This window comes from Streptomyces sp. NPDC048018 (genome assembly GCF_043202995.1).
Taxonomy (GTDB): Bacteria; Actinomycetota; Actinomycetes; order Streptomycetales; family Streptomycetaceae; genus Streptomyces.
On sequence record NZ_JBIDBK010000001.1, the window covers coordinates 1,045,826 to 1,102,582 of the forward strand.

Sequence of the window (56,757 nt, forward strand, 5' to 3'; positions counted from 1 at the left end):
TCAGAGCGAACTCCATCAGCTCCGGCTCGGCGTCGGACTTCTCGATCAGTTCCCGGGCGCGGTCGATCGCGACGGCCTCGATGTTGCCCCCGCCGATCGAACCCCAGGCCTCGGTCCGGCCCACGACGAGTTTGGCACCGGCCTTGCGAGGTGCGTGACCGCGCACGGTCGCGACGGTCACCAGCACGCCGGCCTCCCGGCGTGCTCGCAACCGCGCGACCGCGGCGACCCAGGTCATGTCAGGCATGGCTCAGTGCGTTTGCTTCCGTACGGTGCCCGTCGCCCCGCACGTCGCTCTCACGGGCCGCCTCGACGGCCCAGTAGACGGCCTCCGGCGTCGCCGGGCAGCCGAGATCCACACTGACTCCGGCGGGGCCGAACGCCGCCGCGGCCTGCCGCAGCGCCTCGCGCACCGAGAACGCGAGCATCAGCGGAGGTTCGCCGACGGCCTTGGAGCCGTAGACGGCACCCTCCTCGGTGGCGTTCTCCATCAGGGTGACGTTGAACTCCTCCGGCATCTCCGAGAAGCTCGGCAGCTTGTAGGTGCTCGCGGCCTGGGTCAGCAGCCGGCCCCGGTTCGGTCCGTCGCTGGTGTCCCAGCGCAGGTCCTCCAGCGTCAGCCAGCCGGCGCCCTGCACGAAGCCGCCCTCGACCTGACCGATGTCGATCATCGGGGACAGGCTGTCGCCGACGTCGTGCACGATGTCGACGCGCCGGATGCGGTACGCGCCGGTGAAGCCGTCCACCTCCACCTCGGTCGCGGCCGCGCCGTGGGCGAAGTACTTGAACGGGGAGCCCCGGAAGCTCTTCGCGTCCCAGTGCAGGCCCTCGGTGCGGTAGTAGCCGGCCGCCGAGAGCTGCACGCGCTGGAAGTACGCGGTGCGCACCAGGTCGTCCCAGGCCAGCTCCTTGTCGCTGCCCAGGGCGCGCGCGACGCCCTCGACGATGCGCACGTCGGAGGCGTTCGCACCCAGCTGGCTGGCGGCCACCTGCAGCAGTCGCCGCCGCAGCTGCTCACAGGCGTTCTTGATCGCACCGCCGTTGAGGTCGGCGCCGGAACTGGCCGCGGTCGCCGAGGTGTTGGGCACCTTGTCGGTACGCGTCGGGGCCAGCCGCACCTTGTACAGCGGGATGCCCAGCGTGGTCGCGGCCACCTGCATCATCTTGGTGTGCAGGCCCTGGCCCATCTCGGTGCCGCCGTGGTTGATCAGGACGGAGCCGTCCTTGTAGATCAGCACCAGCGCGCCGCCCTGGTTGAAGGCGGTGAGGTTGAACGAGATGCCGAACTTGATGCCGGTGACCGCGAGCGCCCGCTTGGTGTTCGGGTGCGCGGCATTGAAGGCCGCGATCTCGCGCTTGCGGTCGGCGATGCCGGCGTCGTCCTGGACCTGCTGCCAGATGGCGGCGATGCGCTCGGCCTGCGTGACCGGCTGGCCGTACGGCGTCGTCTGTCCCTGGCCCGGCTGGTAGAAGTTGCGCTCGCGCAGCTCCATCGGGTCCAGGCCGAGCAGCGGCGCGCAGCGGCCCAGGATGTCCTCGATCACCAGCATGCCCTGCGGGCCGCCGAAGCCGCGGAAGGCGGTGTTCGAGACCGTGTTGGTCTTGGCGATGAGACCCGCGACGCGCGCGTTGGGGATCCAGTAGGTGTTGTCGATGTGGCACAGGGCGCGGGCGAGCACCGGCTCCGACAGGTCCAGGCTCCAGCCGCCGTCGGCGACCAGGGTGGCGTCGAGGGCCTGGATGCGGCCTTCGGCGTCGAAGCCGATCTTCCAGGTGGCGTGGAACCCGTGCCGCTTGCCCGACATGGTCAGGTCCTGGGTCCGGTTGAGCCGGAAGCGGACGGGCCGGCCGGTCAGCTTGGCGCCGAGCGCGGCGACGGCCGCGAAGCCGTGCGGCTGCATCTCCTTGCCACCGAAGCCGCCGCCCATCCGCAGGCACTGCACCGTCACCTCGTGCGCGGGGACGCCGAGCACGTGCGAGACGATCTCCTGCGTCTCCGACGGGTGCTGGGTGCTGCTCTGGATGAACACCTGCTCGTTCTCGTCGACCAGGGCCAGCGCGGCGTGGGTCTCGAGGTAGAAGTGCTCCTGGCCGGAGAACTGGAACTCGCCGGTGAACACGTGCGCGGAGTCCGCGAAGCCGGCGTCGATGTCGCCGGTCTCCATCAGGGGCCGGGCGCCGTGGTAGCTCTCAGCCGCGATGGCGTCCTGCAGCGTGACCAGGGCGGGCTTCTCGTCGAGCTCGACCTCCACCGCGGCGGCGCCGAGCCGGGCCGCCTCCAGGGTCTCGCCGAGCACCCAGGCCACCGCGTGGCCGTGGAACATGACCTCGTCGGGGAACAGCGGCTCGTCGTGCTTCATGCCGGCGTCGTTGACGCCGGGCACGTCGGCACCGGTCAGCACGCGGACGACGCCGGGCACGGCGAGCGCGGGCTCGGTGCGCAGCGCGGTGATCCGGCCGTGGGCCTTCATCACCTGGACCGGGTAGGCGTGCAGCACGTCCTTGGTGCGGTACACCAGGTCGTCGGTGTAGAGCGCCGTGCCGGTGACGTGCAGGGTGGCGCTCTCGTGCGGCATCGAGACGCCGACTACGGGCTTCTCGGGACGCTCGGACAGATGACTCATGACGACACCGCCTCGGTGGTCTGGGCGTACAGCTTCCGCAGGCTCTGGCCGAGCATCGCGGAACGGTAAAGGGCACTGGCACGGTGGTCGTCCATCGGGGTGCCCTGGGCCCGCAGCTCGCGGGCCGCGGCCTCGACGGTCTCCGACGACCAGGGCCTGCCCTCCAGGGCGGCCTCGGTGGCGAGGGCGCGGATCGGGGTGGCGGCGACGCCGCCCAGGCCGATGCGGGCCTTGCGGACGACACCGTCCTCGATCTCGAGCGCGAAGGCGACCGCGACGCTGGAGATGTCGTCGAAGCGGCGCTTGGCGATCTTGTGGAAGGCCGTGACGGGCGCCAGGGGCAGCGGGATGCGCACGGCGCGGATCAGCTCGTCGGGGCGGCGCACGCTCTGCCGGTAGCCGGTGAAGTAGTCGGCCAGCGGGACCACGCGCTCGCCGTCGGCGTCGGCGAGCACCAGTGACGCCTCCAGCGCCAGCAGCACCGGCGGGCTGTCACCGATCGGGGAGCCGGTACCGAGGTTGCCGCCGAGGGTGGCGCTGTTGCGGATGAGCCGGGAGGCGAACTGCGGGAACAGCTCGGCCAGCAGCGGGACTTCACCGTCGAGACGGCGCTCGATCTCGGTGAGCGTCACCGCCGCACCGATCTCGATGTGGTCGGACTCGACGCGCAGCTCCCGCAGTTCGGGCAGGCGGTCGATGGCGACCACGCAACCGGCGCGCCGGGAGCGGATGTTCACCTCGACACCGAAGTCGGTGCTGCCGGAGACCAGCACCGCGTCGGGACGCTCGCGGAGCACCCGCAGCGCCTCGGCCAGGGTGGCGGGCCGCAGGAACGTGCTGCCGTCCCGGGTGTACTCGGTGGCGACCGGCTCGGGCGGGGCCTGGTCGCGGCGCTGCGCGAAGGGGTCGTCCTCGGCCGGCTCGCCGACGGCGAAGGCGGCGTCGCGGATCGGCCGGTAGCCGGTGCAGCGGCACAGGTTGCCGCTCAGCGAGTGCAGGTCGAAACCGTTGGGGCCGTGCTCCGGGTCGGCGTGGCCGGTCGCGTCCGCGTCCGTCTCGCCGTGCGCGCAGCGGTCGGGCCGGTAGTACTCCGACGCCATGCTGCAGATGAAGCCCGGGGTGCAGTAGCCGCACTGGGAGCCACCGCGGACCGCCATCTCCTCCTGCACCGGGTGCAGCGTGGGGGGCGTGCCGGGCTCGCCGGGAGTGGCGAGGCCCTCGGCGGTGACGATCTCCTGGCCGTCGAGCGCGGCGACCGGGACCAGGCAGGCGTTGACCGCCACCCAGTCGGTGGGCTTGTTCACCCCCGGCCGGGCCACCAGCACCGAACAGGCGCCGCACTCACCCTCGGCACAGCCCTCCTTCGTGCCGGTGAGGCCGCGGTCGCGCAGGAAGTCGAGCACCGTGGCGTGGGGCGCAGCCGGAGCAATCGGAGAATCTTGCCCATTGACGGTGATCCGCGCCTCTACCATGACATTTCCTCATTTCGGTGCACGGTGGAACTGGTTGTACTGGTCGCCATGTCAGGCCTTCTGTGTCAGTGCGCAGCTAGAGAACCCGGAGCCGGCGTCGGTGGGTACACACGACACGCCGCGGGTGGTGGCAGAGATCAAAAGAGAAGCCGGGGCCGCGAGCGGGCACGCCGGAAGAGCGACTGCTTCAGCAGCCGTGCGCTACACGACCCGGGACCCAGGCGGTCCGGTGAGCGAGGCGATTCAGGTCGGAGAAGATCGACATCCGACTTCGCCTCCTTTCGACAACTCACGGGTCGGTGCGCTCGAAAGTACGTCGCCGGAAGCGCATCGGTCAAGGTACTCAGCCGGGACGCTGAGCTGCCCGTTCCCTCGTCGCGGCCGTCCGCGACGGCGGCACGCGCGCCCGCCCGCAGGGAGACGTTCGCATCTGCGGCCGAAAGGGCGGCGACACGTTACGAACTGTGCGGTGCGGGTCCCCGACGCTCACCGGGTGAACGCGGCAGGCCCGCGGCACAGCCACCCGAGGGCTAACTGTCCTCTTTATCCAGAATTCTACCGACCTTGGCGTCCTTCCGTCGACGCCTTCGCGAGGCGCCCGCCACCCCGCCTCGCCGCGACCCGCCCCGCGGCGGCGGCGAGGCCCGCGCTCCGCACACCGCCGCCCGACGGCCGACGCCCGGCGGTCGACGACGAACGGTCACCGTACGTGACCGCGCCCGCGCGCAATGCCCACGCCTGTGGCGCTCCGGCCCGCGTCCGCGGCCGGACGCGAGAGGGCGGCCCCGGCGGCGGACGGCGCCGCCTTCCGGCACGGCCGGGGCCGCGCGTCACCGGGGAGCGTCCGGGCCGCCGCGTACGGCGGTGCCCAGGATGTGGGTGCCCGCCGGAACGGGGACGCGGGTCTCGGGGAAGACGAAGCGGTCGACGGCCGTGAGGGTGAACCCGGCCGCGGCGATCGCGGAACCCGTGTCGCGGCCGGTGTGGCAGCCGCCGGCGAGCCGCGGCCAGACGGTGGCGTCGAGCACGCGCTGGACGCGCCGCATCGCGGGGGTGTCCGCCCGCACGTGTTCGAAGAAGCGCAGCTGTCCGCCGGGGCGGAGCACGCGGTGGAGTTCGGCGAGGGCCGCCCGCTGGTCGGCCACCGAGCAGAGCGTCAGACACACCACGGCCGCGTCGAAGGACGCGTCGGGGAACGGGAGTTCCTCGGCGCGGCCGTCCTTCAGCTCGACCGGGACGGGGGCCTCGCGGGCCTGCCGTTCGGCCAGGGCGCGCAGGGTCGGCTCGGGTTCGACGGCGACCAGTCGGGTGACGTCGGGCGGGTAGTGCGGGAAGTTCAGTCCGTTGCCCGCACCGGCCTCCAGCACCTCTCCGGTCAGCCCGGCCAGCAGACGCCGGCGGTGTGCGTCGATTCCGGCCCGCTGCAGGGCGGGACCGGCGACCCCGGCGTAGAAGCGGGCGAAGACCGGATGCGGCCTGACGGGACGGAACGTCATGGCACCCACGATCCACGGTCGCGGCAACCGCTGCGAGGCGGCGGCCACGGCCGGGCCGCACCGCCTTCGCGACACCGCCCGGCCCGCGGCGCGCCGGGCCGACGAACCGCCCCGGACCTATAATTTTCGGATGAACGCTCGGCTCGCTCTGCTCGCGGGCACGGAGCCGGGGATCACGGAGAGTGACGTCTTCCGGCTGGCGCTGCTGCATGCGACGGCCGAGCTGGCCGCCCTGGGCGGCGCCGTTCACCTGGGCCGTACCACCTCGGCCCTGCGTCTAGTGGCGTCGACGGGCCTGCCCCCGGCGCTCACCCGTCCCTGGGAGATCATCGACCGCACGGGACCGACGGTCCCGACGTTCGCCGTGCGCAGGGGGCGCTCCCTGTGGATGGCCAACCCGTCCACGCACGCCCCCGGCTTCCCCGCGACCCGGTGGCCGGGCACCGGATTCGCCTCCGTGCCCCTGATCCGCGACGGTCGCGCGCAGGGCGCCCTCACCGTGGTGACGGGTGACCGCGGCGCGCCGACCGACGAGCAGTGGGCGTTCCTGCGCGACGTGGTCGCCTGGACCGCCGAACGGATGAACCGGACCCCGCCTCCCCCGCAGCCGCCCGGCGAGGAACTGATGGGCGGCCGCCTCCGCCAGGCGCTCCAGGAGGTCGCGGTCGGCACCTGGAGCTGGGACCTGCTCACCGGGGAGCTGGTGTGGGACGAGGCGGGGGCGGCCCTGTTCCACGCCGAGCGGGTCACCCGTGAGGCCACGTGGCTGAAGGCGATCCACCCCGACGACCAGCCCGCCGCGCTGGCCGCCCTGGAGCGGGCGATGCGCGACGGGAGCCTGTACGAGTCGGAGTACCGGGTGGAGCAGCCGGACGGCGGCTACCGCTGGGTGCACGGCCGCGGGGCGGCGGAGTACGACGAGAAGCGCGAGCCGGTGCGGATGATGGGCATGGTGTGGGACAGCCACGAGTCCCGTACCGCCCGGGACGCGCTCAGCCGGGCCCTGCGCCACATGAGCGACGCGTTCGTCCTGACCGACGCCGACTGGCGGATCAGCTTCGCCAACCGGGAGGCGGAGCGCATCCTCGGCGCCGGCGAGGCGGAGCTGGTCGGCCGGAGCCTGTGGGCACTCCCCGTCGTGCGGCGGGTGCCCGACCTGGAGGCCCGCTGCCGCAAGGCCGCCGCGGCGGCCACGACCACCGAGCTCGACGTGCGGATCACGGCGGGGCGCTCCCACCGGCTACGGCTGGTCCCGAGCCCCGACGGACTCGCCCTCTACTTCACGGACGTCACCGACACCCGGCGGCGCGAGGCCGAGCGCGCCGCCGCCGAGCGCGCCGCCGCCGAGCGCTCGGCCCGCACGGGGGAGCTGACGGCGGCGCTCGCCAAGGCGACGACCTCGCGCGACGTCGTCGACGCGGTGGCCGAGCGGGTGCTCCCGCCGTTCGGCGCCACCGGTCTGACCGTGGTCTCCGTCGAGGGCGACCGTGCGGAGATCATCGGAGCCGTGGGGTATCCGCAGAGCTTCCTCCAGGAGTTCGACGGCCGCAAGGTGCCGGCGAGCGACCCGGTCAGGGACGCGGTGCGCGGCAGCGCACCGCTGTTCATCTCCTCCGTCGAGGAGTTCACGGAGCTCTATCCCCATCTGGCGTACCGGCCGCGCCTGGCCGGCAAGCAGGCGTGGGCCTTCCTGCCGCTGACCGTGTCCGGCCGCACGTTCTCCGTCTGCGCGGTGTCCTTCGACCGGCCGCGTCGCCTGACCAACGAGGAGCGGACCCTGCTGACCGCGATCAGCGCCCTCCTGGCCCACGCCCTGGAGCGGGCGCGGCTCTACGACGCCGAGCACACCCGCTCCCAGGAGCTGCAGCGCGGGCTGCTCCCCCAGCGGCTGCCCGAGAGCCCCGCGTGCACGGCCGCAGCGCGCTTCCTGCCCGCCGGGCAGGGGATGGACGTGGGGGGCGACTGGTACGACGTCATCCCGCTCTCCGCGGGCCGGGTCGCCCTCGTCGTCGGCGACGTGATGGGCCACGGCCTGGCGGAGGCGGCCACCATGGGGCGGCTGCGCACGGCCGTCATGACCCTGGCCGACCTGGAGCTGCCGCCGGGCGAGGTGATGAGCCATCTGAACGACATCGTCGGCGACCTCGGCGAGGACTTCTACGCCACCTGCCTCTACGCGGTCTACGACTCCAGCACCCGGATCTGCAGCATCGCCCGGGCCGGCCATCCCCCGCCGGCCGTCGTCCGGCCCGACGGCACCGTCCACTTCCCCGAGCTGTCCCCCGACCCGCCGCTCGGGGTCGCCGAACCGCCCTTCGAGACGACCGAGTTGGAGCTGCCCGACGGCAGCCTCCTCGTGCTGTACACGGACGGCCTGGTCGAGTCGCCGGACCGCGAGATCGACGAGGGCATGACCGAGCTCGCGCGCCTGCTGCGTACCTCCGGCCACCAGGACCCGGAGCGGCTCTGCGACGTCCTCACGAACGGGCTGCTCCCCGCCGAGCGGCCCGCCGCCGACGACGACGCCGCCCTCCTCGTGGGCCGCGTCCACGCCCTCCCCGCCGACCGGATGGCCTCCTGGGAGCTGGAGAAGGACCCGCGGGCGGCCGGGCAGGCCCGCCGCCGCATCAGGGAGCAGCTCGCGGTCTGGGGGCTGGACGACCTGGCGATGACGACCGAGTTGATCGCGAGCGAGCTGATCGGGAACGTCGTGCGCTACGCGAAGGGCCCGGTGCGGCTGCGGCTGCTGTACAGCGCCGTCCTGGTCTGCGAGGTGTACGACGGGAGCCTGGCCACGCCGCGGATCCGTCATGCCGCGGAGACGGACGAGGGCGGGCGCGGTCTGCAGCTCGTGGCGGCGCTCAGTCAGCGGTGGGGCGCGCGCTACACCGCGGACGGGAAGTGCATCTGGACGGAGCAGGCGCTGTCGACCGGCCCGACGGGCCTGGCGGCCGCCCTGCTCGCGGCCCCGGAGCTGTGAGGGCCGGCCGCCACCGGGAGACCGGCGCCCCCCTCGGGCACCCCTGGACCGGCGCGGCCGCGGCGCCCGGCACCGGCGGGTGGCGCCGGGCCGGTGACGGACGCCGCGGTCGTTCCGTCAGGCGACGGTGATGAACCGCGCGGTGCTCGGCACCCCTTGGGCGTTCAGGGCGAAGAGCATGTAGGTGCCGGGCAGGACCACGCCCGGGTCGGCCGAGATCGACACCGTGTAGCTGCCGGGTCCCGCGGCCGTGGACGTCAGCGGGACCCGCCGCTGGTCGTTGTCCGTGGAGTGGGTCGCGGCGGCTGCCCGCATCAGGACGAAGGAGGCCACCGGCCCTCCGGTGTCCACGGTGAGCGTGGTGCCGGGGGCGGCCCGGGGCGGCACGCCGCCGGTGATGACCGGGCGCGGCCTGGGCGAGCCGTCCGCGTTGAGCAGGTACGGAGGCGTGAACACCGCCCCGTCGGGGTGGTTGGTGGCGCAGTCGCCGCACAGGCCGCCACCGCCGGAGAAGATCCTCCCGTCGGGCAGCAGGTTGGCCACGCTGTGGTAGTTGCGCGGGATCGCCATGGTGGCGAGCGGCGTGAAGCGTCCGGTCGCCGGGTCCCACAGCTCGGGCGTCAGCACGGAGGTGGCGTCGCTGAACGGCACGGGGAACGCCTGCCCGCCGAACACGGCGACCTTGCCGTCGGGCAGGACGACACTGTTGCCGAAGGCGCGGGCGTGGCCCATGTCGCCGGTGCGCGCGGACCGCACCTGGCCGCCGTCGATGCTGACGGTGTACGCGCGACGGGTGGCGGGCGTCTGCTGGTATCCCGGCGAGCCGCCCAGGGTGAGCAGCTTGCCGATGTCGTAGGGCACGGCGTTGCCGGTCATGGCGTCCGGGCTGTCGGCGCGGTTGCCGGCGGAGGTGATGCTCCCGTTCCCGCCGGTCGTGATCCAGTTCATCTGCTTGCTCGGGCCGAGCTGGAGCACCTTGCCGCCCGAGGTGGCGTAGAGCCACATGTGGTTGTCGGCGCGGTAGGCGCCGGCCGGGTCGGCCGTGACCGCCGGGGCGGCGGGGACGCCGGGGAGTCTGCGCCAGGTGCGGGTGTCCGGGGACCAGACCTCGCCGTCCTTGCCTCCCCTGGCTCCGCTCCAGGATCCGCCGAGGACGAAGGCCTCGCCGGTGGAGAGCAGGCTCATGGCCTGGTAGCCGCGGGGGATGTTCATGCTGGTGGTCGCCGACCAGTCGTCGGTGGCCGGGTCGTAGATGCTCGCCTTCTCGGCGTTGCTGCCTCCGGTGACCAGGACGCGGCCGTCGGCGAGCATCGCTATGCCCGGGCAGAACATGTCGTGGCCGGTGTTGTCGATGCGCCGCTGGCTGACCCTGCCGGTCTTCAGGTCGAGGATCGCGGTCTGGGTGTAGCCGTTGCTGCCGCCGAAGCGGTCGATCGCGTACGCGGACCAGGCCAGGAGTTTGTCGCCCGGCAGGACGGCGGTGGCCACCGGCACCAGGGGGAAGCCGGTGATCCGGCTCCAGGAGCCGTGGGCGGCCGGGTCGGCCGGGCCGCTCAGGCGTATCTCGGCGGCGGAGGCCCAGGGCCCGCGGTTGCCTGCCTCGCGCGTCACGGTCAGGCGTACGTAGCGGGCGGTGGCGGCGCGGGTGAACGTGGCGGTCTTGACGCTGTCGTCGTCGCGCCAGGTGCCGGAAGCGACCGGCGCGCCGAAGGTGGTGCCGTCGGTGCTGGTGGTGACGGCGTACGCGGCGGCGCGGCCGTTGGGGCTGTCCCTGCGGGGCTGGTAGACCAGGGCCGAGACGGTCGCGGTGCGGTGCATGTCGATGGTGATGCTGTGCGGCAGCGGAGCCGGGGTCCCGGACCACCTGCTGTGCCAGAGGGTGGCGGCGTCGCCGTCGAGGACGTTGGCCGCACGGCCGTTCTCCTTGACGGTCTCCTCGTCGCTCGCCTTGGCCGTCCAGCCGGTCCGGGGCAGGTCGACGGTGGCCGCCGGGGTGCCGGGGTCGCCCAGCAGGTTGAGCTCCGCGGCGGAGCTCCACGGGCCACGGTTGCCGGCCTCGGCGACGGCGGTGAGCCGGACGAACCGCGCGCCCTGCGGGGCGAAGCCGAGGGTCTTGGCGGAGGCGTCGTCCGCGAGGGTGCCGGTGGCGACCGGACTGCCCCAGTTACGGCCGTCGGCGCTCACGCTGATGCTGTAGCCGCCGACGCGGCCGTTGGCCTTGTCGGTGCGCGGCTGGTAGACGAGCGCCGAGACCACCGTCGTGCGGTGCATGTCGATGGTGATGCTGTGCGGCAGCGGAGCCGGGGTCCCGGACCACCGGCTGTGCCAGATGGTGGCCGTGTTGCCGTCGAGGACGTTGGCCGCACGGCCGTTCTCCTTGACGGTCTCCTCGTCGCTCGCCGTGGCGGTCCAGCCGGTCCGGGAGAGCACCGGAGCCATGGGCTCCATGGCGTTCGCCGGGGCGACGCCGTGGTGCGGCGACTGCTGGGCGGTCTGCTGGTGGAAGGGCACGGGCCCCGGCGGAGGGGTCGGCCCGTGCCCGCCCGAGGTCGCACTCGCCACTCCCAGCCAGGGGGTGATGCCGACGAGCAGCGAGCCGAGCGCGAAGGCGATGAGCAGAGGGGAGCGGCGGAATGCTCCGGCTATGGCGCGGATGCGTCTGGACTGCAATCGGACCTCCTGGGCGAACCGTACGCGCTGCGGGCCCCTAGAACATAGGTCAAATCCGTTCAACTCGACCATGGAACGGCGGAGTTGAGACCAACCCGTGGCCGCCGCGCACAGCACCCCACCCAGGACGCGTGCGACACTCCGCGCCCCGGCGCACCGTTCCCCGGGCCGAGGCCGCGGCGGCGCCTGGACGCGGACGCTCACCGCACGCTTCGCCGCACTTCCCCCGGCTCGGTGCCCTTGGGCACCGAGCCGGGGGAAGTGAGCTCAGCTGGGGTCCGTCGACACGATGTGCGGCGCGATGTCCAGGACCGGGAGCGCCGCCGCGACATGGGTCGGGTTGTCCTCCACCTTGACGGCGGAGAGTTCGTTGGCGCGTGAGACCCGTCGCTCGACGGTGTTGCGGTGCTCGTAGAGGCCGGCGGCGGCCCGGGGGGTGCTGAAGCCGCACTGTACGTAGGTCAGAAGGGCCTGGCGCAGTGCGGCGTCGGCCTCGGCCAGCGGACCGAGGGTGTTGACCACGAACCGCCGCGCAACAGCCGCTGGTGCAGTACGCCCTCGACTCGGTCGCCGCCCTGCGCCAGGCCGGCCTCGCGGCGGCGATGGGCAACACCAACGCCGAGGGGATCGAACTCATCCAGCTGATCGCGAGCGGGGCCCCCATGGCGGAGGACCTCGCCGAGGCACGCCTGCGCTACCGGATGGCGCGGTGGCACGTGAGCGTCGTCCTGTGGGTGGATGATCCCTCGCGGGCCGACGCCCTGGACAAGGCGATCCCGGCCGTGCGCTCCGCTGCCGCGGGCCGGAACGCCCTGGTGGCCCGGGCGAGTGCCACCTCGCGGTGGATCTGGCTCTCGGGACGGGCGTTCCGGATCTCCACCCCGTGGAGAAGGCCGCGGAGACGGCTGACGAGGTCCGGCTGGCGGTGGGGAGGCCGGGGCGTGGGCTGGAGGGGTTCCGGTCGAGCCATCAGGATGCTCTGGCGGTGCAGGCGTTGGTGGTCCGGCTCGGGTCCGACCGGCGGTTCACCGCCTACGCGGACGTCGAGCTGATCGACGCGCTCACGAAGGACCGTGCGGGGGCCGTCACGTCCAGCACCCCCACCAGGAGCGCGGGATCGGCGCAGTCCGCCACACACTCCTCCAGCCACCGCCGCCACCCGATCCCCAGCGCCACCCGCCAGGCATCCGCGAAATCCGGCGCGATACCACGGGAGACGAGATCGTTGATGTACGCCATGGTCCTCGGACCGACATACGGCTCCACCCGCCGCCCCGGCTGCTGCACGTTCGCCGTCAGCCACTGGACCACATCCGAGCGATTGAGCTCACGATCCTCCTCGACCAGCGACGCATCCGCGAGCAGAGCAGGATCGTTCTGCGCCACAAGAGAAGGCCGCGCCACCGCATCGATCAACGCGTCCGTCTCCGTCAGCAGACGCTGACGCAACGACCTGATCGCATCGGCGACCTCACGGGAGGGCGGGGACCACAGCTCTTCCGTAGGTCAAGTGTCCCCATGATCACGAAGTGTCGGCGCACCATGCACGCCGTGTCCCGAACCGCCGGTCACGTCGGCGACGTCGCCACGAAGGCTGCGCCGAGGCAGCCGCTTCGGAGACGTCGCCCGGTTCCCCGGGAAGCGCCGGCGACAACCGTACGAGAACGGCGGTGCGGACCGGCACGTGCACCGTGCACCGGATCCGGGCGAAGCGGGTGCCCCCTGTCGTTCTCACCGCGGTCGGCCGGCCACGACCAGAATTTGATATCGGCAGCCCGGCGTCACCTTCCTGATCCCGTTCGTGGACCAGATGCGGAAGGTGAACGTCCAGGTGGCGACGCTGCCGATTCCGACGCAGGAGGGCATCACCCGGGACAACGTGTCGGTCAAGGTCGACGCGGTCGTCTACTACCGGGTAGTCGATCCCGCTCGCGCCGCGATCGAGGTGCAGGACTACGCCTTCGCCGTCGGCCAGGTCGCGCAGTCCTCCCTGCGCTCCATCATCGGCAAGAGCGACCTGGACGACCTGCTGTCCGACCGGGAGCGGCTGCACGAGGGGCTGGCGCTGATGATCGACAGCCCGGCGGCCGGCTGGGGCGTCCACATCGACCGGGTCGAGATCAAGGACGTCCAGCTGCCCGAGTCGCTGAAGCGGTCGATGTCCCGCCAGGAGGAGGCGGAGCGCGAGCGGCGGGCCCGGGTGATCACCGCGGACGGCGAGTTCCAGGCGGCACAGCAGCTCGCCAACGCCTCCCGGATCATGTCGGACACCCCGGAGGCGATGCAGCTGCGGCTGCTGCAGACCGTCGTCGAGGTGGCCGCCGAGAAGAACTCCACGCTGGTGATGCCGTTCCCGGTGGAACTGCTCCGCTACTTCGACCGGGCGGCCCGGCACCTCGACGCCACTCCGGCGCCGGCGCCGGAGACGTCGACGGGCGCCGTCCCCGAGCAGCCCGCTCCGGCGGACGCCTCCTGACCGACGGCGTCCGGCCGGACGCGGACCCGCCGCCGGGCAGGCTCGGCCCCTCCGCTCCGGCAGGCTCCGGACCACGGATCGGATTCGGACCCGTCCGCCGGACCCGGACCTGCCACGGCACCGGTTCGGACCCGTCCGCTCCGGCCCGGCCCGGGCCCGGCACCGGGCGGCCTCGGAGAGGTCTCTCCGTGGGCCCGGCCCGGTGGTCACGTCACCGCGGTCGTGGTGCCGGGGCCGGAGGGCGGAGCGCCGCCATCCATGGGGAGGCTGACGGTCATGGTGAGGCCGCCGCCTGGCGTGTCCTCCGCGGTGACCGTGCCGCCCATGGCCTCGACGAAGCCGCGGGCGACCGCGAGGCCGAGGCCGACGCCCGAGCCGCGCGGGGCGTCGCCGTAGCGCTGGAAGGCGCCGAAGATGCGGTCCTTGGCCTCGTCGGGGACGCCCGGGCCGCGGTCGACGACGCGGAGTTCGACGCGGTCGGCGATGGCGCCGGCGGCGACGACGACGGGCGTGCCGTCGGGGCTGTACTTGACGGCGTTCTCGACGATGTTGGCGACGGCCCGTTCCAGCAGGCCGCGGTCGACGACGACCATGGGCAGGGTCTCGGGGATGTCGAGTTCGACGCTGTCGTCGGGCACGCCCACGAGCGCCATCGGGACGACCTCGTCGAGGTCGGTCTGCCGGAGTACGGCGGTGACGGTGCCGGTCTCCAGGCGCGAGACGTCCAGGAGGTTGCCGACGAGGTGGTCGAGCCGGTCGGCACCCTCCTCGATGCCCTCCAGGAGCACGGCGCGGTCCTCGTCGGACCACTCGACGTCGTCGGAGCGCAAGGAGGACACGGAGGCCTTGATGCCGGCGAGCGGGGTGCGCAGGTCGTGGCTGACGGCGGCGAGGAGCGAGGTGCGGATCTTGTTGCCCTCGGCGAGCCGGCGGGCCTCCTCGGCCTCGCCGACGAGCCGCTGACGGTCCAGGACGACGGCGGCCTGGGCGGCGAACGCGCCCAGCACCCGGCGGTCCTCGGCGGGAAGCACCCGGCCGGTCAGGGCGAGGGCGAGATGGTCGCCGACCGGCATGTCGACGTCCGCGTCCTCGGGGCGGCCGACCGGGCGGCCGGGGCCCACGACGGCGACGCACGTCCACGGCTCGGTGTCGTCGTGGCGTTCCAGGAGCGCGACGGACTCCATGGCGAAGGTCTCCCTGAGGCGTTCGAGCAGGGCGTCCAGACTCGTCTCCCCGCGCAGCACGCTGCCCGCGAGGAAGGAGAGCGTCTCCGCCTCCGCCCGCAGCCGGGCGGCCTGGTGGGTGCGACGGGCGGCCAGGTCGACCACGGAGGCGACGGATATCGCCACGCCCACGAAGATCACCAAGGCGACCACGTTCTCCGGGTCGGCGATCGTCAGCTCGTGGATCGGTGGGGTGAAGTAGTAGTTGAGCAGCAGCGATCCCACCGCGGCGGAGCCGAGGGCGGGCGTGAGACCACCGAGCAGGGCCGCCGCGACGGTGAGGGCGAGGAAGAGCAGGACGTCGTTGGCGAGGCCCACGTCCGGGAGGACGCTGCTGAGCAGAAAGGTGAGCAGGACGGGTCCCGCGAGGGCGACGAGCCACCCCCAGTTGGTGCGGGAACGCCCCAGCTTCGCGCGCCGGGCCACGGGCAGGCCGCGGCCCTTCGCCGCCTCGTCGTGGGTGACGATGTGGACGTCGAGGTCCGGCCCCGACTCGCGGGCGACCGTGGCGCTGACGCCGGGACTGAAGGCGTACTGCCAGGAACGTCGGCGACTGACGCCGAGGACGATCTGCGTGGCGTTGACCCCGCGCGCGAACTCCAGGAGTCCGGTGGAGATGTCGTCGCCTATGACGTGGTGGAACGTCCCGCCGAGGTCCTCGACCAGGGTCCGCTGCACCGCGAGTTCCTTCGGGGACGCCGAGGTGAGGCCGTCGCTGCGCGAGATGTAGACCGCCAGGACCTCGCCTCCGGCGCCCTTCTCGGCGAGCCGGGCGGCCCGGCGGATGAGGGTGCGGCCCTCGGGGCCGCCGGTCAGTCCCACCACGATCCGCTCGCGGGAGCCCCAGATCTTCGAGACCCGGTGCTCGGTGCGGTACTCCTGCAGGTACTCGTCGACCCGGTCGGCGGTCCAGAGCAGCGCCAGCTCGCGCAGGGCGGTGAGGTTTCCGGGGCGGAAGTAGTTGGAGAGGGCCGCGTCGACCTTGTCCGGCTTGTAGACGTTGCCGTGCGCCATGCGGCGGCGCAGGGCCTGCGGCGACATGTCGACCAGTTCTATCTGGTCGGCGCGCCGGACGACCTCGTCCGGGACGGTCTCCCGCTGCCGTACGCCCGTGATCGACTCGACGACGTCGCCGAGCGACTCCAAATGCTGGATGTTGACCGTGGAGACGACGTCGATGCCGGCCGCGAGCAGTTCCTCGACGTCCTGCCAGCGCTTGGCGTTCCGCGAGCCGGGGATGTTGGTGTGGGCCAGCTCGTCCACGAGTGCGACGGCGGGCTTACGGTCGAGGACCGCGTCCACGTCCATCTCGGTGAACACCGTGTCCCGGTACGGGATCTCCGCACGCGGCACCGTCTCCAGGCCGTGCAGCATCACCTCCGTACGCGGCCGGCCGTGGTGCTCGACGAAGGCGACGACGCAGTCGGTGCCGCGCTCGACGCGCCGGTGGGCCTCCGAGAGCATCGAGTACGTCTTGCCGACGCCCGGTGCCGCGCCGAGGTAGATACGAAGCTTTCCGCGTCCCATGGTGTCGTTTCTCGTCGATGTCGGGCAGAGCGTGTACGGACAGGGCGTGCAGGTGTGGGCGGGGCGGGCGGGGTGTCACACCTCGAAGCGGTATCCCATCCCGGGTTCGGTGATCAGATAGCGGGGGTGCGACGGGTCCGCCTCCAGCTTGCGGCGCAGCTGCGCCATGTAGACCCTCAGGTAGTTGCTCTTGGTGCGGTGACTGGGCCCCCACACCTCCCTGAGGAGACGTTGCTGGCTGACGAGGACGCCGGGGTTGCAGATGAGGATCTCCAGCAGGTGCCACTCGGTCGGGGTCAGCCGGACGTCGCGGTCACCGCGCCGTACCTTCTTCGCCACGAGATCGACCGTGAACTCGTCGGTCGCGACCACGGCACCGGCCGCACCTCCCGTACCGGGTCGCGCACGGGCGGGCGACTCCTCGATCCGGCGGGTGGCCGCCCGTAGCCGGGCGAGGAGTTCGTCCATGCTGAACGGCTTGGTCATGTAGTCGTCGGCGCCCGCGTCCAGCGCGCGGATCTTGTCCTCGGACCCGCTGCGGGCGGAGAGCACGAGCACCGGGGCACGGTTCCAGCCGCGCAGCGCCCGGATGAGGTCGATGCCGTCCATGTCGGGCAGCCCGAGATCCAGGAGGATCACGTCCGGTTGCTCGGTGGCCGCGAGCCGGAGCGCGGTGGCGGCGTCGTAGGCCGCGTCCACGTCGTACTCGCGGGCGTTGAGGTTGATCGTGAGAGCACGCGTGAGCTGTGCGTCGTCCTCGACGACCAGGACCCGGGTCATCGGCGTACTGCCTTTCGTGTCGGGCGTGGCGTGGATGCGCGCCGGGAGCCGGCAGCCGGGGCGTTCCCGGACTGCCGGCTCCCGTGGGGCGGAGGTAAGGCCATCAGCCCCTGGCCGCCACGAGGTTCTTCAGGGCGGTGTTGAGCTGCAGGACGTTGACGCGGGGCTCGCCGATGAAGCCGAGGACGCGGTCGTCGGTGTGGTCGGCGACCAGCTTCTCGACCGTCGCGACGTCCAGCTTGTTGCGCTCGGCGACCCGGTGGACCTGGAGCTTCGCGTACTCCGGGGAGATGTGCGGGTCGAGGCCGGAGCCGGAGGAGGTGACGGCGTCGGCGGGGACGTCGGCCGGCTTCACCCGGTAGTCGGCGGTGGAGTTGTCCTTGACGACGGCGGCCTTGGCGTCGGTGACCCACTTGATCAGGTCGGCGTTGTCACCGGAACGGTTCGTGGCGCCGGACAGGATGATCGAGTACTGGGTGTTGACGCTGTTGCTGCCAAGGCCGTTGGAGGGGCGCGGCTGGAACCACCTCAGGTCCGGGACCACCGCCTCCTCCGCGTCGTCCGGGTTCTTCTTCGGCAGGTTGTAGGTCTGTCCGATGAGTTCGGAGCCGACGACCCTGCCGCTCGCGTCCTTGATCTCGGAGCCGTTGGCCTGGCCGGGGAGGGCGAGTTGGGCGATGCCGGTGACGGCGAGCGGGTAGAGCACGCCCGTCACCACGGTGAGGACGAGCAGGGCGCGGAGTCCGGCCCAGAGCAGGCGCCCTGTGTTTCCGACGGAGTTGTTCATGGTCGTCAGCCGATCCCGGGGATGAGGGAGATGAGCAGGTCGATGAGCTTGATGCCGACGAACGGGGCGATGAGGCCGCCGAGTCCGTAGAGGCCGAGGTTGCGGCGGAGCATCGAGTCGGCACTGGAGGGGCGGTAGCGGACGCCCTTCAGGGCGAGCGGCACCAGGGCCACGATGATCAGCGCGTTGAAGACGACGGCCGACAGGATCGCGGACTCCGGCGAGGCCAGGCCCATGATGTTCAGCTTGTCCAGCGACGGGTAGGCGACCGCGAACATCGCGGGGATGATCGCGAAGTACTTCGCCACGTCGTTGGCGATGGAGAAGGTCGTCAACGCGCCTCGGGTGATGAGGAGTTGCTTGCCGATCTCGACGATCTCGATGAGCTTGGTCGGGTTGGAGTCGAGGTCGACCATGTTGCCGGCCTCCTTCGCGGCCGACGTGCCCGTGTTCATCGCCACCCCGACGTCCGCCTGCGCGAGCGCGGGTGCGTCGTTGGTGCCGTCGCCGGTCATCGCGACGAGCTTGCCGCCGGCCTGCTCGCGCTTGATGAGGGCCATCTTGTCCTCGGGGGTGGCCTCGGCGAGGAAGTCGTCGACACCGGCCTCCTCGGCGATGGCCCTGGCCGTCAGCGGGTTGTCGCCCGTGATCATGATCGTCTTGATGCCCATGCGGCGCAGCTCGTCGAACCGCTCGCGCATGCCCTCCTTGACGACGTCCTTGAGGTGGATGACACCGAGGACGCGCGCGCCCTTGTCGTCCTCCACAGCCACAAGGAGCGGCGTGCCACCAGCCTGGGAAATGGCGTCGGTGACGTCCTGGGCGTCCCTGGCGACCTCACCACCGCGTTCCTCCACCCATGCCACGACCGAGCCGGTCGCGCCCTTGCGGACCTGCCGGCCGTCCACGTCCACACCCGACATGCGGGTCTGGGCGGTGAACTCGATCCACGTGGCGTCGGCGAGCTCGCCCTGGTGGCGTTCGCGCAGCCCGTAATTCTCCTTGGCCAGGACCACGACGGAGCGGCCCTCGGGGGTCTCGTCGGCGAGCGAGGAGAGCTGGGCGGCGTCCGCGAGCTCGGCCTCCGTCACGCCCTTCACCGGGACGAACTCCGCCGCCTGGCGGTTGCCCAGGGTGATGGTGCCGGTCTTGTCGAGCAGCAGCGTCGACACGTCACCGGCGGCCTCGACGGCGCGGCCGGACATCGCGAGGACGTTGCGCTGGACGAGCCGGTCCATGCCGGCGATGCCGATCGCGGACAGCAGCGCGCCGATCGTCGTCGGGATGAGGCAGACGAGGAGCGCGGTCAGCACGATCATCGAGGTCTGCTTGTCGGCCCCCGCGTAGATCGCGAACGGCTTCAGGGTGACCACGGCGAGCAGGAAGACGATCGTGAGGGACGCCAGCAGGATGTTGAGGGCGATCTCGTTGGGCGTCTTCTGCCGGGCGGCGCCCTCGACCAGGTTGATCATCCGGTCGATGAACGTCTCGCCCGGCTTCGTCGTGATCTTGATGACGACCCGGTCGGACAGCACCTTCGTACCGCCGGTGACGGCCGAGCGGTCGCCGCCGGACTCCCGGATGACCGGTGCCGACTCGCCCGTGATCGCGGACTCGTCGACGCTCGCGACGCCCTCGACGACGTCACCGTCGCCGGGGATGACGTCTCCGGCCTCGCAGACCACCAGGTCGCCGATCCTGAGCTCGGTGCCGGGGACCTGCTCCTCTCCCTTGCCGTCCTGGGTGAGGCGGCGGGCGACGGTGTCGGTCTTGGCCTTGCGCAGGGTGTCGGCCTGGGCCTTGCCGCGGCCCTCGGCGACGGCCTCGGCCAGGTTGGCGAAGATCGTGGTCAGCCACAGCCAGGCGGTGATCACCCAGCCGAACCAGTCGCCCGGGTTCTTGACCGCCAGCGCGGTGGTGACCACCGAGCCGACCAGGACCACGAACATCACGGGCGACTTGACCATCACGCGCGGGTCGAGCTTCCTGATCGCGTCGGGGAACGACGTGACCAGCTGCTTCGCGTCGAAGAGTCCCCCGCCGACGCGTCCGCCCTCGGGCTTGTGCCCCGCGGGCGCGTCCGGGTGGGGTGCCCGGGTGGGAGTGATGGTGCTCATGCTGCGAGTCCTTCGGCGAGCGGGCCAAGGGCCAGGGCCGGGAAGTAGGTGAGACCGGTGATGATGACGATGGTGCCGACGAGCAGGCCGGTGAACAGCGGCTTCTCGGTCCGCAGGGTGCCCGCGGTCTCGGGTACGGGCGTCTGCTCGGCGAGCGAGCCGGCCAGCGCGAGGACGAACACCATCGGGAGGAACCGGCCGAGCAGCATGGCGATGCCGATCGTCGAGTTGAACCACTGGGTGTCGGCGTTCAGGCCGGCGAAGGCGGAGCCGTTGTTGTTGGCACCCGAGGTGTACGCGTAGAGGATCTCGGAGAAGCCGTGCGCGCCCGAGTTCGTCATCGAGTGCGCCGGGGTGTCCAGGACGAAGGAGGCCGCCGTGAAGCAGAGCACCAGCGCCGGGGTGATCAGGATGTAGCAGGCCGCGAACTTGATCTCGCGGGTGCCGATCTTCTTGCCCAGGTACTCGGGCGTGCGGCCGACCATCAGACCGGCGATGAACACCGCGATGACCGCCATGATCAGCATGCCGTAGAGGCCGGATCCGACGCCGCCGGGCGCGATCTCGCCCAGTTGCATGCCCAGCAGGTTGATCCCGCCGCCGAAGCCGGTGTTCGACGAGTGGAAGGAGTTCACCGCGCCGGTCGACGTCAGCGTGGTGGCGACCGAGAAGATCGCCGACGCGCCGATGCCGAACCGGGTCTCCTTGCCCTCCATCGCGCCGCCGGCGATCTCGAACGCCGGACCCCTGCCCGCGAACTCGGTCCACATCATCAGCGCGGTGAACCCGAGCCAGATGACGCCCATCGTGCCGAGGATCGCGTAGCCCTGCTTGAGCGAACCGACCATGCGGCCGAAGGTGCGGGTCAGCGCGAAGGGGATGACGAGGATCAGGTAGACCTCGAAGAGGTTGGAGAGCCCGTTGGGGTTCTCGAAGGGGTGGGCGGAGTTGGCGTTGAAGTAGCCGCCGCCGTTCGTGCCCAGCTCCTTGATGACCTCCTGGGAAGCGACCGCGCCGCCGTTCCACTGCTGCGAGCCGCCCGTGAACTGACCCACCTCGTGGATCCCGGAGAAGTTCTGGATCGCGCCGGTGGCGACGAGGACGAGGGCACCGACCACGGAGATCGGCAGCAGGATCCGGACGACGCCGCGGACGAGGTCGGACCAGAAGTTGCCCAGCTCGCCGGAGCGCGAGCGGGCGAAGCCGCGGACCAGCGCGACGGCCACCGCCATGCCGACGGCCGCCGAGACGAAGTTCTGCACCGCGAGGCCGCCGGTCTGGACGACGTGGCCCATGGCCTGCTCGCCGTAGTACGACTGCCAGTTGGTGTTGGCGACGAACGACGCGGCCGTGTTGAAGGCCTGGTCCGGGTCGATCGACACGAAGCCGAGCGAGCCCGGCAGCGCGCCCTGCACCCGCTGCAGCAGGTAGAGGAAGAGAACGCTCACCGCGGAGAAGGCGAGCACCCCGCGCAGGTACGCCGGCCAGCGCATCTCGACGTTCGGGTTCGCGCCGATGGCCTTGTAGATCCACTTCTCGGGGGTGTAGTGCTTCTCCGAGGAGTACACCTTGGCCATGTAGTCACCCAGCGGCCGGTACGACAGACCGAGCGCGACGACCAGGGCGAGGAGCTGGAGGATTCCAGCCAGGACGGGACTCATATCCGTACTCAGAACCTCTCCGGCTTGACGAGGGCGAGGACGAGATAGGCCAGCAGGCCGGCGGCGACCACCAGACCGACGATGTTCTCGACAGTCACAGCTTCGCCACCCCCTTGGCGACGAAAGCCACCAGCGCGAAGATCGCGACCGTGGTGACGACGAAGGCCAGATCGGCCATCGTGAGCTCCCGAATGTGTGTGGATGAGATGAGCGGTCTTTCGGACCTGTCTGAGGAAAGCGCATTTCAGCCACCACGCCGCCGGCGTTGACGCCCTCCTAACGGGTAGCCCGGCCGTCTTGACACATCCCGTACGCGCCGCCGTCCCGGGTCGGTCGGCTCCCCCGTCGACCTGCCCCTTCGGCAGCCGGCCGGCGCATGGCCGGCGGCGTCGTACCGGCGTCGGGGATCCGTCGCGAGGCGCCCAGGTCGCCGGTCGCGACGGCGCGTCGCGTGAGCACGAGCCCAGTGCGGGCCTCGTCCCGGGACGGTCCAGGCGGAGCCGCGGGCGTGGCGGCGTCTCTGCACGCTCGTCCGCGCACCACCGTGTCGGGGACGGTCTCGGCGCCGGGCCGTTCGGTGTGCCGCCCGACGGCGTCCCTGGGCGATTCCGGGTGGCGGGACGCGGGTGGTGACGACGCCCGTGCCGGCGGCGGCTGCACGCGCCTCGGACGGCCCCGGGGGGGCCGTGAGCCGTCTTGTGCGGCCTCGGGCCGCCCCCGGCGGGGGTGGCGGGCGTTCAGAACTTCTCGGGCTTGACGAAGGCGGCCACCAGGTAGCCGACCAGCGTGGCCGCGACGATCAGACCGACGACGTTCTCGACACTCATGTTCCCGACAGCCCCTTCGGCTTCCTTGCGCTTCCTCGGATGTGCGCTCGTGCCGCGCCCTCCGCAGGGAACGCCTGCCGCGGGTCGCGCGCAGCCACTGTGACGGCTCTCCGGCGCGGGGGGACGCGTTGCCCTCAGGCTCTTGACACGATCCGTACGGGCGTCGAGCCCGGTTCCGGCACGGCGGGGGGCGGGCGAGACGCAGACGGCGGGGCGAGGGGGGAGCACGGACGGCGGGGCGGGGCCGCGCGGGGCACGGACGGCACGGGCGGGGCGGCCCGGCCCGCGCCACAGCCTGGCGGAGCGGGGCGGGGCCACAGCCTGGCGGGCCACAGCCTGGCAGGGCAGGGCCGGGGCGGGCGGGGCACGGCGAGGCTAGGCAAGACAGGGCACGACACGGCGAGGCGGGGCCGGCCAGGCAAAGCGCGGCCGGGCGAGGCACGGACGGCGGGGCCGGGCCACGGCCTGGCGCGGCGCGGCGGGGCCGAGCACGGCGGTGCGCGGCGCGGCGAGACAGGGCACGGCCAGGCGGGGTGGGAAGCCGGAACGGGCCGGGGTGCCGTTCCAGGAGTGCGTGTCAGGACTCCTGGGGCACCCCGGCCCGCGGCCGGTCCGGACCGCGACCCCCCTCTGGGTCGCAGGCCGGACGGGGCCCCGGCCGGACGGCCGTCGCATGGCGTGGGTTTCAGTCGGGACCCCCGCCCCCGGACTGCGCCCTGCACCGGCGCCGACGGTCGTCCGCCCCCCGTGCCGATCAGTCTTGACCGGACGCAGGCCGGAATCGATCGCTGTTGACGCGCCTCTGACGCCACTCCCGTGGGTCCTGACGCCGCCTTGACAGACGGGCGATCCGCCCGGTGCGAAGAAGGCGTCAGGGCGGGCCTCGTGACCGTCAGAGGGGCGTCAACGTCCGCCGGAACAGGCCGAGTCGGGCACTAGATTCGTCAACCGCCGCGCACCGTCGAGGACGTCAGTGGCTCGACCCTCGACGACGGCCGCTCGGCGCCATGCCTCCCATCCGCATGCGCCGAGCCGGGCCGGCGTCCCGCCGATCGCCGTACGTCCTCGTGATCGGCGGGACGCCGTCCCTCCTCGTCCCGTTCCTCCGTCCGCTCGTCCGTACGACGTCTCCGGGGGCCGCCCGGTACGTCCAGCCAGCCGATCCAGCCGCCGCCCCTCCCCGGGCGGCGGCTGCTTCATGAAGGTCCTGACCGCATGAATCCCACCGCTCCCGTCCAGCAGGTGCCTTCCGTCCCGCCCCCGGCACGTCCTCCCCGGCGCAGACGCAGCGTGGAGGGCGGGCTGCTCGACCCCGCCCAGATGCTCGGCTCGGTCCCCGACGCCCTGCGCAAACTGCATCCGCGGCACCTGGTCCGCAACCCGGTGCTCTTCGTCGTCGCCGTCGGATCGGTGCTCACCACCCTCTCCGCCGTCGTCCACCCCTCCGTCTTCACCTGGGTCATCAGCGCCTGGCTGTGGCTGACGGTCGTCTTCGCGAACCTGGCCGAGGCGGTCGCCGAAGGGCGCGGCCGGGCCCAGGCCGAATCACTGCGCCGGGCCCGTACGGACACGGTGGCGCTGCGGCTCAAGCACTGGCGGTACGGCACGAACCTCCACACGGCCGAGACGGAAGCCGTCGCCGCCACCGAACTGGCGATGTTCGACTTCGTGCTCGTCGAGGCGGGCGAGCTGATCCCCGCCGACGGCGACGTGGTCGACGGGGGCGCGGCGGTCGACGAGTCCGCCGTGACCGGCGAGTCGGCCCCGGTGATCCGGGAGGCCGGGGGTGACCGCTCCGGTGTCACGGGCGGCACGACCGTGCTGTCGGACCGGATCGTCGTCCGGGTCACCTCCCGGCCCGGCCACTCGTTCATGGACCGGATGATCGCCCTCGTCGAAGGCGCCTCGCGGCAGAAGACCCCGAACGAGATCGCGCTCAACATCCTGCTCGCCGCGCTGACGACGGTCTTCGTCCTCGTCACCGTCGCCCTGCGGCCGATAGCCGCGTACGCGGGGGCCGCCCCGTCCACCACCGTCCTCGTCGCCCTGCTCGTGACCCTCATCCCCACGACGATCGGCGCCCTGCTCTCCGCGATCGGCATCGCCGGGATGGACCGCCTCGTACAGCGCAACGTGCTCGCCATGTCGGGCCGCGCCGTCGAAGCCGCCGGCGACATCAACACGCTGCTCCTCGACAAGACCGGCACGATCACCCTGGGCAACCGGGAGGCAGCCGACTTCGTCCCCCTGCCGGGGGTCGGGGAGGCGAGGCTCGCGGACGCCGCCCAGCTCTCCTCGCTCGCCGACGAGACGCCCGAGGGACGCTCGGTCGTGGTGCTCGCGAAGGAGCGCTTCGGGCTGCGGGCCCCGGCCGACGGCGAGCTCGCGAACGCCCGGTTCGTCGGGTTCAGCGCACAGACCCGGATGAGCGGCATCGACCTGCGCTGGGACAACGGTGCCGTCTGCCACATCCGCAAGGGCGCCGCCGCGCAGGTCATCGCCTGGGTGGAGATGTACGGCGGTGCGGTGCCGGCCGAGGCGCGCCTCTGGAGCGACGCGATCGCGGCCTCCGGGGGCACCCCGCTGCTGGTGGCCGTGCACGACGGGGACGGCCCGCGCGTGCTGGGCATCGTGCACCTCAAGGACGTCGTCAAGGACGGCATCAGGGAACGGTTCGCCGAGCTGCGGCGGATGGGCATCCGTACGGTGATGGTCACCGGGGACAATCCGCTGACGGCGCGCGCGATCGCCGCCGAGGCGGGAGTCGACGACTTCCTCGCCGAGGCCACCCCCGAGGACAAACTGACGCTGATCAGGCGGGAGCAGGAGGGCGGCAGGCTCGTCGCGATGACCGGCGACGGCACCAACGACGCCCCGGCGCTCGCCCAGGCGGACGTCGGGGTGGCGATGAACACGGGCACGTCGGCCGCGAAGGAGGCCGGCAACATGGTCGACCTCGACTCCAACCCGACCAAGCTCATCGAGATCGTCCAGATCGGCAAGCAACTCCTCATCACCCGCGGAGCGTTGACGACCTTCTCGATCACGAACGACGTGGCGAAGTACTTCGCGATCATCCCCGCGATGTTCACCGGCGCCTACCCCGGCCTCGAAGCGCTCGACGTCATGGGCCTGCACAGCCCCACCTCGGCGATCACCTCCGCCATCATCTTCAACGCCCTGATCATCGTGGCGCTCATCCCGCTGGCCCTGCGCGGCGTCCGCTACACGCCGGCATCCGCGCACGACCTGCTGCGCCGCAATCTGCTGCTGTACGGCCTCGGCGGCCTGGTCCTGCCGTTCGTCGGCATCAAGGTCATCGACCTGCTCGTGTCGAGCATCCCGGGCCTCGGGTGAACACACGTCAGGAGAGCATCAGAGAAACGGCTTCGGCCTTGCCCGGGGACGTGGCCAGAGATGGGATGAGAAGCGTGAACAGCGCGTGGCTCCTTCTCGACCGGCCGCCTCATCAGGCGTCGCCGAGTCGCACGCCCCGCTGTCGTCCGGGCGCGTCCGCCCTGCGCTGACGCCTGCCCGCACCACGTCACAGGGGCGCCGTGGCCGTTCAACCGGTCACGGCGCCCCTCTTCTCTCACATCTCATCAACCCTCCCTGGACGAACCATGTCTTCTTCTTCCCTGTCCGGACGCACCGTGCTCGTCACCGGCGCCACCTCCGGCATCGGCCACCAGACCGCCCGGCTCCTCGCCGAGCACGGCGCCACCGTGCTCCTCCACGGCCGGACCGCCGAGGAGGCGCACGCCGCGGTCGACCGTCTCGTCACGCTCTCCGACGTGCCGGCAGGGCAGTTGTGCGCCTTCGGCGCCGACTTCTCCCGCCTGGAGGAGGTCGAACAGCTCGCCGCACGGGTACGCGCCGAGCACCCGCACCTGGACGTGCTGGTCAACAACGCGGGCATGGCGGCGCCGGAGCGCCACACCGTCACCGTCGACGGCAACGAGATCGCCTTCCAGGTCAACTTCCTGGCGCACTACCTCCTCACGCACCTCCTGGAGCCGGCCCTGACCTCGGAGCCCGGCGGCCGGGTCGTCAACGTGTCCTCGTCGCTGCACCGGTCCGGCTCCATCCAGTGGGCCGACCCCAACCGGGCCCGCCGCTACTCCCGGCTCGCCGCCTACGCCCAGTCGCAGCTGGCCCTGACGGTCTTCGCCGCCGATCCGCGGGTCACCGCCGTCTCCGTCCACCCCGGGATCTGCGCCACCAGCCTGCTGCCGCTGTACGCCCACGACGGTGCCTCCCCGGCCGAGGGCGCGGCCCACGTCGTACGGCTCTGCGACCCGGCCGTCGAGATCGTCAACGGCGCCTACTACGACCGCGACCAGCGGGTCGCCCCGGCACCCGCCGCCACCGAGGAGCGCACGGTCAAGCGCCTCGGCAAGCTCGCCGACGTCCTCGTCGGCCACACCGCCTGAAGGGAACCCCAAGCATGTCCGAACGCGCACGCAAGAAGAGGGACCGCCGCAAGAAGAAGGCCAACCACGGCCGCAGGGCCGGAGCCCGCTGACCCGACCGGGGCGGCCCGCCACCCGGCGGGCCGCCCCCTGCCCGTACCGGAGGTTCCCCCGTGATCCCACACCCCGCCCACCAACCACCGTCCTGCGCCCGCGTGTTCCCCGTCGGCGGACCCGGCACCGCCGCCCTCTCCGAGCACGTCCTCACCACCGGCCACGGCACCTGGTGGACCGACCGCGCGGAACATCCCCGCGTCATCGCCGTCACCTGCGGCGACCACGCCCTCCTGGCCGGCGATCCCACCGTCCTCGCCCCGGCCGACCTCGCCCCCTTGGCGGGTCGCTGCGTCGAGGCCTCCGACCGCTTCCTTCCGGTCCTCGCCGCCGCGTTCGACCGCCTGCACCCCTGGGACCGCATGCTCTACGTACACCAGACGGACGGGACTCCCCCTCGTGTGCCGCGCACCGTGGAGGTGCGACGGCTCGCCGCCGGGGACGGCCCGGCACTCGCCGCAGGCTTCTCGCTGCTCACCCACCCGTCCCGCACCTGGCTGACGCCCTGGTCGGCCGGCCACCGCCGTGCCGCCTCCTCGGCTTGCACATCGGCTGACGCGCTTCACTTCCCGAGGCGGAACCTGAGCCGGCAGATCGCCGCGTCCGTGTCCCGGCGGACCGCGTGGGCGACGACCGCGCCCCGCTGGTTCTGCAGCAGTCGCTGCCACAGCCGCTCCGGCTCCGCCTCCGGGATGAGCACGGTGACCCGGGTGTCCGGGCGGGCTGCGGCGAGCTCCCGTACGTACGCGGTGATCGGTCGCCCGAGGGAGCGTCGCTCGGAGGGCAGCCGGACGAGCGGAACGCCCGGGTTCCACAGGGCCCAGTCCCGTTCCAGGGCCTCGGTCGCCGCCCGGTCCTCCGGATCCGGGTGGGCGACGGTGACCGCGCGGACCTCGTCGCCGAGCGAGACGGCGGCGGTCAGGGCCTCGCTGGTGAGCCGGGTCAGGGACGACACCGGCACCAGGACCAGCGAGTGTTCGCGATGCGGGGGCTCGGGGACCCGGCCGACGCCGAGGCGGTCGCCGATCCTCCCGTAGGCGCGGTGGACGGCCTCGAAGAGGGCGACGAGCAGCGGCAGGGCGATCACGATCAGCCAGGCACCGTCGTGGAACTTGGCAGCGGTGACGACGACCGCGGACACCCCCGTGAGCAGCGCGCCCAGGCCGTTCAGCAGGGCCTTGCCCCACTGCCGGGTGGCCTTCCAGTGCAGCACCATCCCGGTCTGGGCGATCGTGAAGCCGACGAAGACGCCGATCGCGAAGAGCGGGACGAGGGTGTTGGTGTCGCCGCCGGAGAAGACGAGCAGCGCGGCGGAGACGACGGCCAGCCAGAGCACGCCGTGCCGGTGCACCTGCCGGTCGGCCTTGAGTCCGAAGACGTGCGGCACGTAGTTGTCGCGGGCGAGCAGCTTCAGGAGGACGGGCAGACCGCCGAAGGAGGTGTTCGCCGACAGGGCCAGGAGGACCATGGTGGCGAACTGGACGACGTAGAAGGCCGCGTTGTGGCCGAGCGAGGCGTCGGCGAGCTGGGCGAGGACGGTGACGCCCTCGACCGGCTGCAGGCCGAAGCGGGAGATCAGCACCGACAGGCCGATCAGCATCACGCCGAGGAGCGCCCCGAGCGCGACCTCGGCCCGCATGGCCCGGCGGGCCGCCGGGGCGCGGAAGGCCGGCACGGCGTTGGCGATGGCCTCGACGCCGGTCAGCGCGGAGCACCCGGAGGCGAAGGCCTTCAGCAGGAGCAGCGCGCCGACGGTGGTGGCGTTGTCCGCCAGGACGGAGGCGTGCCCGGCGGAGGCCTCGGTGGAGACCGGCGCGTCGCGGAACAGCCCGACCACGATCAGGACCAGGATCGCGCCGACGAACACGGCGGTGGGGACGATGAAGGCGCGGGCCGAGTCGACGATGCCGCGCAGGTTCACCGCCGTGATCAGGACGAGGACGCCGAGACAGATCCACAGCCGGTCGCCGTAGAGGCCCGGGAAGGCCGACGTGAGGGCGGCGACGCCCGCGGTGACGGCCACCGCCACGTTGAGCACGTAGTCGAGGACGAGCGAGCCCGCCGCCACCAGGCTGGTGCGGCGCCCGAGGTGGGCCTTCGCGACGGCGTAGGAGCCGCCGCCGTCCGGGAAGGCCGCGATGACCTGCCGGTACGAGGCGACGAGCACCCCGAGCAGCCCGGCGATGGCCAGGGTGACCGGCAGCGTGAACCCGAGCCCGTACCCGCCGGCCGCCGCCAGGACCAGGACGATCGCCTCGGGCCCGTACGCCACCGACGCCATCGCGTCCAACGACAGGGCGGCAAGCCCCGTGACGGCGGTCAGCCGATGCCGACTGCCGGCTTCAGGGGGCTCCTCGGCGCTCGGAGCGGCACCGTTCGCGGTGGTCAGGACAGCCATCTGCGCATCCCTTTCGGTCTGTTCTCCGCTCAGGCTGAGGGGAGAACAGACCGTTGCCGGGACGTCTTCACGTGCCCTTGACGCCCCACGCCGGCATTCGTACACGCTTTTGACGGCGCGGGAGTCGAACTGCTCCACGGGTCCGCATGCCGCAGATGCTCGCGTCGCGCCCGGGCGGGACGCACCCGCGCGTGCGGACTACGCCTGCCGTTCCGGGGCGGGCGTCACTTCCCGGCGGTGCCGGACGCCCCGCCGACGGATTCCTGATAGAGGTCCGCGTAGGTGCGGGAGCCCTCGATCAGGCTGTCGGAGAACGCGGCGACGTCGGGGCCGATGAGCTCCATGACCCCCTTGCCCTCGGCGACACCCTCCTCGAAGAAGTCGACGATCCCGGGCAGCAGGGGCCCGTCCGGCAGGTCGATCGGCCCGACCTTGAACAGGTACTTCTGCATCTCCTTGTAGACGATCTGGTAGTCGGCCGGGAGCGCCTTGACCCGAGCCTTGTGGGCCCGCCACTGCTTCTTGCCCTCGACGATGTCCTGGATGCCCACGTCAGCCTCCCAGCCGGCTCAGTTTCCTGGCGACGTTCCTGTTCAACTGCTCGCGCCAGCGGTCGCGATAGGTCCGGGCCCCTTCCCCGCCGGCCAGCGCCGTGCAGAATCCCCGGATGTCGTCACCGAGTACCTCGTCGATGCGCTGCCCGTCCGCCGCCGCCACTTCGAGCAGCCCCAGGGCCGCGTCGAGGAGGGGCATCAGGTTGCGGCCGGTGAAGTCCCCATGGGGAGAGAGGTGGCCCTTGATCTGCTCCCACGCCCCCCGGTAGGCGTCCGGCAGGGCCTCGGCCCGGGCTTCGAACGCCTTCCACTCCCTGGTGAGATCGCTGCCCGTGATGGTCTCCCAGAAGCTCATCTCCCGCCCTCCTTGAGCCTGTCGATGCGTGATGAGACGTACCGCCACTTCGCCCAGAACCTCGCGAGTTCCTCGCGTCCGGCATCGTTGAGGGCGTAGAACTTGCGCGGCGGACCGACCCCGGAGGGGCGTTTGGTCACCTGGACCAGTCCGTTCCTCTCCAGTCGCAGCAAGATGGTGTACACGGTCCCCTCGACGACGTCGGTGAAGCCGAGTTCGTTCAGCTGACGGGTGATGGCGTACCCGTAGGTCTCCTCGCTGCCGATGATTTCGAGCACGCACCCTTCGAGCGTGCCTTTCAGCATCTCCGTCAGATCGTCCATCGCGCGTCCTCCTCGGCACGATCGGTACTGCGTAGTACCGAGTACCACTATACGGTACCACTAAGTAGTGGGGTTCACCCCGTAAGCCGGCGGCCACGGACGCACCCCGCGATCCGCGACGCCACCGGTCCGGGCTCGGGGCGCTCCGGTTCCCGGGGGACGGCGGGGAGGGGAAGCTCGGGCGCGACGCCTTCGGAAGGACCTCCTGCCGCATCCGGCCGTCGCCCGGTGCGCATGCCTCACCTGCGACCGAACCGATCCGTGATCTGATGCGGTCTGACCGAGCCGCTGTCGAATCCCCACTCGGATGGCCCGATGAGCACTCCGCACACCCCCGCTCCGTTGCCCTCGCCCGCCTCGGAACCGGAGCCGGAGCCCCGGCACGCCGGGTGGCTGGAACTCTTCTTCGATCTGGTCTTCGTCGCCGTCGTCGCGCAGCTCTCGCACGGCCTCCACGGCGACCCCGGGTGGCGCGAGTTCGGTGTGTTCCTCGGCCTCTACTTCCCGCCCTGGTGGATGTGGGCGAACCTCACGGTCTCCGCCAACCTCTTCCAGGACGACAGCGCCCGCCGCCGCGTCGTCATGCTGGCCGCGATGCTGTGCCTCGCCGTGATGGCCGCCGCGGTGCCCGAGGCCGACGGGGACCGTGCCGCCGCCTACGCCCTCGGCTACGCGGGCACCCGCCTCGTCCTGCTCGCCCTGTGGTGGCCCGCCACCCGCTTCCCCGCGCCCCGCACGCTGCCCCGCTGGCGGCCGCTGACCTACTGTCTGCTCTCCGGGCTGCTCTGGGCCGGCTCGGCGGCGGTTCCGGCTCCCTGGCGCTACGGCATGTGGGCCGTCCTGCTCCTCGCGGAGACGGCCCTGCTGCTGACCGCGCGGGGGCGAGCCATCCCGGGCCGGGTCCACACCGGCCACCTGGTCGAACGGGTCGGCCTGTTCGTGATCATCGTCCTCGGCGAGTCGGTGCTGGCCCTCATCACCGCCACGGACCACACCTGGACCGCCGGAGCCGGGATCGTGGCCGTGCTCGGATTCGTCCTGCTGGCCGCGTTGTGGTGGTCCTACTTCGACTTCGCCTCGACCGCGGCGGAGCGCGTCATCGGCGCCGCCGGCACCCACGAGGCCTACCTCCTCGCCCGCGACGTGGGCGGCTTCCTGCACTTCTTCGTCACCGCCGCCGTCATCTCCATGGCCGCCGGACTCGCCACGGCCGTGGAGGAGTCCGGCCACGACCACCTGCCGAGGGGCGCGGTGTGGGCCCTCGCCGGCGGGTTGGCCGTCTACCACGGAGCGCACGCCCTGATCGCGCTCCGCTTCGGCCGGCCGCTGCGCGAGGTGGCGGTCTGGGCACTGCCCGGGGTCGCGGTCCCTCTCCTGGTGGTCCTCGGCGCCAACGTCCTCGCGCCGTGGCTCGTGGTGCTGCTCCTCGCGGCCGAGGCGATCGCCCACCTGCTGTACGCGAAGGCCGCCCGGTCCCGCCGTGTACTGGCCGGCACCGGCTAGGAAGTCCGTCCGCGGGTGGAGCGCGACACCCCGGGGCGGGCCGCTGCTCCCGGGCCCGGTGGAGCCCGCCCCTGTCCGCCTCGCGGATCACCGTCGCCGGACCCCGCAGGGTTACGACGCGAGGATTCCGATCGCGGTCGCCGGTGCGCTCCTTCAGCCGTTCCAGGAAGGAGCGTGCTCCGCGTCGGACGTGCTCGTCCCGGCCAGGCTGCCGGTGGACGGAGTCGGCGCCGGGGACGGACACCGAGCGGGTGGGGGTGTTCCGGTTCGACGACGGGGTCGGGGCGGTGAGACTCCGCCGTGCGCTCGTGGCCGTGTCCTCGTCAGAGGTGGTGCGGGATCTCCTCGTTGTCGCGGGAGGTGCCGGGGCTGCTCTCAGGTCATGGCCACGACGACCTTGCCGGCCTTCGCGCGGCCCTCCTCCACGTACTCCAGGGCCTGCCGGGTCCGGTCGAAGGGGAAGACGCTGTCGACGACGGGACGGATCTTCCCGGCCTCGATCAGCGGTGTGATGCGGCGCAGTTGGCCACCGTCGGCCTTCATGAACAGGAACGAGTACGTCACGCCGCGGCGCTCGGCGAGGCGCCGGGTACGGAAGCTCAGCGCGCCCATCACCAGCCGCAGGATCGCGTTCGCGCCCAGCTCACGGGCGAACGCCGCGTCGGGAGGGCCTGCGACGCCGATGACCTTACCCCCGGGCCTGAGCACCCGCAGGGACTTCTCCAGCGTCTCACCGCCGAGGCTGTCCAGGACGACGTCGTAGTCGTGGAGGACCGACGCGAAATCCTGCGTCCTGTAGTCGACCACGACGTCCGCGCCGAGTTCCCTCACCAGGTCGGCCTTGGCCGTGCTCACGGTGGTGGCCACGTGCGCGCCGAGGTGCTTGGCCAGCTGGATGGCGATGGTGCCCAGGCCGCCGGAGCCGGCGTGGATCAGGACCTTCTGACCGGGCCGCACCTGTGCCCGCTCGACCAGTGCCTGCCAGGCGGTGAGGGCGACCAGCGGAAGGGAGGCGGCCTCGGTCATGGTGAGGTTGGCCGGCTTGATCGCCACGTCGTCCTGGTGGACGGCGATGAGCTCGGCGAACGTGCCGATGCGGTCCTTGCCGGGCCGCGCGTAGACCTCGTCGCCCACCGCGAACCGGGTGACGCCCGAGCCCACCCGGACGACGACCCCGGCGAAGTCGTTGCCCAGGACGAGCGGGAACCGGTACGAGAGGAACGTCCTGAACTCCCCGTCGCGGATCTTGAGGTCCAGCGGGTTGACTCCCGCCGCGTGGATCCGGACGAGGACGTCGTCGGCGCCCGGCACCGGGTCGGGCCGCTCGGCGGCGTGCACGCCGGCCCTGTCGCCGTAACGCTCGATCATGAAGGCCTTCATCGTCGTCTCCCGTCGTCCCGCCCCGTTCGGGGCGGGGGCTCTGCTCGCCCTGGGCTCCTCCCAGCGCGAGACGCGGTGTGGTGTTCGCCGGCACCGCGTTCCCGGCCGGTGCCGCGACCGGTCATCCGCCCTGTCCGGTGGGGCGCCGGCTCCGCAAGTCGTGCCGGAGCTCGCCGTGCCGAGCGCGTACCCGGAGACCCGCAGTCCCGTCCGGTGCCCGAAGGCCGTGCAGCGCATCAGGTGTCCTCACGCCGGAGCGCCGCGGGACGAAGGATGGGGGTCGGGCAGGCGGTACGGCAGGCGGGCCTCAGGCCGCGTTCGCCGGCGCGGACAGGAGCTGCTTGACGTAGCGGGTGGTGTCGTCGGCGAGGATCTCGGGCAGGGCCGCCTCGACGCCCCGCAGCGCCTGTGCGGCGACATCGGCGGGGTGGGCCTTCTGGTCGGCGGGGACCGCGGCGGCCATGTCGGTGTCCATGTAGCCGACGTGCAGCGCCGAGACGGCGATGCCGCGCGGCGCCAGTTCCTCCCGGACCGCGTCCGTCAGCGCCCATGCCGCAGCCTTCGCCGCCGCGTAGGCCCCCATGCCGGCCGGATGCAGCCAGGACAGCACGGACAGGACGTTGAGCACGGCGCCACCGCCGTTGCCCTCGATGACCGGCGCGAAGGCCCGGGTGACGGCGAGCGGCCCGAAGAAGTTCGTCTCCATCTCCAGGCGCACCGCGTCCGGGGAGCCCGCTATCAGGGGCGTGGCGGTGGAGATGCCGGCGTTGTTCACGAGCAGCGTCGCATCGGACGCCACCGCGGCGGCGGCGCGGACCGAGTCCTCGTCGGTCACGTCCAGGCGCAGCGGGATGACGCCCGGCAGGTCCACCGTCTCGGGGCGGCGGACCGCCGCGTACACCGTGGCCTCGCGCTCCACGAGCTGTGCGGCCAGATGCCGCCCGAGGCCCCGGTTGGCGCCGGTGACCACGGCGACCGCGTTCCTGAGTTCCATCCGTACTCCTGACATCGGGGGTGGATCACGACCACCCAAGAATAGATTACTTGTGACATCTAAATTGGAGTATAGGATAGATGTCGGTCAGCATCCAATCGGGAGGTGGCGATGGGCCGCGTATCGCAGGCGCAGGCGGAGGAGAACCGGCGGCGGGTCGTCCAGACCGCGTCCCGGATGTTCCGGGAGCAGGGCACCCATGTCAGCGTCGCCGACCTCATGAAGGCCGCCGGGCTCACCCACGGCGGCTTCTACAAGCAGTTCGCCTCGAAGGAGGCACTCGTCGACGAGGCGACCGCCCACGCGTTCGACGAGCTGGCCCGGCTGCACACCGCCGGGCTGGAGCAGCACGCCGGACGGCGCGACGCCGCCCAGCAGGCGCTGATCGACACCTACCTCTCCGTCGAGCACCGCGACAGCCCGGCGGACGGGTGCCCCGTCGCCGCACTCGCCACCGACATGGCACGCCAGCCCGCGGATCGCGAGGCACGCCGCGTCTACACCCAGGGAGTGGGCGACTTCGCCGACTGGCTCGGCACCGAGGACCAGGACGGCATCACCCGGCTGTGCACCATGCTGGGCGCACTCCTGCTGGCCCGGGCCACCGCCGGCTCCCCGCTCTCGGAGGACATCCTCACCGCCGCACGTGCGGCGTTGACCGCGGCCGACTGACGGTGGATCCGGCGCGGAGCCGCGCACCGCGGGCCGCCACCGACCAGCCGGGCGACCGGGCGACCGCGGACAGCAGGAAGCCACGCACGGCGGGGCCCGACACCGGACCGGCCGGTCACACCCGGGAGGGGCGCCCAGATCCGGGCCCCTGTCTTCTCACGGCGCCTTCGGGCCGGGGCGCGGGGTCGATGAGATGCGGGCGTCGGGCCCTCCGGGCAGAGTGGGGAAGGACCTGTTCGCACCGAGGTGGTCCCCTGGGGTCCCGCGCGCTGGAGACGGGACGGAGTGATACGAGATTGTCGTGACGTCGGAGTGATCGATGTTCCGCAGACGCCCGGCCGACAACAGCGAGGACCTGCTGGTCCGGCTCGGGTCGCTGACCGCCAAGGCTCGGGAGCTGGCCGAGACCCAGCGTTCCCGTGTCGAGCTCGCCGTGGCCCTGCAGCGCGGCATGCTGCCCTCGGACCTGCCCAGCCTTCCGGGCGCCCGGCTGGCCGTCCGCTACGAGCCCGCCAACCACGGGCTCAACGTCGGCGGTGACTGGTACGACGCCTTCTCCCTGCCCGGCGGGCGGATCGGGATGTCCATCGGTGACGTCCAGGGGCACAACATCGAGGCGGCCGCCTTCATGGGACAGGTCCGCGTGGCACTGCGCGCGCTGGCCTCCGTCAGCGGAGACCCGGGAGAGCTGCTCGGTCGCACCAACGACCTGCTGGTCTCTCTGGGCGCCGACCTCTTCGCCACCTGCACCTTCCTGCGGCTCGACCCCGCCGCCGGCACCCTGGAGTGCGCCCGGGCCGGTCACATCCCGTACATCTGGGCCACCAGCGACGGCCGCTCCGGCATCGACGACAGCGAGGGCGGGCCTCCGCTCGGTGTGCTCCGCGGCGTCGACTACCCGGCCACGCGCCACCGGCTCTCCGCCGACGGTGTCTTCGTCCTCCTGACCGACGGGGTGGTGGAGGGCCCCTCGCTCCACGTCGACGAGGGTCTGGACCGGGTGACGAGGCTCGCCGGGATCACCGCCGTCGCCGGGCTGGACGTCGACGCGCTCGCGACCGCCGTCATGAAGCTGGCGGCCACGGTGGGGCACGAGGACGACGCAGCCGTCCTGGTCGTCGGCCATGACGGCGGTCCCGCCCAGTCGGCGGTCGAGGGGTGACGGGGGCTCGCCCGGGGTCGACCCGCCCCGTTCGGGACCCCGGGCCGGTCCCGTTCGGGACCACGGGCCGCCCCCATTCGGGACCACGGCCGCCCCCGTTCGGGACCCCAGCCCGTCCCCGTTCGGGCCCCCGGCCCTCCCCCGATCGGGACCCCGGGCCGGTCCCGACTCCACCAGCCCGTCCGGACTCGTGCCGCACGGCGGCGCCCGACACGCAGGGGTGCTTGCCCGGTCGTGGCGGTCCGGCCGGTGTCTCATGGCTGGCGTGTTCGTTATTCGGCAGTTCCGGCCCTTTACCGAGACGGCGCTGATCTCGCTGGCCGTGGCGGTCTGCTACTACTCGGCGGGACGGCTCGGCCTGCTGGGCCGCCTCGTCGTCGAAGGCGTGGTGGCGACCCCCATCTGGCCGCCCACCGGCGTCGCCGTCGCCGCCCTGCTGCTGTTCGGCGCGCGGGTCTGGCCCGGGATCGCCCTCGGCTCCTTCCTCGTCATCGCCTCCCTCACCACCCCTGGGCCCACCACCACGGTCACCGTGGTGAGCAACACCGTCGCGCCGCTCTGCGCCTTCCTGCTGCTGAGACGGGTCGGCTTCCGGCTGGACATCGCGCGGCTGCGGGACGGACTCTCACTGATCTTCCTCGGGGGCTTCGGCGCCATGCTGATCAGCGCGACCGCGGGGGTCGGACTCCAGGTGGTCACAGGCTCCCTGAACAGGGGCGAGTTCTGGGCCGTGTGGCTGGCCTGGTGGGCGGGCGACACGATGGGGGTCCTGCTCGTCGCTCCGCTCCTGCTCGTACTCGCGGGGGCGGCCGGTCGGTTCCGGGTACGGCGCTGGAAGGAGGCGGTCTTCCTGGGGCTGACGACCCTGGTTCTCGTCCCCCTGGCCGTGCTCAGCCCGATGGGCCTGCTCTTCCTCGTCTTCCCCCTGCTGGTCTGGGCGGCGCTCCGCTTCCAGCTCGCCGGAAGCATGCTGTGCGCGCTCTTCGCTTCCGTGTTCGCCACCTTCGTGGCGACCTCCGACCGGGGCTCGTTCTTCCGACTGTCGGACGTCGAGATCATGGTCAAGCTCCAGACGTTCAACGGTTCCGCCGCCCTGACCGCCCTGCTCCTCGCCTCCGTCATCACCGAGCAGCGTGCGACCCGCCGTTCGGTGCGCCACGCCTGCGAGGAACTGGCGGAGGTCCTGGAGCACCTCGCGGCGGGCGAGCCCTCGCCGGCTCCGCCCGCCGGGCGCCCGCCCGAGCCCTCCCAGAGCCGGCCGGCCCCACCCGGTGGCCTCCGGGATCCATGACCCTCCGCGTCCGCGACGGATCCGCTCAACGGTGGTCGCGGCGCTCACGGTCGGGTCGTCGGTCCGGGGGGCGGGAGATTCCGGCGTCGCGTGGGCGGCCGTCGAGCAGAAGCGGCGCCGGAGCCGGTGGTCACGCCGAACCCGCCCCGGCCCGGGCGCGACCACACTGCGACCACCAGCACCTCAAACGCACCGAAGGCCGCCTCTCACGGATGAGAGAACGGCCTCCGACCTGCGTTTCCGCACAGTCGGGACGACAGGATTTGAACCTGCGACCCCTTGACCCCCAGTCAAGTGCGCTACCAAGCTGCGCCACGTCCCGATGCCCGCCTGACCTGGGGTTTCCCCGGCCGAACGCGCACGAGAACCATACCGCACTTCCGCGCGTGGTCACGAACCCGTTTGCGGCTTGACCTCAAGCTTGCTTGAGGTTGCACGGTGTGTGTCATGACGACCACCACGTATGCGACGGACCCCGCGGACGCACGGGACGACACGGCGCGCCTGCGCCGGCTGATGGGGCTGATGACCGGTGCGGAGAAGCACTCCTCGGCCGCCACCTCCACGCTCGACGCCCTCTGGGTGCTCTACGACCGGGTGCTCCGGGTGGCGCCCGGGACGGCCGACGACCCCGGGCGGGACCGGTTCCTGCTGTCCAAGGGGCACGGACCCATGGCGTACTACGCCGTCCTCGCCGACAAGGGCTTCGTGGCGGAGGACGCACTGCTCGGGTTCGGCGGCTACGACTCCCCGCTCGGGCATCACCCTGACCGGACCCTCGTGCCCGGGGTCGAGATCGGGAGCGGGTCGCTCGGGCACGGGCTGCCGCTGGCGGTGGGGACCGTGCTCGGGCTGCGGGCCCAGGGGCTGACCGAGCCGAAGGTGTGGGTGCTGGTCGGGGACGCCGAGCTCGACGAGGGGAGCAACCACGAGGCGCTCGCCTACGCCGGACCGGCGGGCCTGGAGCAGCTGCACACGATCGTGATCGACAACAGCTCCGCCACCCACGGCTGGCCCGGCGGGATCGCCTCGCGGTTCGAGGCGGCCGGATGGTCCGCCGCGACCGTGGACGGGCGGGACCACGAGGCGCTGTACGCCGCGTTCACCGCGCCGCACCCGGGCCGGCCGAGGGCGGTCGTCGCCCGCGTCGAGCCCAAGAACTCCTGAGCCCCCTCTCCCCCGGCCCCGCCCCGCCCGGGGCCGCCGAACACCTTCGAGGAGACCCTTCCGTGGACACCATGCGCGACCGCTTCATCGCCACCGCCGACCGCCTGCTCGCCGACGACCCCCGTCTCGCGCTGCTGCTCGCCGAGATCAGCAAGGACGGGTTCCAGCAGGCGCTGCGGCGCCACCCGGACCGCGTGATCAACGTCGGGATCCGGGAGCAGCTGCTCATCGGGGCCGGGGGCGGGATGGCGCTGACGGGGATGCGGCCGATCATGCACACCTTCGCCTCCTTCCTGGTGGAGCGGCCCTTCGAGCAGCTGAAGCTGGACTTCGGGCACCAGGGCGTGCACGGCGTCCTGGTCAGCGCGGGCGGCTCGTACGACTGGCCGTCCGGCGGCTTCACCCACATGTCCCCCGGTGACGTGGCGCTGATGGACACCCTGGACGGCTGGACGGTGCACGTGCCGGGGCACCCGGACGAGGCGGAGGCCCTGCTGCGGCAGGCGGTCGCGAGCGAGGGGTCGGTGTACCTGCGCCTGTCGGTGCACGCCAACGCCTCGGCGCACCCGCTCGCCCGGAGCGGTTTCACCGTGCTGCGCGAGGGCTCCCGGGCGGTCGTCGTCGCGGTGGGGCCGATGCTCGACGCCGTCTTGGCAGCGACCGAGGGTCTGGACGTGACCGTGCTGTACGCGACCACCATCCGGCCCTTCGACGGTGCGACGCTGCGCCGGGCGGTGGCCGGGGCCCGGCCCGACGTCGTGCTGGTGGAGCCGTACCTCGCCGGGACCTCGACCGCAGCCGCCAACGACGCGCTCGCCGAGGTGCCGCACCGGGTGCTCGGACTGGGCATCGGACGGCGCGAGCTGCGCCGTTACGGCAGCATCGAGGAGCACCTGGCCGGACAGGGGCTCGATCCGGCGGCGCTCCGGGCGCGGATCGCGGCCTTCCTGGGATGAGCGCGGGACGTCGCCAGGTCACCACGGAGAGTGAGGGAGGGCGGAGCGTGCGGCGGATGCGCCTGCGCACGCTCCGTGACGATCCCCCTTCGCCCTGTGCGACCCGCTCCTTGCCCCCACTGCGCCCCCGGGTGCTACCGGCGCACCCCCCGGGCGGGCTTCGCGAGCGTGGATACCGTGCGGTAACGGCGGGGCGGAGCCCGGGGAGCCGTTCCGGAATGCCCGATCCTCCCTGAACATCCGTATCGACGACATCCCTGCCTTCTCGATGCGGTTCGCCCATGAATCCTGTGCCGTTGGCATGTGGCAGAAACACGCCCCTGGGGATTGTGGGGCGGACCGGACCCGATGCGCCAAGACCATGCGAAACACAGTCAGAAACAATCGTCAACCATTCCGCTTTCGGCCAAACTTGGTGGCGATATTGCTCCACCCCGGAAAGATCAACACCATGAAGTGGTCGGCCTGTTCGGGACGGGACCACTGCCGATGCACCACCTGCTCGGACCACTCGACGAGCAGGCGTTTCGCAGGGGAGGACTCGGATGGACGGCTACTTCAGCAGTCGCATGCATCATCAGCTCCGGGAGACCGTTCGGGACTTCGCAGAGCGTGAGGTTCGGCCACGGATACCCGAGATGGAAGCGTCGCGCTCCGTGCACCACGAACTCTCCCGGCTGATCGCCGGGCAGGGCTGGCTGGGCGCGACTATCGGCCACGAGTACGGCGGCATGGGCGCAGGCCATCTGGCCAAGACCATCATCATCGAGGAGCTCTCGCGGGTCAGCGGCGCGATGGGCGCCATGGTCCAGGCCTCGCAGCTCGGCACCGCCAAGATCGTGCACTTCGGCAGCGACGAGCAGCGGAAGACCTGGCTTCCGGCCATCGCGGCCGGCGAGTGCCTGCCCACCATCGCGGTGACCGAGCCCGAGTCCGGCGGCCATGTCCTCGGCATGTCCGCGACCGCGGTGCGTGACGGCGACGACTACATCCTCAACGGCAGCAAGGTGTACGTCGGCAACAGCCACGTCGGCGATCTCCACGGTGTCGTGGTCCGAACCGGTCCGGGATCGAAGGGACTCACGGCCTTCCTGGTCGAATCCGATCGCCCGGGGTTCAGGACCGGCCCACAGCAGCCGGCCATGGGGCTGCACGGCTTCAGCTTCGGCGAGCTCATCTTCGAGAACTGCCGGGTGCCGGCCGGCAACCGGCTCGGCGACGAGGGCGACGGGCTCGCGGTCGCCTACTCCTCCAGCGTGCTCTACGGCCGCGCGAACCTCACCGCGGTCTCCCTCGGCATCCACCAGGCCATCCTGGAGGAGACCACCCGTTTCGCCACCGAGCGCATCCGCTACGGAAAGCCGCTCGCCGCACTCCCCACCGTGAAGCTGAAGCTGGGCCAGATGCAGTCGCGGCTGATGACGGCCCGGCTCGCCGCGTACCACGCCGTCCACCTGCTCGACCAGGGCATGTCCTGCGACACCGAGCTGATGAACGCCAAGCTGGTCAACGTCGAGTCCGCCCTCGACTCCGGGCGCAACGCCATGGAGATCCACGCGGCGGCCGGCCTCTTCACCGACCGGGCCATCGAGCGCTACCTCCGCGACGCGCACCACATCTTCGCCCCCGCGGGCACCTCCGACATCCAGCTCCTCCGCCTCGCCGAGGTCGCCCTCGGACAGGACAAGGGCAGCTGGTCGGAGCGGCTCTCCGAGGTGGTGCGCATGGAGCCCGCGCACATCTGACGCGCCCTCATGGAGACAACCATGCCCCGGAGTCCGGCAAGGAAGCCGAACACCGGGGCACCGCTACGCCCGGGCGCAGCCGTCGGTCGGACGGACCGTCAGAACATGCCGTCCTCGCGGCGGTGGATCTGCTCCACCAGCTCGGCCGCCATCGCCTTGATCGTCTCCAGGCCGGCGCGGCCCCAGGGCCGTACGTCCGTGTCGACGACGCAGATGGTGCCGAGGGCCACCCCGGTCCGGTCGATCAGCGGGGCGCCCATGTAGGAGCGGATGCCGATCTCGTCCACGACCGGGTTGCCCGCGAAGCGCGGGTAGTCGCAGACGTCCTCCAGGACGAGGGCCTTGCGGCGCACGACGACATGCGGGCAGTAGCCGTGGTCGCGGGCCATGAAGCGGCCGACGCCGCCGCCGGCGGCGTTCGCCCCGAGGTCGGTGCCGGAGTGGCTGCCGGCCGGGGTGTGCAGGCCGGCGAAGAACTGCCGGTTCTCGTCGATGAAGTTGACCATCGAGAAGGGGGCACCGGTCACGTCCGCGAGCCGGTGGGCGAAGTCGTCGAAGGCCGGGTCGGGCTGCTCGCCGAGGCCCAGTTCCCGCAGCCGGCGGACCCGGGCGGGCGCCTCGTGGTCGATGGGGGTGAGCAGCAGATGACCGGTCGGGTCGTAGGTCATGTCGTGGCTCCGTAGGTCGGCGCGGCGGCCGGGATGTTGGTGAGCAGATGCTGGACGAGGGTCAGCAGGGTACGGATGCCCGAGCTGGAGATCCGGGCGTCGCAGAGCACGACCGGCACCGTGGGCCTGAGGTCCAGGGCGGCCCGCACCTCGTCCGGGTCGTAGCGGAAGGCACCGTCGAACTCGTTGACCGCCACCACGAACTCGATGCCCCGCCGCTCGAAGAAGTCGACGGCGGAGAAACACTCCTGGAGACGGCGGGTGTCGGCGAGGACGACCGCACCGAGGGCACCCTCGGAGAGCTCGTCCCACATGAACCAGAAGCGCTCCTGGCCCGGCGTGCCGAACAGGTAGAGCACGTTGCGGTCGTCCAGGGTGATGCGTCCGAAGTCCATCGCGACGGTGGTCGTGGTCTTGGACTCCACGCCCTCCAGGCTGTCGGTGGCCGCGCTGACGGAGGTCAGGAGCTCTTCGGTGCTCAGTGGTTCGATCTCGCTGACGGCGCCCACGAACGTGGTCTTGCCCACGCCGAACCCGCCCGCCACCAGGATCTTCAGGGCGGTGGGAAACGGGTCGGCCGCGAAGCTGTCGTGACCGCGGTCGTGAGGCTCAGAGCCGTTGTCGTAGGCCATCGAGCACTGCCTCCAGCAAGGAACGGTCGGTTGGGTTGGCGTGGAAGCGGGGCGCTCGGGCGGTGAGCGCCCCGCAGTCCACGAGGTCGGAGAGCAGGACCTTGGTGACGACGGCCGGGAGCCGTAAGTGCGCCGCGATCTCCGCCACCGAGGTGGGGCCGCCGCACAACCCGAGAGCCAGGTTGTGCTCGGGACCCATGTGCGGCTGCGGGCTCGAACCGGTCGCCATCACCATGGAGAGCAGGTCGAGCGCGGCAGTCGGCTTGGTCCGGCCGCCGCTCACGGTGTACGGGCGGATCAGCCGGCCTGCCGCGTCGTCGAGCCAAGGCCCTTCCTGAGAGGAGCCCATGTTCACCGACCCGCGCTGCCCATGGCGCCGGCGGCCTGCCTGGCCGGGGTGACCAGGTACGGCCGCACGCTCTTCACGAGCATGGCCATCTCGTAGCCGAGGACGGCGGCGTCCGCCTCCCGGCCGGCGAGCACCGCGAGGCAGGTGCCGGAGCCGGCGGTGGACACGAACAGCAGGGTGGAGTCCAGTTCGACCACGACCTGCCGGACCTCGCCGCCGTCGCCGAAGCGCGCGCCGGCGCTGCGGCCCAGCGAGTACAGGCCGGAGGCCAGCGCGGCCATGTGGTCGGCCGCGTCGGGGTCGAGGCCGTGCACGGACTTCACCAGACCGTCGGAGGAGAGCAGTACGGCGTTACGCGTGTACGGGACCCGCTGGACCAGGCCGCTGAGCAGCCAGTCGAGATCCGAGGAATGGCCGTTCGGCGCATTGCTCGCCATGGTGTCTACTCCTTGTGCGCGTCACCGGGACGCAGCGATTCACGGGGGGCGGGCTGGGATTCTGCGAGACCGATGCCGCGCTGGAAGGCGGCCATCAGACCCGGGTCGTGCAGGGCGTGCTCCTCGGGCTTGCGGGCCACGGGCTCGTCGCGCAGCTGCGGGACGAGGTGTTCCTGGGCGCGCCGCTTGGGGAGGACGGGCCTGCCCGGCACTCCGGGACGCGAGGACGGGGGGACCTCGGCGGCCGGAGCGGAGTGGGTGGAGCCGGGCCGCACGGGCTCGGCGGGGGCGGGCTGGTGCGGGACACCGGGCAGACCGGCGCCGGCCGACCCGCCGGACCCGCCAGGCAGGGCGGACCCGCCGGTCAGGGCGGAGCCGGTGGGGCCACCGGGCATCGTGGGCATGCCGGAGCCGGCCGGCACACCGGGCGCGCCGGTGCCGTGGGGCGCGGGGCGCTGTCCGGCGGTGACACCGGGGGCGCCGGTGCCGTGGGGCGCGGGGCGCTGTCCGGCGGGGGCGACGGAGGTGGTCGCGGCCGGGGCGGCGGGGGCCGCCGGGGCGGGTACGTACGGCTGCGCGTAGGCCTGGGGCTGCGGCTGCGGCTGCGCCGCCACGGGGGTGGGGGCGGGCGCTGCCGGCGCGGGCGCCGGTGCCGTCGGGGGCGCCGCGACCTGGGGCGGCGCCTGCCCGGCGGCCTGGCCGACCGCGGGGGCCTGGGACGGGGCCTGAGCCTGGACCTCCCCCGGGGCGTGCACCGGTACCTGCGCCCGGCCCTCGCTGCGGGCGAGGCCCTCGGGGTCCGCGCCGAGCAGGCCCTGGGGCAGCACCAGCACGGCCTGGACGCCGCCGTAGATGTTCGACTGGAGGCGGACGGCGATGCCGTGGCGCCGGGCGAGGGCCGAGACGACGAAGAGGCCGATGCGGCCGTCCTGGAGCAGGTGGGCGACGTTGACCTGGTCCGGGTCGGCGAGGAGGGCGTTCATCTTGTTCTGCTCGCCGACGGGCATGCCGAGACCGCGGTCCTCGACCTCGATGGCCAGACCGGCCGTCACGTACTGGGCGCGCAGCAGCACCGTGGTGTGCGGCGCGGAGAACAGCGTGGCGTTCTCGACGAGTTCGGCGAGGAGGTGGATGACGTCGGCCACGGCGTGGCCCCGGAGCGTGCCGTCGATCGGCGGGACCAGCTTGACGCGCGGGTACTGCTCGACCTCGGCGATGGAGGAGCGGAGCACCTCCGTCATGGTGACCGGATTCGACCACTGGCGACGGGAGATGGCGCCGCCGAGGACGGCGAGGTTCTCCGCGTGGCGGCGGATGCGGGTGGCGAGGTGGTCGACGTGGAACAGGCCCTTGAGCAGCTCGGGGTCCTCGACCTCGTTCTCCAGCTCGTCGAGGAGCTGGATCTCGCGGTGGACGAGCGACTGGAGCCGGCGGGCGAGGTTCACGAAGACCTCGACCTTCTGTTCGTTCCCGACGCTGCTGGAGAGCTGCGAGGCCGACACCACGGCGTTCACTGCGGCCTCGTGAGAGCGCGTCAGCTCCTGTGCCAGCAGGTCGAACTCGTCGCCGGAGGAGGGGCCGGCGGGAGCCGCCGAGCGGGGCTCGGGGGTCTCGCCCCTGCGCAACTGTGCGATGACCGACTGCAGTTCGGCCTGTCCGCGGGCGGTGTCGCGGCGCAGCGCGTGGGCGCGGTCGAGGACGGTCCTGGCCACCCGGTTCGCGCCGAGGGCCGCGGCGGTCACCGAGGCGACCGTGAGGGCCGCGGCGCCGGTGAGCGCGGCCCACAGGCCGGGCGTCACAGGGGCGGCGGTGGAACGGATCGTGAACAGGACGGCGGCGGCGCCGCCCAGCGCCACGGCGACGGCCGGAAGTACGGAGGTACGCAGGAGTTGGGGGCGAATGCGGGCCTCGTTCGGAAGCGGCGCGGGAGACTGAGCGGATCCGGCGCCGGTCGTGCCGGCGGCGGTGCGGGCGCCTGACCGGCCGTGCCGCCCGCCCTCGCGGCGTTCGGACCGCGCGGCGGGTGCGCGAAGTTGAGACATGAGTGTCCTTGGTACGTGCCCAGCAATCGGCGTACTACGGGGGTGCACTACGGGGGGTGTGCTACGTGGGTTTCCTACGTCAGTGTGATGAGCCTACCGATGATCACCAAGCATCCACTGTAGTTGTCAACCGTTCACGTGCGGTGCGCAGTTGGCAAACTTACCCGTAGACCGCCTCGCTCTGGTATCGCCGCCGTCTGCAGGCCGAGAACACTTGGCCGAAACTCGCCGCTCGGAGGGATCCGCGCCGGAGCGGAGGGGCGCGGAAGCCGACGTGGACCGCACCGCGGCGCAGGAATCGCCCCGGAGCGGAATCCCGCCGCCCGGACACGGGCCGGGGTGATGTGAAGGTTCGGGGTGCGTCCCGCCCGGCACCTTCACACCCCCGGCGCGGACCTGATCGGTCCGGATTCGCGTTCGCGTCGGTGCGTACGTCGGCGTCTGCTCGTGTTCGCGTGGATTGCGGCTTCGCGTGGCTTGCGGCTTCGCGTGGCTTGCGGCTTCGCGTGGCTTGCGGCCGCGGGAACCGCGTCAGCGGCCGCCCCCGGGTCCGGCTCCCCGCTGCGGCCCTCCGGCTCCGAGGGCGGCGGACCGAAAGGGGCGGGCGCCCCCTCGGCCGGTGGAGTGCGGTCCGGCGATCACCCTCCGGCACACCGTGGGGCGGCGCGCTCCGGCACCGCGTCCCCGGCAAGTGAGCTCAGTTCGGATCCGTCGACACGATGTGCGGCGCGATGTGCCGGCCACCGCCCGTACCGCCACCGGGAGCCCCACGGCCCCCGTCAGACGCCCTGCCCGCCGTCCGGCGCTGCCGCCGAGCCGGCCACGCTCACCGCGTCGAGGACGAACGCGACGGTCACGAGGCCGCAAGCCGCGGGGAACTCACCGAAGGGGGCCCGCCGGGACGGACCGCCCGGTCCACCCGCACCACACGGCGTGGTTCCCCGTCCCCGGGCCGGACCGCCCGGTCCACCCGCACCACACGCCGTGGCTCCCCGGGCCGGGCCGACCGGGCCGCGCCGCTGCCCGGCCGGTCCACGTCCGACGTCAGCGGTCACCCGCGAGGTCGAGATCGTGCCGGGGGGCCTCGGCAGGGGCTTCGACCGGCCGGGGCCGGCGCCAGGGGTGGGCGAGGGGCTGGGAGACCCCGCGCCACCAGGCATCCACGGGCAGCTTCCCCGCGGGCTCGAACGGTTCACCCGGCCGCGGGAACGCCACCGCCTGGCCGGCCTCCTCCGCCTCGTACCTCGTCCACTCCCCCGGCTCCGCCCACGCGTGCGGAGCCAGGTTGAAGGTGGCCCAGTGGATCGGCAGCAGCACTCCGCCGGGACCGCCGCCCTGCAGGTCGAGGTGGGCCTGGACGCCCTTCGCGGGCGACATGTGGATGTCCGGCCAGGCCCCCGGCAGCGGCGTGGGGTCGGTGTGGTCCTCGGGCCAGTACTCGGAGTACGCGCCGATCTGGATCATGGTGGCGTCGAAGGGGCCGTGGGCCGCCCCGATGTCCTTGAAGCCGGAGAAGTAGCCGGTGTCGCCGCTGTGGTAGATCCGGTGCTCGGGGCCCTCCACGACCCAGGACGCCCACAGGGTGTGCTGCTGGTTGCGCAGTCCGCGGCCGCAGAAGTGGCGGGCGGGCGTCGCGGTGAGCCGCAGGTCGCCGATCTCGGTGGACTCCGTCCAGTCGAGTTCGCGGATCCGGGACGCGGAAACGCCCCAGTGCTCCAGGTGGGCGCCGACGCCGAGCGGAACCGCGAAGAGGGTCTCGGTGCCGGCCAGCGCCTTGATCGTCGGCAGGTCGAGGTGGTCGTAGTGGTCGTGCGAGATGACCACGACGTCGACCGGGCCGAGGGTCGCGAGCGGCGCGGGGACCGGGTGCAGCCGCTTGGGGCCGGCGAAGGCGAAGGGCGAGCAGCGGTCGCCCCAGACGGGGTCGAAGAGCACCCGCCGGCCGTCGATCTCGGCGAGGACGCTGGAGTGCCCCATCCAGGTGACCCGCAGACCGGTGGCCGGGGGGCGCGCCAGGTCCGCGACGGTGGTGGGGTGGACCGGGATCGTGCCGTGGGGGGCCCGTCGCGCCCGCGCCTCCTTGTCGAAGTAGATCTTCGCGAACTCCCTGGCGGAACCGGACGGCCGGGTCCGGGCCGGCTCGGGGTTCCGGAAGACGCCGTCGGCGAAGTTCGGCGAGCGGAGGATGCGCGCCATGCGCTCCCCCGTCGGATCGGCGCCGAAGGCCGCGGGGCGCAGCGCGCGCAGCCGTGCCCGCAGCGTGTGGTCGGAGCCAGTGCCGGTCACAGGACCTCCTGAGGTCAAGGGTCTCTTCATTATGAGCGGCCCGGCGACCGGGCGGCCGGTCACTCCCTCCGGCCCCTCCTCGCACAGGCATGTCCTCGTCACGTGCTGTGTAGGGTCGGGAGCGTGGCGAGAGAGCGCTTGAGCGTGCCCGAGCGGCGGGAGGCCCTGCTGCGGGCAGCGGTGACCCAGATCGAGGCACGCGGTGCCGCGGCCCTGCGGATCGCCGACGTGGCCGCCGAGCTCGGGGTGAGCAACGCTCTCGTCCTGTACCACTTCGCCACGAAGGAACAGCTGGTCGCGGCCGCCTTCGCGCACGCCGCCGAGCAGGACCTGGCCCGCCTGCGCAAGCTCCTCGGCCGCCGGACCACCGCCGTGCGCCGGCTGCGCGCGGCCGTCCGCTGGTACGCCCCGACCGGCCAGGCCAAGGGCTGGCGGCTCTGGATCGAGAGCTGGGCGCTGGCGCCCCGCGAGCCGGCGTTGCGCGAGGTCGCCGGTTCGCTGGACCGCGCCTGGAAGGAGGCCCTGGCCTCGGCGATCTCGGAGGGGGCGGAGGCCGGCGAGTTCTCCTGCGCCGACCCGGCCGCCGCGGCCTGGCGGCTCACCGCGTTCCTGGACGGCCTGGCCGTCCGGATGACCGCGTATCCGGGCGCCCTCGCCCGCGCCACGATGCTGGAGTGGGCGGACGCGGCCCTCGCGCGCGAGCTCGGGCTGCCGGCGCTCCCGTCGTCCAGCCCGCCCTGACGCCTCGCCGTGAGGACCCTTCGCCGGGGGGCGCGGGCGGGGGCACGTCCCGCCCGCGCGCCACTCGTGCCCGGCCCGCTCCTTCGGCTCTCCGCGGGCGGCCGTCAGCAGTTCAGGGTGAGCGGCGGACGCCAGACGCGTCCGTCGCCGGGGCTGCCCGGGGTGGGGACGTAGCGCAGGGGCACGAGGTGGGTGGGGGCGGCGGCCTCGTTGCGGGTGCCGAGCCAGAGGTCGATGATCTGCCAGGGCCGGCCGTCGAGGACGGTGACGGTCCTGGGCTGGCCCCCACAGCTGTTGCCGTCGAAGACGCGTCGCCCGGACGCCGGGGCGCTCCAGCCCACGTTGCCGGGCGCGGTCCAGCCCTCGTAGAGGGAGGGCGCGGTGGCGTAGCCGATCGGGGTGCCGGCGCAGTAGCCGCAGGCGGTGTCGGCGTAGGTGAGGACGTAGCGCCGCCACACCGGGTCCCAGTAGCCGCCCGGCCCCTCGACGTTCGTGAGCCCGGCGACCTTGCGCACGCCGACGCCGTGCCCGCCGCTCCCCAGTGCGTCGAGCTCTTCGAGATTGAGCTGGGCGGCGCCGGGCTGGGTGCAGACGAGGGCGGGCGGCGCGCCGGGGGTGCCCGAGGCGATGATGCCGAAGTCCCCGTTGCCGTTGCAGAAGGAGAGCGTGGGCTTCCGGTACCAGCCGTCGGGCCCCGCGCCGGGTCCGCACGGTCCGGCGGCCGAGGCGCAGCCCATGACGTCGTAGGCGTTCGACCCGTCGAGCGAGTGGTGCCGGGGGCTGTTGAACCAGAGGACGAAGGCGCCGTCGTCCCGGCCCCAGCCGGTGCGGCGGATCATGCGCGGGTTGAAGCAGCCCTGGGCCGTGCCGCCGCAGGTGTCCTGCCAGGAGGCGCGGGTCCACGGGTCGACGCCGGCCGGATCGAAGAGGGGCGTGGGGGTGCTCCAGGGGCCCCGGGGCGTGGGGGCGGTGGAGACGCCGAACCCGCACCAGGGGGTGGGCGGCGCGTACCACTCGAAGCCGCAGCCGTACATCGAGCCGTACATGTAGTACGTGGGGCCGAACTTGACGATCTGACCGTCGTGGAGGTCGATCCCGCGGATGGTGAACGCGGCCGGGCGGGCGGGCGGCGGCGCGGTCCACCCGCCTTCCGAGGGCTCGGCCCACGGTTCCGTCGGGGGTTCGGCCCAGGGCGTGCCCGGAGGCTCGGGTGACGCTGCCGCCGACGGCCCGTCGGGGGTCCGGGGGCGTGCGGAGCCCGCCTCGCCCGTGGGGCTGGTGTCCCCGCCCGTGGGCGGGTCGGCGCCGGCCGCCGGGAGGGGGACGAGGAGCGTGGCCACGGCGAGCAGCAGGGCGGGGAGGGTGCGACGCATGAACACGAGTGATGATTATCAGACTGATCGTCAGATACCCGACCGGACACGCGCGGGAGCGCGATCGCCCGGCCGCCCCCGTACCGGGTCCGGCGGGCCCGGCCCCGGCCTTGTCGGAGGTGCTTGGTAGAACTGCAGGCATCAGCCGATCTACGCCGTCCGGTGCCACGTCCGGGTGTCAGGAGCAGTCATGACCATTGGGGTTCACCTGCAGGAGTTCCACGGCCTGCCCGTGTGCGAGTTCCCGGCGCCCGGCGCGGCGGCCGAGCTGCCCGACGCCGCGTCGGTGGCCTGGCGGCTGTCCGTCCCGACGTACGCCGAGCCCGAGGACGAGCAGTGGCAGCCCCTCTTCGAGCGCTTCCTCGCGACCGTGGACACCGCCCGGGTGCGGGCCGTGGTCGTGGGCGGCTGGGACGAGCCGTACGAGACCTCGTCGGCCGCCATCGTGACGGCCCTGATCGGCGCCAACGACCGGCTGACCGGACTGGAGGCGGTGTTCCTCGGCGACATGACGTTCGAGGACTGCGAGATCTCCTGGATCGTCCAGTCCGACGTCACCCCGCTGCTCGCCGCCTATCCGGCACTGCGGGCCCTGGGCGTGCGCGGCGGCACCGGCCTGGCCTTCCCGCCGGTGCGGCACACCGGGCTGCGGAGCCTCCTCGTCGAGACCGGCGGACTGAGCGGCGCGGTGGTGCGCGGCATCGCCGGGAGCGAGCTGCCCGCGCTGGAGGACCTGGAGCTGTGGCTGGGCACCGACACCTACGGCGGTGACACCACGGTCGCCGACCTGGCGCCGTTGCTCGCGGGCGACCGGGTGCCGGCGCTGCGGCGCCTGGGCCTGCGCAACAGCGACATCCAGGACGAGGTCGCCGCCGCCGTCGCGGACGCGCCCGTCCTCGCCCGTCTGGAGGCCCTGGACCTGTCCATGGGCACCCTCACCGACGTCGGCGCGGTGGCGCTGCTCGCCGGGGGTGCGCTGACGGGGCTGCGCCGGCTCGGCCTCGCGCACCACTACCTGTCGAAGGAGACCGCCGACCGGGTGGCCGCCGCGCTGGCCCCGCACGGCGTCCTGGTCGACCTGGGCGACCCGCAGACGCCCGAGGACGACGGCGCCGGTGAGGGCCACCGGTACGTAGCGGTCGCCGAATGACCTCCGCCCCGGCCCTCGTCGTCGTCGGCGATCCGGAGGGCCGCCGCGTGCGGTTCTTCCAGGACGCGGCGCTCGCCGCCGGGCTGCCCCGGCCGCGGGCCGTGCCGTGGCTCGACGTGCTGCGGGGCGGGGCCGCCTTCCGTCCGGGCGAGCGGGTGCGCCTGGACTCCCCCGGCGAGCAGCCGGAGGTGGACCGGCTGCTGCGCGGCGTGCCGGAGCCGACCCGGGTCGAGGGCAGCGGCCGGTGGTACGCGGGCTTCACGGCGGCCGTCGCCGGCCTCGCCGCCCAGGTGCGGTCCGCCGGTGCGGAGCTGCTCGCCGACCCCGGCGAGCTCGCGGTCCTCTTCGACAAGCGGCGGAGCCACGAGCGGCTGGCCGCGGCGGGCGTGCCGGTGCCGCCCTCGCCCACCTCGGGGGCGGCGGCTCCGCCCGTACGGGGATGGGAGCACGTGCGGGCCATCACGGCGGACCCCGGGATGCGCCGGGTGTTCGTGAAGCTCGCGCACGGCTCTTCGGCGTCCGGGGTGCTCGCCGTCGAGACGGCCGGCGGGGGCCGGGTGCAGGCCACCACCTCGGTGGAACGCCGGGCCGACGGCCGGCTGCACAACTCGCTGCGGGTCCGCCGCTACACGTCGGAGCGTGAGGTCGCGGCGATCGTGGACGCGCTCGCCCCGGACGGGCTGCACGTGGAGCGCTGGCTGCCGAAGGCCTCGCTCGGCGGCCGGGCCGCCGACCTGCGGGTGGTGGTGGTCGACGGCCGGGCCACCCACGCCGTGGTCCGCACCAGCCGCTCCCCCATGACCAATCTGCATCTCGGCGGCGCCCGGGGCGATCTGGACGCGGTGCGCGCCGCGATCGCCGCGGCGGGCGGCCGTTTCGCCGACGCGCTCACCGTCTGCGAACGAGCCGCCGCGGCCTTCCCCGGCACCCGCTGCGTGGGCGTCGACCTGCTCCCCGGGACCGGCTGGCGCCGCTTCTCGGTCGGCGAGGTCAACGCCTTCGGCGATCTGCTGCCCGGCCTCACCGGCCTGCCCGGCGGCGGCGCCGAGGGCCGGGACACCTACGCGGCCCAGGTCGCCGCCCTCCTCCGTACGCGAACCACAGGAACGAGCACGTCGTGAATCCCCCGCCCCCCGCCGCACCCGGCCCGCCGGCCGCATCCGTCGTGCGGCCCGCAGCCGCCGCGTCGGTCGCACCCGTCGCCCCGAAGGCGCCCGCCGGGCGGACCGCAGCTCTCGCCCCGGACGCGCCCGCCGAGCGGACCGCGCCCGACATGAACGAGGTCGTCGGCGGTCACGACCTGCTGCTGGTCACCCTCGACACCCTGCGGTACGACGTCGCCGCCGAGCTCGCCGCCGCGGGCCGCATCCCGAACCTGGCCCGGCACCTGCCCGGCGGGGCCTGGGAGCGCCGGCACGCGCCCGGCAGCTTCACCTACGCCTCGCACCAGGCCATCTTCGCGGGCTTTCTGCCCACTCCGGCGGCGCCCGGCCCGCACCCGAGGCTCTTCGCGGCCTCGTTCGCGGGCAGCGAGACGACCGCGGACGGCACCTACGTCTTCGAGACCCCCGACCTGGTCTCGGCGCTCGCGCACGAGGGGTACCGGACGGTGTGCGTGGGCGGCGTCGGTTTCTTCAACCGGCAGCCGCCGCTCGGCACGGTGCTCCCCGGAATGTTCCAGGAGAGCCACTGGGAGCCCTCGTTCGGGGTGGCCTCGCCGACCTCCTTCGAGTCGCAGGTGGCGCTCGCGGAGGAGGTGGTCGCCGCCCTCCCCCGCGAGCGCCGGCTCTTCCTGTTCGTCAACGTCTCGGCCCTGCACCAGCCCAACTGGTTCCACCTGCCGGGCGCGACCCGTGAGGCCGGCGACTCGAAGGCCACCCACGCGGCCGCCCTGGAGTACGTCGACCGGCACATCGGGCGCCTGTTCGCCGCGATGAGCAGCCGGCGCGCCTGCTTCGCGATCGTCTGCTCCGACCACGGCACGGCGTACGGGGACGACGGGTTCACCGGCCACCGGCTGGGCCACGAGGTGGTGTGGACGGTGCCGTACGCCCAGTTCGTCCTGCCCGGCCCGGCCGACGGGGACGCACGGGAGGCGGCCGCGTGACCGTGCTCAGGCCCCCGGCCGACATCCCGCGCCCGTACCGCAGTTACGTGTACGCGTACCCGCACAAGACCGCGTACCGGCCGCTTCCCGATCGCCCGTCCCTCGCCGCGCTCTGGGCGGACGAGCCGAAGGACGCCCTGTCGCTCTACGCGCACATCCCCTTCTGCGAGGTGCGCTGCGGCTTCTGCAACCTCTTCACCCGGATCGGCGCGCCCGGCGAGCTGACCACCCGCTATCTCGACGCGCTCGACCGACAGGCGGCCGCCGTGCGCGAGGCGCTGGGCGACGCGTCGCCGGTGCGGTTCGCGACGGCGGCGTTCGGCGGTGGCACGCCCACCTTCCTCACCGCCGCCGAGCTGGAGCGGCTCTGCGACATCGCCGAGCGGCGCATGGGTGCCGATCTGCGGGCGGTGCCGCTGTCCGTGGAGACCTCGCCCGCGACCGCGACCGCCGACCGGCTGGCGGTCCTCGCCGAGCGGGGCGCGACACGGCTGAGCATCGGCGTGCAGAGTTTCGTCGAGGCGGAGGCCAGGGCGGCGGTGCGCCCGCAGCGCCGGGCGGACGTCGAGGCGGCCCTCGGCCGGATCCGCGCCACCGGCGTCCCGGTCCTCAACATCGACCTCATCTACGGCATCGACGGCCAGACCGAGGACTCCTGGCGCCGCTCGCTCGACGCGGCCCTCGCCTGGCGCCCCGAGGAGCTGTACCTCTACCCGCTGTACGTCCGCCCGCTCACCGGCCTGGGCCGGCAGGCCGCCACCGCTTCGGGGCCGGCGGCCGACCGGGAGTGGGACGAGCAGCGGCTGCGGCTGTACCGCTCGGGCCGCGACCACCTCCTCGCGCGGGGGTACGCGCAGGTGTCGATGCGCATGTTCCGGCGGACGGACGCGCCGCCGCTGGGCCCGGACGACCACGCGTGCCAGACGGACGGCATGATCGGCCTGGGCTGCGGAGCCCGCTCGTACACCTCGGAGCTGCACTACTCCTTCGACTACGCCGTCGGGATGCCGGAGATCCGCGGGATCATCGACGCCTACACGCGGGCCGGGGACTTCACCCGGGCCGAGGTGGGCCGCCGGGTCGACTCCGGCGAGGCCCGCCGCCGGCACCTGCTGCAGTCACTGCTCCAGGCGGAGGGCATGCCGCTCGCCGCCTACACGGCCCGCTTCGGGGGATCGCCGTTCGAGCACTTCGCCGACGAGCTCGCCCGCTTCGAGGAGTGGGGCTGGCTGGACACCGGTGCACCGGCGGGTCTGCTGCGGCTCTCCCCGGAGGGTCTGGCGCACTCGGACGGGCTCGGGCCCGAGCTGTTCTCGCCCGCGGTGAGCGCCGCGATGGCCGCGTACGAGGCGAAGTAGGCACGGCATGGACCTGACCCTGCTCTACCGGGGGCCGCTCGCCTCCTGCGACTACGACTGTCCCTACTGCCCCTTCGCCAAGCGCCGGGACAGCCCCGGGCTGCTGCGCGCCGACCGGGCGGCGCTGGAGCGCTTCACCGGCTGGGCGGCCGGGCAGGACGGGGACCGGCTGCGGATCCTGTTCACGCCGTGGGGCGAGGGCCTGGTGCGGTCCTGGTACCGGCGGGCCATGGTCGAGCTGTCCCGGCTGCCGCACGTGGAGCGGGTGGCGATCCAGACGAACCTGAGCTGCCGCACGGGCTGGCTGGACGAGGCGGACCTGGACACGCTGGCCCTGTGGTGCACCTACCACCCGGGCCAGACGCCGTACGAGCGCTTCCTGGGCAGGTGCCGGGAGCTCGTCTCGCGGGGCGTCCGCTTCAGCGTCGGGATCGTCGGCCTGCCCGAACACCTGGAGCACGCCCGCCGGCTCCGGGAGGCACTGCCGGACCAGGTGTACCTGTGGGTGAACGCGGCCGAGGGACGCACCTACTCCGACCCGGAGGCCGCCGTGTGGACGGCCCTCGACCCCCTCTTCCCGTACAGCCGGCATCCGCACCCCTCGGCGGGCCTGCCGTGCCGCACGGGCGAGTCGGTGGTCTCCGTGGACGGCGAGGGGACGGTGCGCCGCTGCCACTTCGTCAAGGCCGAGCTGGGCAATCTGTACGACGGCTCCTACCGGGCCGCCCTGCGCCCCCGCGCCTGCCCGCTCGCCGCCTGCGACTGCCACATCGGTTACGTCCACCTGGAGACGCTGCCGCTGTACGACGTGTTCGCGGGCGGGGTCCTGGAACGCATCCCGGCGGCCCGGACCTGAGGACGGCCCCGGCGGCCCGCACGGGGCCACGGCCCCGGACGCGTGGGCACCGAGGGCCACGGCGGACCCGTCACGGCGTCCGGGGGGGGCCGGCCGTGTTCCCGGCCGGGCCCCCGGAAGCCCCGCCCCGGGTCGGGTCGCTCCGATCGTGCCGGGCTCGCGGGGTCCGGCACGCCCGGAGGAGACCGTCCTAGATTCCTAGAGCGGGATGAGGTCGGGGCGCTTGGCCTCGACGTGGTCGCCGGAGCTCTCGCCGCGCAGCCGGCGTCCGATCCACGGGACCAGGTACTCCCTGGCCCAGTGGATGTCGTCCTTGCGGACCTCCAGGGCGCCGCGGGGCGGCAGGGGCGGCCACGGCTGCTCCGGGTCGGCCGGCACCGGCACCCCGAGGACCTGGGCGGCGCGCAGCGCGACCCTGGTGTGGCCCTCGGGCGACAGGTGGAGCCGGTCCGCGTCCCAGGCCCGCCGGTCCTGGACGGACCTCAGCGACCACAGGTCGAGCACCGGGCAGCCGTACCGGTCGGCGATGGCCCGGACGTGCCCGTTGTAGGTGGCGATCTTGCCTCGCAGATGCTTGAGCAGGATCACGTCACGGGTGTCGAAGCCGGTGGTCACCATGACGGTGCCGACGGCGGAGGTGAGGTCGGACACGGCGCGCTCGAAGCGCTCGGCCACGTCGTCGGGGTCGGTGCCGGGGCGGATGATGTCGTTCCCGCCGGCGCAGAAGGTCACCAGGTCGGGGGCGAGTTCCTTCGCCCGTGGAACCTGTTCCGCGACGATCTGGTCGAGAAGGCGCCCCCGTACGGCGAGGTTGGCGTACCGGAAGCCCGCGTCCTCCGGCAGCCGGTCGGCGAGCAGGACCGCGAACCGGTCCGCCCAGCCGACGTAGGCCCCGTCCGGACCGGGATCTCCCACGCCCTCGGTGAAGCTGTCACCGATCGCCGCGTACGACCCGAATGCGTTCTTGTCTGTTGATCTCGAATCGTCTGCCACGGGAGCACATTTTTCCCCTCCTGGTGTGACCTACGCGACCGTAAGGAGGGGTTGACGTCGGGTGACATATGCCACCGATAAAGATTCTCCCAAGCCGGA

The 56,757-nt window shown here is 72.7% G+C and carries 47 protein-coding genes and 1 tRNA gene (1 of these 48 running past the window's edge); 19 read left to right on the top strand and 29 right to left on the bottom strand.

Annotation, left to right across the window (positions count from 1 at the left end; translation table 11 throughout):
- The 4 genes from xdhC to ACGF1Z_RS04690 all read right to left on the bottom strand — a co-directional run.
- On the bottom strand, nt 1-238 hold the beginning of the coding sequence (gene xdhC, locus ACGF1Z_RS04675) for a xanthine dehydrogenase accessory protein XdhC (RefSeq protein ID WP_393000324.1). The gene continues 572 nt to the left of window position 1, outside the view; only the first 238 of its 810 coding nucleotides appear in the window; the start codon lies at nt 236-238; the stop codon falls past the left edge of the window.
- Between the two features lies 1 nt (nt 239).
- Entirely contained in the window at nt 240-2,624 is a 2,385-nt protein-coding gene (xdhB, locus tag ACGF1Z_RS04680; RefSeq protein WP_392999835.1) for a xanthine dehydrogenase molybdopterin binding subunit, read from the bottom strand.
- Nucleotides 2,621-4,096 carry a xanthine dehydrogenase small subunit gene (locus ACGF1Z_RS04685; protein WP_392999837.1) on the bottom strand — a complete coding sequence of 492 codons (1,476 nt, stop codon included), beginning with the start codon at nt 4,094-4,096 and terminating at the stop codon, nt 2,621-2,623. The genes xdhB and ACGF1Z_RS04685 overlap by 4 nt, the downstream gene beginning before the upstream one ends.
- Before the next feature lie 830 nt (nt 4,097-4,926).
- Nucleotides 4,927-5,592, bottom strand: a complete 666-nt coding sequence (locus ACGF1Z_RS04690) for a class I SAM-dependent methyltransferase (RefSeq protein WP_392999839.1) — start codon at nt 5,590-5,592, stop codon at nt 4,927-4,929.
- Between the two features lie 130 nt (nt 5,593-5,722).
- Here ACGF1Z_RS04690 and ACGF1Z_RS04695 point away from each other — a divergent pair, with 130 nt between their 5' ends.
- Entirely contained in the window at nt 5,723-8,572 is a 2,850-nt protein-coding gene (locus tag ACGF1Z_RS04695) for a SpoIIE family protein phosphatase (protein WP_392999841.1), read from the top strand.
- 117 nt (nt 8,573-8,689) lie between these two features.
- Here the strand turns inward: ACGF1Z_RS04695 and ACGF1Z_RS04700 are convergent, their stop codons facing one another.
- Entirely contained in the window at nt 8,690-11,242 is a 2,553-nt protein-coding gene (locus ACGF1Z_RS04700; RefSeq protein WP_392999843.1) for a discoidin domain-containing protein, read from the bottom strand.
- Nucleotides 11,243-11,509: 267 nt separating this feature from the next.
- Nucleotides 11,510-11,764 carry a helix-turn-helix domain-containing protein gene (locus tag ACGF1Z_RS04705; protein WP_392999845.1) on the bottom strand — a complete coding sequence of 85 codons (255 nt, stop codon included), beginning with the start codon at nt 11,762-11,764 and terminating at the stop codon, nt 11,510-11,512.
- A 23-nt stretch (nt 11,765-11,787) separates the two neighbouring features.
- On the opposite strand from ACGF1Z_RS04705, the gene ACGF1Z_RS04710 reads away from it, so the two are divergent.
- Complete coding sequence (locus ACGF1Z_RS04710) at nt 11,788-12,294, top strand: hypothetical protein (RefSeq protein WP_392999847.1); 507 nt, start codon at nt 11,788-11,790, stop codon at nt 12,292-12,294.
- Here ACGF1Z_RS04710 and ACGF1Z_RS04715 read toward each other — a convergent pair.
- Entirely contained in the window at nt 12,275-12,691 is a 417-nt protein-coding gene (locus tag ACGF1Z_RS04715) for a hypothetical protein (RefSeq protein WP_392999849.1), read from the bottom strand. The two genes, ACGF1Z_RS04710 and ACGF1Z_RS04715, sit on opposite strands and share 20 nt — an antisense overlap.
- Before the next feature lie 361 nt (nt 12,692-13,052).
- On the opposite strand from ACGF1Z_RS04715, the gene ACGF1Z_RS04720 reads away from it, so the two are divergent.
- Nucleotides 13,053-13,718, top strand: a complete 666-nt coding sequence (locus ACGF1Z_RS04720; RefSeq protein ID WP_393000326.1) for an SPFH domain-containing protein — start codon at nt 13,053-13,055, stop codon at nt 13,716-13,718.
- A gap of 206 nt (nt 13,719-13,924) precedes the next feature.
- Here ACGF1Z_RS04720 and ACGF1Z_RS04725 read toward each other — a convergent pair whose 3' ends face one another.
- The 7 genes from ACGF1Z_RS04725 to kdpF (ACGF1Z_RS04755) all read right to left on the bottom strand — a co-directional run bounded on the left by ACGF1Z_RS04725 (nt 13,925) and on the right by kdpF (ACGF1Z_RS04755) (nt 22,640).
- Entirely contained in the window at nt 13,925-16,468 is a 2,544-nt protein-coding gene (locus ACGF1Z_RS04725) for an ATP-binding protein (RefSeq protein WP_392999851.1), read from the bottom strand.
- A gap of 75 nt (nt 16,469-16,543) precedes the next feature.
- Nucleotides 16,544-17,248, bottom strand: coding sequence for a response regulator (locus tag ACGF1Z_RS04730; RefSeq protein ID WP_392999854.1), 705 nt, complete (start codon nt 17,246-17,248; stop codon nt 16,544-16,546).
- A 103-nt stretch (nt 17,249-17,351) separates the two neighbouring features.
- Entirely contained in the window at nt 17,352-18,035 is a 684-nt protein-coding gene (locus ACGF1Z_RS04735) for a potassium-transporting ATPase subunit C (protein ID WP_392999856.1), read from the bottom strand.
- A gap of 5 nt (nt 18,036-18,040) precedes the next feature.
- A complete protein-coding gene (kdpB, locus tag ACGF1Z_RS04740) occupies nt 18,041-20,152 on the bottom strand; it encodes a potassium-transporting ATPase subunit KdpB (RefSeq protein ID WP_392999858.1) in 2,112 nt (703 codons plus the stop codon).
- Nucleotides 20,149-21,813, bottom strand: coding sequence for a potassium-transporting ATPase subunit KdpA (gene kdpA, locus ACGF1Z_RS04745; RefSeq protein WP_392999860.1), 1,665 nt, complete (start codon nt 21,811-21,813; stop codon nt 20,149-20,151). Before kdpA ends, kdpB (ACGF1Z_RS04740) begins: the two co-directional genes overlap by 4 nt.
- Before the next feature lie 8 nt (nt 21,814-21,821).
- A complete protein-coding gene (gene kdpF / locus ACGF1Z_RS04750) occupies nt 21,822-21,911 on the bottom strand; it encodes a K(+)-transporting ATPase subunit F (RefSeq protein WP_190102311.1) in 90 nt (29 codons plus the stop codon).
- 639 nt (nt 21,912-22,550) lie between these two features.
- Entirely contained in the window at nt 22,551-22,640 is a 90-nt protein-coding gene (kdpF, locus tag ACGF1Z_RS04755) for a K(+)-transporting ATPase subunit F (RefSeq protein WP_392999863.1), read from the bottom strand.
- 1,215 nt (nt 22,641-23,855) lie between these two features.
- Here kdpF (ACGF1Z_RS04755) and kdpB (ACGF1Z_RS04760) point away from each other — a divergent pair.
- From kdpB (ACGF1Z_RS04760) to ACGF1Z_RS04770, 3 genes are all read left to right on the top strand, one after another.
- A complete protein-coding gene (gene kdpB / locus ACGF1Z_RS04760; RefSeq protein ID WP_392999865.1) occupies nt 23,856-25,997 on the top strand; it encodes a potassium-transporting ATPase subunit KdpB in 2,142 nt (713 codons plus the stop codon).
- A 266-nt stretch (nt 25,998-26,263) separates the two neighbouring features.
- The gene (locus tag ACGF1Z_RS04765) at nt 26,264-27,073 is read left to right on the top strand and encodes an SDR family NAD(P)-dependent oxidoreductase (RefSeq protein ID WP_392999867.1); all 810 of its coding nucleotides are present in this window, start codon (nt 26,264-26,266) and stop codon (nt 27,071-27,073) included.
- Between the two features lie 14 nt (nt 27,074-27,087).
- Nucleotides 27,088-27,165, top strand: coding sequence for a 50S ribosomal protein bL37 (locus tag ACGF1Z_RS04770; RefSeq protein WP_393000328.1), 78 nt, complete (start codon nt 27,088-27,090; stop codon nt 27,163-27,165).
- Nucleotides 27,166-27,728: 563 nt separating this feature from the next.
- Here the strand turns inward: ACGF1Z_RS04770 and ACGF1Z_RS04775 are convergent.
- From ACGF1Z_RS04775 to ACGF1Z_RS04790, 4 genes are all read right to left on the bottom strand, one after another.
- Entirely contained in the window at nt 27,729-29,564 is a 1,836-nt protein-coding gene (locus tag ACGF1Z_RS04775; protein WP_392999869.1) for an APC family permease, read from the bottom strand.
- 224 nt (nt 29,565-29,788) lie between these two features.
- The gene (locus ACGF1Z_RS04780) at nt 29,789-30,115 is read right to left on the bottom strand and encodes a DUF1048 domain-containing protein (RefSeq protein WP_392999871.1); all 327 of its coding nucleotides are present in this window, start codon (nt 30,113-30,115) and stop codon (nt 29,789-29,791) included.
- Between the two features lies 1 nt (nt 30,116).
- Complete coding sequence (locus ACGF1Z_RS04785) at nt 30,117-30,473, bottom strand: DUF1048 domain-containing protein (protein ID WP_392999873.1); 357 nt, start codon at nt 30,471-30,473, stop codon at nt 30,117-30,119.
- On the bottom strand, nt 30,470-30,796 hold the full coding sequence (locus tag ACGF1Z_RS04790; RefSeq protein WP_392999875.1) for a PadR family transcriptional regulator: 327 nt from the start codon (nt 30,794-30,796) through the stop codon (nt 30,470-30,472). Before ACGF1Z_RS04790 ends, ACGF1Z_RS04785 begins: the two co-directional genes overlap by 4 nt.
- Before the next feature lie 315 nt (nt 30,797-31,111).
- Here ACGF1Z_RS04790 and ACGF1Z_RS04795 point away from each other — a divergent pair, with 315 nt between their 5' ends.
- A complete protein-coding gene (locus ACGF1Z_RS04795; protein WP_392999877.1) occupies nt 31,112-32,299 on the top strand; it encodes a low temperature requirement protein A in 1,188 nt (395 codons plus the stop codon).
- Nucleotides 32,300-32,674: 375 nt separating this feature from the next.
- Here the strand turns inward: ACGF1Z_RS04795 and ACGF1Z_RS04800 are convergent, their stop codons facing one another.
- Both ACGF1Z_RS04800 and ACGF1Z_RS04805 read right to left on the bottom strand, forming a co-directional pair.
- Nucleotides 32,675-33,679: an NADP-dependent oxidoreductase gene (locus ACGF1Z_RS04800; protein ID WP_392999879.1), complete on the bottom strand. Its 1,005-nt coding sequence runs from the start codon at nt 33,677-33,679 to the stop codon at nt 32,675-32,677.
- Between the two features lie 307 nt (nt 33,680-33,986).
- Nucleotides 33,987-34,673, bottom strand: coding sequence for an SDR family oxidoreductase (locus tag ACGF1Z_RS04805; protein WP_392999881.1), 687 nt, complete (start codon nt 34,671-34,673; stop codon nt 33,987-33,989).
- 111 nt (nt 34,674-34,784) lie between these two features.
- Between ACGF1Z_RS04805 and ACGF1Z_RS04810 the strand changes: the two genes are divergently transcribed.
- The 3 genes from ACGF1Z_RS04810 (at nt 34,785) to ACGF1Z_RS04820 (ending at nt 37,798) form a co-directional block, all read left to right on the top strand.
- Nucleotides 34,785-35,345, top strand: a complete 561-nt coding sequence (locus tag ACGF1Z_RS04810; protein ID WP_392999883.1) for a TetR/AcrR family transcriptional regulator — start codon at nt 34,785-34,787, stop codon at nt 35,343-35,345.
- Nucleotides 35,346-35,664: 319 nt separating this feature from the next.
- Entirely contained in the window at nt 35,665-36,507 is an 843-nt protein-coding gene (locus ACGF1Z_RS04815) for a PP2C family protein-serine/threonine phosphatase (RefSeq protein ID WP_392999885.1), read from the top strand.
- Nucleotides 36,508-36,763: 256 nt separating this feature from the next.
- Nucleotides 36,764-37,798 (top strand): MASE1 domain-containing protein, encoded by a 1,035-nt coding sequence (locus ACGF1Z_RS04820; protein ID WP_392999887.1) that lies wholly within the window; start codon nt 36,764-36,766, stop codon nt 37,796-37,798.
- Nucleotides 37,799-38,046: 248 nt separating this feature from the next.
- Here ACGF1Z_RS04820 and ACGF1Z_RS04825 read toward each other — a convergent pair.
- Nucleotides 38,047-38,120, bottom strand: a tRNA-Pro gene (locus ACGF1Z_RS04825).
- A 125-nt stretch (nt 38,121-38,245) separates the two neighbouring features.
- Here ACGF1Z_RS04825 and ACGF1Z_RS04830 point away from each other — a divergent pair.
- From ACGF1Z_RS04830 to ACGF1Z_RS04840, 3 genes are all read left to right on the top strand, one after another.
- Entirely contained in the window at nt 38,246-38,965 is a 720-nt protein-coding gene (locus tag ACGF1Z_RS04830; RefSeq protein WP_392999889.1) for a transketolase, read from the top strand.
- Between the two features lie 62 nt (nt 38,966-39,027).
- Complete coding sequence (locus ACGF1Z_RS04835) at nt 39,028-39,921, top strand: transketolase family protein (protein WP_392999891.1); 894 nt, start codon at nt 39,028-39,030, stop codon at nt 39,919-39,921.
- 545 nt (nt 39,922-40,466) lie between these two features.
- Complete coding sequence (locus ACGF1Z_RS04840) at nt 40,467-41,666, top strand: acyl-CoA dehydrogenase family protein (RefSeq protein ID WP_392999893.1); 1,200 nt, start codon at nt 40,467-40,469, stop codon at nt 41,664-41,666.
- Nucleotides 41,667-41,764: 98 nt separating this feature from the next.
- On the opposite strand, the gene ACGF1Z_RS04845 is transcribed toward ACGF1Z_RS04840, so the two are convergent.
- The 6 genes from ACGF1Z_RS04845 to ACGF1Z_RS04870 all read right to left on the bottom strand — a co-directional run bounded on the left by ACGF1Z_RS04845 (nt 41,765) and on the right by ACGF1Z_RS04870 (nt 48,080).
- Nucleotides 41,765-42,334 carry a GAF domain-containing protein gene (locus tag ACGF1Z_RS04845; RefSeq protein ID WP_392999895.1) on the bottom strand — a complete coding sequence of 190 codons (570 nt, stop codon included), beginning with the start codon at nt 42,332-42,334 and terminating at the stop codon, nt 41,765-41,767.
- A complete protein-coding gene (locus ACGF1Z_RS04850) occupies nt 42,331-42,966 on the bottom strand; it encodes an ATP/GTP-binding protein (protein ID WP_392999897.1) in 636 nt (211 codons plus the stop codon). The genes ACGF1Z_RS04845 and ACGF1Z_RS04850 overlap by 4 nt, the downstream gene beginning before the upstream one ends.
- Nucleotides 42,944-43,315: a DUF742 domain-containing protein gene (locus ACGF1Z_RS04855; RefSeq protein ID WP_392999899.1), complete on the bottom strand. Its 372-nt coding sequence runs from the start codon at nt 43,313-43,315 to the stop codon at nt 42,944-42,946. Before ACGF1Z_RS04855 ends, ACGF1Z_RS04850 begins: the two co-directional genes overlap by 23 nt.
- 2 nt (nt 43,316-43,317) lie before the next feature.
- Nucleotides 43,318-43,752 (bottom strand): roadblock/LC7 domain-containing protein, encoded by a 435-nt coding sequence (locus tag ACGF1Z_RS04860; RefSeq protein ID WP_392999901.1) that lies wholly within the window; start codon nt 43,750-43,752, stop codon nt 43,318-43,320.
- Between the two features lie 5 nt (nt 43,753-43,757).
- Complete coding sequence (locus ACGF1Z_RS04865) at nt 43,758-45,794, bottom strand: ATP-binding protein (RefSeq protein WP_392999903.1); 2,037 nt, start codon at nt 45,792-45,794, stop codon at nt 43,758-43,760.
- 1,044 nt (nt 45,795-46,838) lie between these two features.
- Entirely contained in the window at nt 46,839-48,080 is a 1,242-nt protein-coding gene (locus ACGF1Z_RS04870) for an MBL fold metallo-hydrolase (RefSeq protein WP_392999905.1), read from the bottom strand.
- A gap of 123 nt (nt 48,081-48,203) precedes the next feature.
- On the opposite strand from ACGF1Z_RS04870, the gene ACGF1Z_RS04875 reads away from it, so the two are divergent.
- A complete protein-coding gene (locus ACGF1Z_RS04875; protein WP_392999907.1) occupies nt 48,204-48,821 on the top strand; it encodes a TetR/AcrR family transcriptional regulator in 618 nt (205 codons plus the stop codon).
- 104 nt (nt 48,822-48,925) lie between these two features.
- Here the strand turns inward: ACGF1Z_RS04875 and ACGF1Z_RS04880 are convergent, their stop codons facing one another.
- Nucleotides 48,926-50,194 carry a hypothetical protein gene (locus tag ACGF1Z_RS04880; protein ID WP_392999909.1) on the bottom strand — a complete coding sequence of 423 codons (1,269 nt, stop codon included), beginning with the start codon at nt 50,192-50,194 and terminating at the stop codon, nt 48,926-48,928.
- Between the two features lie 190 nt (nt 50,195-50,384).
- Between ACGF1Z_RS04880 and ACGF1Z_RS04885 the strand changes: the two genes are divergently transcribed.
- From ACGF1Z_RS04885 to ACGF1Z_RS04905, 5 genes are all read left to right on the top strand, one after another.
- Nucleotides 50,385-51,344, top strand: a complete 960-nt coding sequence (locus ACGF1Z_RS04885) for an STM4015 family protein (RefSeq protein ID WP_392999911.1) — start codon at nt 50,385-50,387, stop codon at nt 51,342-51,344.
- A complete protein-coding gene (locus tag ACGF1Z_RS04890) occupies nt 51,341-52,465 on the top strand; it encodes an STM4014 family protein (protein ID WP_392999913.1) in 1,125 nt (374 codons plus the stop codon). Before ACGF1Z_RS04885 ends, ACGF1Z_RS04890 begins: the two co-directional genes overlap by 4 nt.
- A 152-nt stretch (nt 52,466-52,617) precedes the next feature.
- A complete protein-coding gene (locus ACGF1Z_RS04895) occupies nt 52,618-53,451 on the top strand; it encodes an STM4013/SEN3800 family hydrolase (RefSeq protein WP_393000330.1) in 834 nt (277 codons plus the stop codon).
- Entirely contained in the window at nt 53,448-54,809 is a 1,362-nt protein-coding gene (locus ACGF1Z_RS04900; RefSeq protein WP_392999915.1) for an STM4012 family radical SAM protein, read from the top strand. The genes ACGF1Z_RS04895 and ACGF1Z_RS04900 overlap by 4 nt, the downstream gene beginning before the upstream one ends.
- Nucleotides 54,810-54,816: 7 nt before the next feature.
- Nucleotides 54,817-55,665 carry an STM4011 family radical SAM protein gene (locus ACGF1Z_RS04905; protein ID WP_392999917.1) on the top strand — a complete coding sequence of 283 codons (849 nt, stop codon included), beginning with the start codon at nt 54,817-54,819 and terminating at the stop codon, nt 55,663-55,665.
- A gap of 198 nt (nt 55,666-55,863) precedes the next feature.
- Here the strand turns inward: ACGF1Z_RS04905 and ACGF1Z_RS04910 are convergent, their stop codons facing one another.
- Complete coding sequence (locus ACGF1Z_RS04910) at nt 55,864-56,658, bottom strand: SGNH/GDSL hydrolase family protein (RefSeq protein WP_392999919.1); 795 nt, start codon at nt 56,656-56,658, stop codon at nt 55,864-55,866.
- Nucleotides 56,659-56,757: the final 99 nt, after the last annotated feature.

What these genes read in the sequence shown, in the direction of transcription:
- ACGF1Z_RS04885 (WP_392999911.1), top strand. Translation starts at nt 50,385, where the DNA reads ATGACCATTGGGGTTCACCTGCAGGAGTTCCACGGCCTGCCCGTGTGC.
- ACGF1Z_RS04880 (WP_392999909.1), bottom strand. Translation starts at nt 50,194, where the DNA reads ATGCGTCGCACCCTCCCCGCCCTGCTGCTCGCCGTGGCCACGCTCCTC.
- kdpB (WP_392999858.1), bottom strand. Translation starts at nt 20,152, where the DNA reads ATGAGCACCATCACTCCCACCCGGGCACCCCACCCGGACGCGCCCGCG.
- ACGF1Z_RS04785 (WP_392999873.1), bottom strand. Translation starts at nt 30,473, where the DNA reads ATGAGCTTCTGGGAGACCATCACGGGCAGCGATCTCACCAGGGAGTGG.
- ACGF1Z_RS04685 (WP_392999837.1), bottom strand. Translation starts at nt 4,096, where the DNA reads ATGGTAGAGGCGCGGATCACCGTCAATGGGCAAGATTCTCCGATTGCT.
- ACGF1Z_RS04905 (WP_392999917.1), top strand. Translation starts at nt 54,817, where the DNA reads ATGGACCTGACCCTGCTCTACCGGGGGCCGCTCGCCTCCTGCGACTAC.
- ACGF1Z_RS04805 (WP_392999881.1), bottom strand. Translation starts at nt 34,673, where the DNA reads ATGGAACTCAGGAACGCGGTCGCCGTGGTCACCGGCGCCAACCGGGGC.
- ACGF1Z_RS04810 (WP_392999883.1), top strand. Translation starts at nt 34,785, where the DNA reads ATGGGCCGCGTATCGCAGGCGCAGGCGGAGGAGAACCGGCGGCGGGTC.
- ACGF1Z_RS04895 (WP_393000330.1), top strand. Translation starts at nt 52,618, where the DNA reads ATGAACGAGGTCGTCGGCGGTCACGACCTGCTGCTGGTCACCCTCGAC.
- ACGF1Z_RS04695 (WP_392999841.1), top strand. Translation starts at nt 5,723, where the DNA reads ATGAACGCTCGGCTCGCTCTGCTCGCGGGCACGGAGCCGGGGATCACG.
- ACGF1Z_RS04855 (WP_392999899.1), bottom strand. Translation starts at nt 43,315, where the DNA reads ATGGGCTCCTCTCAGGAAGGGCCTTGGCTCGACGACGCGGCAGGCCGG.
- ACGF1Z_RS04830 (WP_392999889.1), top strand. Translation starts at nt 38,246, where the DNA reads ATGACGACCACCACGTATGCGACGGACCCCGCGGACGCACGGGACGAC.
- ACGF1Z_RS04850 (WP_392999897.1), bottom strand. Translation starts at nt 42,966, where the DNA reads ATGGCCTACGACAACGGCTCTGAGCCTCACGACCGCGGTCACGACAGC.
- ACGF1Z_RS04860 (WP_392999901.1), bottom strand. Translation starts at nt 43,752, where the DNA reads ATGGCGAGCAATGCGCCGAACGGCCATTCCTCGGATCTCGACTGGCTG.
- ACGF1Z_RS04865 (WP_392999903.1), bottom strand. Translation starts at nt 45,794, where the DNA reads ATGTCTCAACTTCGCGCACCCGCCGCGCGGTCCGAACGCCGCGAGGGC.
- ACGF1Z_RS04770 (WP_393000328.1), top strand. Translation starts at nt 27,088, where the DNA reads ATGTCCGAACGCGCACGCAAGAAGAGGGACCGCCGCAAGAAGAAGGCC.
- kdpA (WP_392999860.1), bottom strand. Translation starts at nt 21,813, where the DNA reads ATGAGTCCCGTCCTGGCTGGAATCCTCCAGCTCCTCGCCCTGGTCGTC.
- kdpB (WP_392999865.1), top strand. Translation starts at nt 23,856, where the DNA reads ATGAATCCCACCGCTCCCGTCCAGCAGGTGCCTTCCGTCCCGCCCCCG.
- ACGF1Z_RS04765 (WP_392999867.1), top strand. Translation starts at nt 26,264, where the DNA reads ATGTCTTCTTCTTCCCTGTCCGGACGCACCGTGCTCGTCACCGGCGCC.
- ACGF1Z_RS04795 (WP_392999877.1), top strand. Translation starts at nt 31,112, where the DNA reads ATGAGCACTCCGCACACCCCCGCTCCGTTGCCCTCGCCCGCCTCGGAA.
- kdpF (WP_392999863.1), bottom strand. Translation starts at nt 22,640, where the DNA reads ATGAGTGTCGAGAACGTCGTCGGTCTGATCGTCGCGGCCACGCTGGTC.
- ACGF1Z_RS04730 (WP_392999854.1), bottom strand. Translation starts at nt 17,248, where the DNA reads ATGACCCGGGTCCTGGTCGTCGAGGACGACGCACAGCTCACGCGTGCT.
- ACGF1Z_RS04735 (WP_392999856.1), bottom strand. Translation starts at nt 18,035, where the DNA reads ATGAACAACTCCGTCGGAAACACAGGGCGCCTGCTCTGGGCCGGACTC.
- ACGF1Z_RS04690 (WP_392999839.1), bottom strand. Translation starts at nt 5,592, where the DNA reads ATGACGTTCCGTCCCGTCAGGCCGCATCCGGTCTTCGCCCGCTTCTAC.
- ACGF1Z_RS04725 (WP_392999851.1), bottom strand. Translation starts at nt 16,468, where the DNA reads ATGGGACGCGGAAAGCTTCGTATCTACCTCGGCGCGGCACCGGGCGTC.
- ACGF1Z_RS04790 (WP_392999875.1), bottom strand. Translation starts at nt 30,796, where the DNA reads ATGGACGATCTGACGGAGATGCTGAAAGGCACGCTCGAAGGGTGCGTG.
- ACGF1Z_RS04840 (WP_392999893.1), top strand. Translation starts at nt 40,467, where the DNA reads ATGGACGGCTACTTCAGCAGTCGCATGCATCATCAGCTCCGGGAGACC.
- ACGF1Z_RS04775 (WP_392999869.1), bottom strand. Translation starts at nt 29,564, where the DNA reads ATGGCTGTCCTGACCACCGCGAACGGTGCCGCTCCGAGCGCCGAGGAG.
- ACGF1Z_RS04845 (WP_392999895.1), bottom strand. Translation starts at nt 42,334, where the DNA reads ATGACCTACGACCCGACCGGTCATCTGCTGCTCACCCCCATCGACCAC.
- ACGF1Z_RS04800 (WP_392999879.1), bottom strand. Translation starts at nt 33,679, where the DNA reads ATGAAGGCCTTCATGATCGAGCGTTACGGCGACAGGGCCGGCGTGCAC.
- xdhB (WP_392999835.1), bottom strand. Translation starts at nt 2,624, where the DNA reads ATGAGTCATCTGTCCGAGCGTCCCGAGAAGCCCGTAGTCGGCGTCTCG.
- ACGF1Z_RS04815 (WP_392999885.1), top strand. Translation starts at nt 35,665, where the DNA reads ATGTTCCGCAGACGCCCGGCCGACAACAGCGAGGACCTGCTGGTCCGG.
- ACGF1Z_RS04820 (WP_392999887.1), top strand. Translation starts at nt 36,764, where the DNA reads ATGGCTGGCGTGTTCGTTATTCGGCAGTTCCGGCCCTTTACCGAGACG.
- ACGF1Z_RS04890 (WP_392999913.1), top strand. Translation starts at nt 51,341, where the DNA reads ATGACCTCCGCCCCGGCCCTCGTCGTCGTCGGCGATCCGGAGGGCCGC.
- ACGF1Z_RS04720 (WP_393000326.1), top strand. Translation starts at nt 13,053, where the DNA reads ATGCGGAAGGTGAACGTCCAGGTGGCGACGCTGCCGATTCCGACGCAG.